This is a genomic window from Methylobacterium litchii, assembly GCF_038442315.1.
Taxonomy (GTDB): Bacteria; Pseudomonadota; Alphaproteobacteria; order Rhizobiales; family Beijerinckiaceae; genus Methylobacterium; species Methylobacterium litchii.
Genome location: NZ_JBBXMY010000007.1, coordinates 57,672 through 114,468, shown reverse-complemented (window position 1 = coordinate 114,468; position 56,797 = coordinate 57,672). Strand labels below are relative to the sequence as shown.

Sequence of the window (56,797 nt, the reverse complement as noted above, 5' to 3'; positions counted from 1 at the left end):
CCTGCTCCAGAACAAACCTGTCGTGACCAAGCTGATGGCCGTGGATGACGCCATCGAGTCCGGCGCGCGCGCCCTGTTCGGCGAGAAATACGGTGACGAGGTCCGCGTCGTCTCCATGGGCCTGCCGACCGGCGAGGCCGGCAACAAGGCGTTCTCGGTGGAGCTCTGCGGCGGCACCCATGCTGGGCGTACGGGCGATATCGGCGCCATCACCATCGTGGGTGAGAGCGCCGTCGGCGCCGGCGTGCGGCGCATCGAGGCCCTGACGGCGGACGCCGCGCGGCGTCACCGGGCCGAGGAGGCACGGACGCTGGCCTCGCTGGCCGGCATCCTCAAGGCCCCGGCCGCGGAGGCGTCCGACCGGCTCACGGCCCTCATGGAGGATCGTCGCCGGCTGGAGCGCGAACTCACCGAGGCGCGGAAGAAGCTCGCCATGGGCGGGGGCGGCACGGACGCCGCCGATGCGCCGAAGGAGGTCGCGGGCGTACGGCTGATGGCGCGGGTGGTCGAGGGCGTCGAGATGCGCGACCTCAAGAGCCTCGCGGACGAGGGCAAGAGCCGTCTCGGCTCCGGCATCGTTGCCATCGTCGGCGTTGCGCCGGATGGCAAGGCGGGGCTGGTCGTCGGCGTCACTGAGGACCTGACTGGCCGCTTCGATGCGGTGGGCCTCGTGCGGGCGGGCGCGGAGGCGCTGGGCGGCAAGGGCGGCGGCGGACGCCGCGACATGGCCCAGGCCGGCGGCCCGAACGGCACGGGCGCCCAAGCGGCCCTTGATGCCATCGAGCAGGCGCTCGGCGCCGCAGCCTGACACGAAAAAGGCCGCGCCTTCCAGCGCGGCCTGCCTTGTGGGCGTGCGAGAAGCTTACTTGCCGCCGCCGCCACCCTGCGGCGCGACGCGCGAGGGCTGGCCTGCATTGCCGGCCGCGGCCGAGTCGTTCGAGATCGAATCGGCGGGGCGCCCGGTCGGCGAGTACGAGACCGCCGCGTCGCCACCCGTGGTGTTGTTCAGGGGCGTCACGACGCCCGGCGCGCCCCGCGGCACGACGACGGTCGTGGTGGTGGGGCTTTCGAGAACCTGCGCGAAGGCAGGGGTGGCGATGGCGAAGGCCATCGCGGCGGTGATCGTCAGTGAGGTGATCCGGGTCATCTGGTCCGTCCGATGCTGTGTGGGACGGGGAACCAAGGTTGTGCGCTATCGATCCAGTGCGGAAAATCGCCGGGTGTGGCAGCGCACAAGATATGCGGGATTAATTCCCGTCATGGATCACTTTGTCCGCGTCCACGTCTGGCTCTTGCAGAGAAAGCCGAGGACGCAGCCCGAGACTTCGAGGGCGTCGGGCTTGGTCAGCTTCAGCGAGCCCGAATAGGTCTTCCCGTCGTTCGGATTGTAGAGCGTGCCGGAGAAGCCCGCGCCGTCGGGCTTGCGGGCGTCCAGGATCTGAACGCCGATCACGCTGCGGCCGCGTAGGGACGGGTCCGGGTTGTTGGCGTCGAGCGCCTTGCCCGGTGCGCTGACGATGGTCCCGCAATAGCCGCCGCCGCAGGGCGCGACTTTCACGCGCGACTTGCCGGTTTCCGTCAGCCACAGGCCGCTCGGATCGTTCGGCGCGGCGTGAGCAGGGGCGACGAGGCCCACGGCGAGCGCGAGACCGGCGAGGCGAAGCGATACGGGCGTCAAAGCAGGGCTCCTAGCGGGATGGCGGCAGGGTCGCGCCGAGATAGGTTTCGATGACCTCGCAGAACGGCGCGCCCGCGCCGGTCACGAGGAGGGCATCGACCCGCACCAGCGGCGCATCGGGGCCGGGCTCGGCGGCGAGCGGATAGCTCTCGACCGAGACGACCCGGCGCACGGGCGCCAGCGGGCGTACCACCCGGCCGAAGGGCACGTCCGACCCGTCAAGGGCCGCGTTCATTTCAGGGGTGAGTCGCGCCGGCACGTACCAATTGTCCGCCTCGGACAAGACCCTGTCCCCGCAGGCCAGACGGACGTGGCGATAGCGGACAGGCTCGTCGGGCCCGACGCCGAGGCGTATGCGCTGCTCCAGCGTTGGTGCCTTGTCCGCGCCGATCTGGCGATGGGCGACAAGGCGGGCTTGGCCAGCGAGGCCCTTCTCGGCACACCATGATTCGAGGACGGCGGTCGCGCTGTCAGAGCGCAGGATGCGCCCGCGCAGATCGGCCACCAGCGCCTCGGCGGGAGAGGCTGGGCGTATCTCCGCGACGCCTTCGGCTTGCGTAGTCGTCGGTGTCGCGATCACGGCGGACAGGATGCCGACCGCGCTCAAGACAGTGCCGAGGGAAGAGGATCCGGAGCGCGACCGAGCTGAAGCAGCACTGGGATCCGAAAGAGAAATGGTGGAGCCTAACGGGATCGAACCGATGACCTCTTCCATGCCATGGAAGCGCTCTCCCAGCTGAGCTAAGGCCCCACTATTTTCCACCGCGGTTGGGTTCCGCGTGGTTCGCCGATCCGGCTGGCGTCCGGCGAGGGCGGTTCTATAAGCGCCCCGCCGGCCGGACTCAAGCCCCTTTCGCGAGTTTCTGCGAAAGAAGCTTGGCCGGAGCGATCAGCCTTCTTCGTCGTTCTCGATGTCGCCGTCGATCAGATCGGCCACGTCGTCGTCGCCGGTGTCTTCCTCCTCAAGGAAGGTGTCGTCGTCGTCGGTGGCCGCATCCCCGTCTTCCGTGGAATCATCCTCGGGCGTGGGATCGGCATCGTCCTCGGCAGCCTCGACCTCATCGAGGGAGACCATCTCCGGACCCTTCTCGTCCGTCTCGTCTTCGTCGTCGTCGGTGCTGCGCGAGATCGCCGGCGGCGCGGCGCGGCTGGTCGTGGCCTGATAGACCGCGCCGCATTTCGGGCAGGTCGCGGGGTCGCGGGCGAGGTCGTAAAACTTCGCGCCGCAGCTCATGCACTGCCGTTTCAGGCCGAGTTCCGGTCGGGCCACGGGGGACACCTCGTCGTCGAGACTTATCTGGGAAGGCGCCCGGTTAGTCGCGGCTGCCGCGCCTGTCAATCGAAGCGGCCGCGGAGGGGAAACGCCAATGTTTTCCCGAACCTCGTCCGCCGGGGGGCCGGCGCGGACCTCCGCGCGGATGACGAAGGCCGGCGCCCGTGTTAACCGCGCCGCGAACCGGCCTCCGGGACTGACCCGGCGTAGAAGACCCGAACGGACTCGACCCGTGTCGCACGACCTTCCCCCACAGCCTCTCACCGCCTCGCCCGGCGGCGCCCTCACCGGGCGCCTGCGCCCGCCGGGCGACAAGTCGATCTCCCACCGGGCGATGATCCTCGGCCTGCTCAGCCAGGGCCGTACCCGCGTCGAGGGGTTGCTCGAAGGCGACGACGTCCTGCGCACCGCCGCCGCCGCGAAGGCGCTCGGCGCGACGGTCGAGCGGCTGGGCGAAGGACGCTGGACCATCGACGGCGTCGGCATCGGCGGGCTTACCGATCCGGCCGACGTGCTCGATTTCGGCAATGCCGGCACCGGCTCGCGCCTCATGATGGGCGTGGTCGGCGGCCAGCCCGTCACCGCCACCTTCGACGGCGACGCCTCCCTGCGTTCGCGGCCGATGCGGCGCATCCTCGATCCGCTGACGCAGATGGGCACGCAAGTCGTGTCCGAGGCGGACGGCGGCCGCGTGCCCCTGACCCTGCGCGGGCCGCAGGAGGCGATCCCGATCACCTACGAGACCCCCGCCGCCTCGGCGCAGATCAAGTCTGCCGTGTTGCTCGCCGGGCTCAACGCCCCCGGCATCACGACGGTGATCGAGACCGCCGCCACCCGCGACCACACCGAACGGATGCTGCGCCTGTTCGGCGCCGAGGTGCGCGTGGAGCCCCACGGCCCCGAGGGACACGGCCGCCGCATTGCGCTCACCGGCCAGCCGACCCTGCGCGGCACGGACGTGATCGTGCCGGCCGATCCTTCCTCGGCCGCCTTCCCGCTGGTAGCCGCGCTCATTACGCCCGGCTCCGACATCGTCATCGAGGGCGTGATAATGAACCCGCTCCGCACCGGCCTCATCACGACTCTGATCGAGATGGGCGCCGACATTGCGCGCGTGAACGAGCGCGAGGAGGGCGGCGAGACCGTCGCGGACCTGCGCGTCCGGGCAAGCCGCCTGAAGGGCGTCGACGTCCCCGCCGAGCGGGCGCCCGCGATGATCGACGAGTATCCCGTCCTCGCCGTGGCGGCCTCCTTCGCGGAAGGCACCACGCGGATGAACGGGCTGCACGAGCTGCGCGTGAAGGAATCGGATCGCCTCGCCGCCGTGGCGGCGGGCCTCGCGGCCAACGGCATCCCTCACCGCATCGCGGGCGACGACCTGATCGTGGAGGGCGACGGGTCCGCGCCGAAGGGCGGCGGCACGGTCGCGACGCATCTCGACCACCGCATTGCGATGTCGTTCCTCGTCCTAGGCCTCGCGACCTGCGAGCCCGTGACCGTGGATGACGGCGCGATGATCGCCACCAGCTTCCCGAGCTTCCTGCCGACCATGTCCGCCCTCGGTGGACGGATCGGAGCCTGACATGTCCCTCGTCATCGCCATCGACGGGCCTGCCGCTTCGGGCAAGGGCACCCTCGCCAAGCGCCTCGCCACGCATTACGGCCTGCCGCATCTCGACACGGGCCTGCTCTACCGGGCGGTCGCCTTTCTGCTCCTCCAGGCGGGCGATTCCCTGGACGACACCGAGGCGGCCATCCGGGCGGCGGAAAACCTCAGCGCCCGCCATCTCACCGACTCGCGCCTGCGCGACCGGGCCATGGGTGAGGCGGCTTCCCGCATCTCGACCGTGCCGGAGGTGCGCGAGGCGCTGCTCGCATGGCAGCGCCGCTTCGCCGCCGATCCGGCGGGCGCCGTCCTCGATGGGCGCGACATCGGCACGGTGGTGTGCCCCTCCGCGAGCGTGAAGCTGTTCATCACCGCCTCCGCGCAGGAGCGCGCCCGCCGTCGCCACCGGGAACTGGCGAGCCGTGGCGAATCCTCGACGCTGGAAGGTATCCTCGCCGACATCGAGGCCCGCGACGCCCGCGATTCCTCGCGCAGCGCCGCGCCCCTGCGCATGGCCGACGACGCGGTGAAGCTCGACACGACCGAATTGGACGCGGCTGCGGCGTTCGACGAGGCCCGCGCCATCGTGGAGCGAGCCCGCGCGACCATCGGTTGACCCTCCCGATCCGCTCCCCTATTGCGGTGGCCCTCGGCCCCGCTCGACGGGGACGCGAGCGCGTAGCTCAGCTGGTAGAGCAACGGACTTTTAATCTGTAGGTCCTGGGTTCGAGTCCCAGCGCGCTCACCACATCTTCGGACAATCCGTCGAACCACCCGCCTTCACCGGACTGTGCTAGGCTGGCGCCATGCTGAATTGGCCTGCCGAGGGCGATGCCCTGATCGCCCCCGCCGTCGCCCGCAACCGCGACGCCATCCTCGCTGTGCTGCGCCGGGTCCTGCCCGCGACCGGGACGGTGCTCGAAGTGGCGAGCGGGTCCGGCGAGCACGCGGTGCATGTCGCCCGCGCCCTGCCGAACCTCGTGTGGCAGCCGAGCGATCCTGAGCCCTCGGCCCTGCGCAGCGTCGCCGCCCATGCCCGCCACGCCGGATTGCCGAATTTGCGCGACCCGCTCCAGCTCGATGCCGCCGCGTCGGACTGGCCCGTCAAGCAGGCCGACGCCCTCGTGTGCATCAACATGATCCACATCGCGCCCTGGGCCGCCGCCGAGGGGTTGATGGCCGGCGCGGGCCGTCTCCTGCCGGCGGGGGCGCCCCTCGTCCTCTACGGGCCGTTCCGGGAGGAGGGGCGGGCGACCGCACCGAGCAACGAGGCGTTCGACGCCGACCTTCGGTTGCGCGACCCGCGCTGGGGGCTTCGGCAACTGGAGGAGATCGCGCGGCTCGCGCAGGCGCACGGCCTCGTCCTCGCGGAACGGGTCGAGATGCCGGCGAACAACCTCATCCTCGTCTTCCGCAGGGCTGCTCCCTGAGGGCCGCCTTGCGCCGTGCTCCCGAGGGGGCGTACAGGCTGTGGGCGAAAGCCCACGGAGACTTGTGAGCGCGATGACCGACCGGCTGCCCGGCTTCAACACCCTGGCGATCCATGCAGGCGCTGCCCCCGACGCCGCGACGGGTGCCCGCGCCACGCCGATCTACCAGACCACGAGCTTCGTGTTCGACGACGTGGACCATGCCGCGTCGCTGTTCGGCCTCCAGGCCTTCGGCAACATCTACACGCGCATCACCAACCCGACGAACGCGGTGCTCGAAGAGCGGATCGCGGCGCTGGAAGGCGGCACGGCGGCGCTGGCGGTGGCCTCCGGCCACGCGGCCGAGTTCCTGACGATGCACGCGCTGATGCAGCCGGGCGACGAGTTCATCGCGGCCAACAAGCTGTACGGCGGCTCGATCAACCAGTTCAACCATTCCTACCGGAACTTCGGCTGGTCGGTGGTCTGGGCCGATACGGACAATCCGGCCTCGTTCGAGGCGGCGATCACTCCGCGCACCAAGGCAATCTTCTGTGAATCGATCGCCAACCCCGGCGGCGTCATCACCGATATTGCCGCGCTGTCGGTGATCGCCAAGAAGCACAACATCCCGCTCATCGTCGACAACACGATGGCGACGCCGTACCTGATCCGCCCGTTCGAACACGGCGCGGACATCGTGGTGCATTCGGCCACCAAGTTCCTCGGCGGCCACGGCAATTCCATCGGCGGCCTGATCGTCGATGGCGGCACGTTCCAGTGGGCCGGCGATGCCCGCTACCCGATGATGAGCCAGCCCCGGCCGGAATATGCCGGCATGGTGCTGGCCGAAACCTTCGGCAATTTCGGCTTCGCCATCGCCTGCCGCGTCCTCGGCCTGCGCGACCTCGGGCCGTCGCTCTCGCCGTTCAACGCGTTCCTCATCCTCAACGGCATCGAGACCCTGCCGCTGCGGATGCAGCGCCATTCCGACAATGCCCTCGTCGTCGCGAGCCACCTCGCCAAGCACGAGGCCGTCGACTGGGTGAGCTATCCCGGATTGGAGAGCGACAAGTATTACGCGCTGGCCAAGCGCTATACGCCGAACGGCGCGGGCGCCGTGTTCACCTTCGGCCTGAAGGGTGGCTACGAGGCGGGGGTGAAGCTCGTCTCGAACCTCGAACTGTTCTCGCATCTTGCCAATATCGGCGACACGCGCTCGCTCATCATCCACCCGGCCTCGACCACCCACCGCCAGCTCACCGACGCGCAGAAGACCGCCGCCGGAGCCGGACCTGAGGTTGTGCGTCTGTCGATCGGCCTGGAAGACCCGGCCGACCTCATCGAGGATCTGGACCGGGCCCTGCGGAGCTAAGGCCGGGGAGGCGCCCTAGAACGCCTCCGCCGCAAGCGCCATCGTCGTGCCCGCGCCGGACCTGACCCGCGCGAGGCGGAGCGCCGTCTCGGGCAGGCTGCGCTCCATGAAGAAGCGGCCGGTGACGAGCTTGCTCTCCCACCGGGCGGTGTCGCCGCCTTCGGCCTTCTGCGCCAGCGACGCGCGGGCGATGCGGCACCACATGTAGCCGAGAGCCACCAGCCCGAGCAGGTGCATGTAATCGGTGGCGCCCGCGCCCGCGTTGTCCGGGTTGCCCATGGCGTTCTGCATCAGCCACATCGTCGCCTGCTGCAAATCGCCGAGGGCCGCCTGCAGCGGCTTGGCGAAGGCGGCCTCGTCCTCGCCGCTCTCCTTCAGGAAGGCCTGGACCTCGCCAAGGAAGGCCATCATCGCCCGGCCACCGTCCTTTGGTAGCTTGCGGCCGATCAGGTCCATGGCCTGGATGCCGTTGGCGCCCTCGTAGATCATGGCGATCCGGGCATCGCGCACGAACTGCGACATGCCCCATTCCTCGACATAGCCGTGCCCGCCGAAGACCTGCTGCGCCTCGACGGCGTTGGCGAAGCCGCGATCGGTCAGCACGCCCTTCACCACGGGCGTCATCAGGCCCATCAGGTCGTCGGCCGTCTGTCTCTCCTTCGCGTCCTCCGCCCGGTGGAGCACGTCGCCCTGCAGAGCAGTCCAGAGCACCAGGGCGCGGGCCGCCTCGTTGAAGGCGCGGATCTGCATCAGCGTGCGGCGGATGTCCGGGTGGACGATGATCGGGTCGGCCGCCCGCTCCGGCGCCTTGGCCCCCGTGAGGGCGCGGCCCTGGAGGCGGTCCTTCGCGTAGGCGACGGCGCTCTGATAGGCCGCCTCGGACTGGCCGAGCCCCTGGACGCCCACCGCGAGGCGGGCCTCGTTCATCATCACGAACATGGCGTTGAGGCCGCGGTTCGCCTCGCTGACGAGCCAGCCGATGGCGCCGTCGTAGTTCATCACGCAGGTGCTGTTCCCGTGGATGCCCATCTTGTGCTCGATGGAGCCGCAGGAGACACCGTTGCGCGCGCCCAGCGAGCCGTCCTCATTTACCAGGACCTTCGGCACAAGGAAGAGCGAGATACCCTTGGTGCCGGCCGGTGCGCCCTCGATGCGGGCGAGGACGAGATGCACGATGTTCTCCGACAGGTCGTGCTCGCCGGCCGAGATGAAGATCTTGGTGCCGGTGATCGCGTAGGACCCGTCCCCCTGCGGCGCCGCTTTGGTGCGGAGAAGGCCGAGATCCGTGCCGCAATGCGGCTCGGTCAGGTTCATGGTGCCCGTCCAGGCCCCCTCGACCATCTTCGGCAGGTAGCGCGCCTTCTGCTCCTCTGAGCCGTGGACGAGCAGTGCGGCCACCGCGCCCTGAGTCAGCCCGGGATACATGCTGAGCGCGAGGTTGGCGCCGGAGGCGAAATCCTGGATCGCCGTGTTGATAACCTGAGGTAGTCCCTGCCCGCCGAACGCCTCGGGCACCGACAGGCCCATCCAGCCGCCGCCGGCATAGGCGTCGTAGGCCGCCTTGAACCCCGTCGGCGTGGTCACACGGCCGTCGGGATGGCGGGTGCAGCCCTCCCGGTCGCCGGCCTGGTTCACGGGGGCGAGAACTTCGTCGGCGAGCTTGCCGCCTTCGCGCAGCACGGCCTCGACCACGTCCGGCGTCGCATCGGCGAAGCCCGCGAGGTTGGAGCGGCCCTGGAGTCCCAGCACATCGTTGAGCAGGAACAGCGTGTCGTCCACCGGAGCGCGGTATTGCGGCATGCGAAGATGTCCCACCTTACGATTCGCGCGGCCATCTGCCGGACCGCCTGCGACGAGTAAATATTAAACGGCCGGAGCCCTCTTCAGCAACGCCCGCACGAAGCCGCAGGACGCCGCACGGCCACGATGTCGCAAGGCATAAGCCATTGACGGAGAAGCCATACCGCCGGTTGGGCCGGCATTGGCCGCGAGATAGCACGCTATAGTTGCAGTCCGGCGGATCAACAGGTTCGGTGCAATCGTCGCCACAACCTTAACCCGATGTTTACCAACAAATTTAATGGTTACGCCAAGGCGGCCCACAGGTTGCAGCACCGGGGATGACCCGGACTGGAACGGTCGGCCGCCGCGCTGCTCGCCGATGACGACAGGCCGACGATGAACCGCAACGCGATCTCGCATTTCGATAGTTTCGATCCGGAGGTGATCGAAGCCGCCCGCGATGTCGCGAGCCGTGCCGGCGTCCCCCTCGAGGCGTGGATCGCCTCCGTCGTGCCGCAGCATCTCGCCCCGCTCGGCGGCAGCGCCGAGCGACAGGTTTCCCAGGAGGCGACCCGGATGGTGCAGGACCCCGCACACGATTCGGCTGGCACCGCTTCCTCCGAAGGTTTGGCCACCCTCATGACCCGCCTCGATGGTCTGGACCGCTCCATGGAAGCCGAGCGCCGCGCGGCGGCCCAGGCTGAGCAGAAGCGCCTCGAAGAGATCGAGCTCCGCATCGACCGCGCCCTGCAGACGAGCCCGGTGCAGCAGGTGACCGAGCGCCTCGGCGATATCGAGCGCCGTGTTGCCGAACTCGGCGATCAGGTCACCGTCCGCCCGGCCGCCAAGCGCGCCAAGTCCACCGCCGCCGAGATGCGCGAGGCCGTTCAGGCCATCCGCCAGCGCCAGCGCGAACTCTCGGCGCAGGCCGAGCCGGCCGGCACCGTCGCGACGATGCACCGGGATCTGGAGCGCCGTCTCGTCACCGAGACCGAAGCCAAGGTCGCGACGCCGGCCGAGCCGAAGATCGAGACGCCCATGAAGTCCGCCAGCACCCTGCCGGATTACGTCATGGACGAACTGCGCCGCGAGGCGGCCCGGCTCACCGAGACCGTGGCGCCGCTCGCGACAAACGCCGACATCGCCTCCCTGGAAAGCGCCCTCGACTCGCTCGCGGCGAGCATCGGCCGCGCCCGCTCGGATGCCGAAGTGCCGGCGCTCGCCCTGCCGCTGGCGGTGATCCGCACGCGGATAAAGGAACTGGACCATTCCGACGCGGAGGCCGCCCACGCGCAGGTCGCCACCGGCTTGAAGCGCTTCAAGAACCGCCTCGACGTCGCCATCGCCTTCGAGGAGGCCGACGCTGACCGTTCGGCCCTCGACGCGCTCGCGGCCGAACTCGCCACCATCCGCGCCGCCGCCGACGAACTCGCCGAGCCGACGCGCCTGGGCCGGGTCATCGCCCGCGTCGAGGCGCTGAGCGACGACATCGCCCGCATTCCCCCGGCGCCGGAGCCCACGCCGGAGCCGGTGCCCACCGAGAGCCCCGCCCCGAAGGTGGAGCTGGCGGACGAGATCAGCGCGCTGGCCGAGAGAGTGGACAGCCTGTCGGCCCGCGCCGACGTCGAAGCCGGCGCCCGTCCCCGGAAGGCCGCGCCCGTCGCCGCCTCGGGCGACATGGCCTCGATCCAGGCGATGCTGCACAGCCTCGCGGAGAAGGTGGATCGCGTCGGCGAGCGCAACGGCCCGGACGGGCTCGACGCCCTCGAAAAGCAGGTCCTGACCCTGGTCGACAAGATCGAGGCGCCCTCCACCCTCGATCCGGCGCTGACCAGCCTTGAGCGGACGATGAACGATCTGATGCATCAGGTCGAGGCGCTGCGGGATGTCTCTCCCAGCGAGGCGGTGATCACCCGCGCCGCGAAGGAGGCCGTCGCCGAGACGCTGCGGGGGGTGAACCCCGCCGCCAACCCGAGTGAGTTCGGCCTGCTCCGGGCGAGCCTCGCTGAGATGCAGGCCCGGCAGATCGCCTCCGATGAGCGCCTGAGCGCCACCCTCGAAGGCGTGCAATCGGCCCTCGACCGGCTCGTCAACCGCCTCGGCTCCGTCGAGACCGCCCCGGCCCAGCGCGGCCCGTCCCTGGACGAGCGCCTGATGACCACGACCACCGTCGAGGCGCCCCGCGCCACGTGGCGGGCGCCGCAGCGCGAGGAGGCCGAGCCGGCCCCGGTCCTGACCGCCGGCGATGCCCTGCTCGAACCCGGCGTGCCCCGCCCGAGCCGCGCTCCCGCGATCACGGTCGAGAAGCGCGAGCCGGTGACGAAGGCCCCGTCCATCGACAAGGCCACGTCGGCCAACGGCGACATCAAGACGAGCTTCATCGCCGCCGCCCGCCGCGCGGCCCAGGCCGCCCAGGCGGAGCTCGCCGCCGAGACGCCGGTAGACCGGCCGCTCCGCCAGCGGGCCGTTCCGCAGGCCGCCGCCACGACCGGGCGGATGAACCGCCTGCGTTCGGAGATCGACCAGCACCGGAAGCCGCTCCTCCTGGGGCTGGCGGCCATCGTCCTCACCCTGGGCGCGATCCAGGCGGTCGGCGTCCGCAACGACGACCCGAAGGGCGTGCCGCAACTCGCCCCCACGCCGGGTGCCACCACGGCCGAGAAGCCCGCCGATACCCAGAAGACCGCCGAGGCGCCGAAGGCGGCTGCCCCCGCCGCGATCCCGCAGGACCCGACCACGACGCAGACCGTCGCGAGCCCCAAGGTGCAGGAGCCCGCCACCCCGGCGAAGCCCGCCGTGCCGCAGGTTCCGAACATGGCCGGTCTCGCCGGAGACCTCGCCAACGTGCCCGCCGGCCTCGCCAAGGTGAAGCAGGCCGCCCTCGCAGGCGACGGCCCGGCGGTGTGGGAACTGGCGATGCGCGAGGCGGATGGGCGCGGGATGCCGCGTGACCTCGCCGCCGCCGCCAAGCTGTTCGAGAAGCTGGCCAATGTCGGCTACGCCCCGGCTCAGTACAAGCTCGGCGCCCATTACGAGAAGGGCTCGGGCGTGACCCGCGACCTCGCCCAGGCGAAGCTCTGGTACGGCCGCGCGGCCGAGCAGGGGCATGCCCGTGCCATGCACAACCTCGGTGTGATCTATGCCGAGAACCCGGCCGCCGGCGGCAAGCCCGATTTCGCCTCGGCCGCCTCCTGGTTCCGCCAGGGTGCCGAGCACGGGGTGCGGGACAGCCAGTACAACATTGCGGTGCTCTACGCCCGTGGTCTCGGCCTGACGCAGGATCTGGTTCAGTCCTTCGTGTGGTTCGGCGCCGCCGCCGCGCAGGGCGACGACGATGCCGGCAAGAAGCGCGACGACGTCGCCACGAAGCTGAGCGCGGGCGACCTCGCCCGGGCCAAGAGCCTCGCCGCCTCGTTCAAGCCGCGCCGGCTCGATCCGGCGGTGAACGAGCCCCCGGCGGTCTCCGATGCGGGCCAGGGTCCGGTGAGCCTCCTCGGCGCCCCGATCCCCACCGCCGCCGTCACGCCGCCCAACGCGCGCAAGGCGATCTGAGCCCTCATCCGCCCCGTCCGGCCATCCGGAAACGGGGCGGGGAGGCACAGCGCCGCAACGACCGTTCTGACCTTGACCGCAGACACGGGATGCGTGACGCCTCCCACCAGAGTGCGGTCGGTCCGGCCCGGTATGGTACGGTCCCATGGCCGGGCATGGAACCGGAGGTTGGATGGCGCGCCTACCCGCAGTGCCGTTGAGCGCCATCGTGCTCGGCGTGGCCGGGCTGATTCCTTTTCTAGGCTTCGCCGCCCTCGCGGTGTCGGGGAGCGACGGCGGGCTGGGCAATATCGGCCTGTCGCCGCGCACGATCCTGTCGGCTTACGGCGCGGTGATCGCCTCGTTCCTCGGAGGCATCCGCTGGGGCGCGGCGGCGGCCCGTGGCGGTCGCAACGGCGACTACTTCATCGCGATCGTCCCCTCGCTGGTCGCCTGGGCCGCCATGGCGGCGCCCGCCCCGTGGGACCTGCGCATCCTCGGCGTGCTCGTCCTGGCCTGGGGCCTCGTGGACCAGGATCTCTCACGGCGCGGCCTCGCCCCCATTTGGCTCGGGCGCCTGCGCCTCGTCCTGTCCGGCGTCGCCGGGGCGGCGCTGCTCGTCGCGGCGTGAGGGTCTAGCGCCTGTCGCCCGGCTGGGTGAGGGCGCGCAGCAGAGCCACGATCGCCGCCCGCTGGTCCGGCGCCGTCAACCGCCGGAACAGCAGGGCCACCTCGGCCTGCTCGACCGGATTCGGCCCATCGTCGGTAGTGGGGCGCGCGGACCGGAAGGCGGCGGGCGAGACCGACAGCACCGCCGCGATGCGCGTCAGCTGCTCCCGGGTCTCCGGCGGTTCGACCACGGCCATCGCTCAATCCCAGGTCCGACCTGACGCCCGCGCGGCGCGGCTCCGATCGACCAGCCCAGCCTAGCTCAGCCCCATGCCGAATGTCACCTGAGGTTGTATGCGGATCACCTCAGAGAGGGCGGGATACCGTGCCGCAGGCCGCGGAATGACGCTCGGATACAATCCAGACGCGAAAAAGGCGGCGGATGTCTCGCACCCGCCGCCCCATGCTTTCAGACGGTGCCGCCCACTCAGGCGGACATGGCGGTCTTGAGGTTCTGATCGACCTTGTCGAGGAAGCCGGTGGTCGAGAGCCACTTCTGATCCGGGCCGACGAGGAGGGCGAGATCCTTGGTCATGTGACCGGCCTCGACGGTGTCGACGCAGACCTTCTCCAGCGTGGCCGAGAACTTCGCCAGCTCGTCGTTGCCGTCGAGCTTGGCGCGGTGGGTGAGGCCACGGGTCCAGGCGAAGATCGAGGCGATGGAGTTGGTCGAGGTCTCGCGACCCTTCTGGTGCTCGCGGAAGTGGCGGGTGACGGTGCCGTGGGCGGCCTCGGCCTCGACGGTGTTGCCGTCCGGGGTCATCAGCACCGAGGTCATGAGACCTAGCGAACCGAAGCCTTGCGCAGCCGTGTCCGACTGCACGTCGCCGTCGTAGTTCTTGCAGGCCCACACGTAGCCGCCCGACCACTTGAGGCACGAGGCCACCATGTCGTCGATGAGGCGGTGTTCGTAGGTGATGCCGAGGGTCTTGAACTGCGCCTCGAACTCCTCCTCGTAGACCTTCTGGAACAGGTCCTTGAACCGGCCGTCATAGGCCTTGAGGATGGTGTTCTTGGTGGAGAGGTACACCGGGTACCGGCGCGCGAGGCCGTAGTTCATCGAAGCGCGGGCGAAGTCGATGATCGACTGGTCGAGGTTGTACATCGACATGGCGACGCCGGCCTCGGGGAACTTGAACACCTCCTTCTCAATGACGGTGCCGTCGTCACCCTCGAACTTGATGGTCAGGCGGCCCTTGCCGGGCACCTTGAAGTCCGTGGCGCGGTACTGGTCGCCGTAGGCATGGCGGCCGATCACGAAGGGCTGGGTCCAGCCGGGGACGAGGCGCGGCACGTTCTTGCAGATGATCGGCTCGCGGAAGATCACGCCGCCGAGGATGTTGCGGATCGTGCCGTTCGGCGAGCGCCACATCTCCTTGAGGTTGAATTCCTTCACGCGGGCTTCGTCCGGCGTGATGGTGGCGCACTTCACGCCGACGCCGTGGCGCTTGATCGCCTCGGCGGCATCGACCGTCACCTTGTCGCCCGTCGCGTCGCGGTGCTCGACGCCGAGGTCGTAATATTCGAGATCCACGTCGAGGTAGGGGTGGATCAGCTTGTTCTTGATCTCGGCCCAGATGATCCGGGTCATCTCGTCGCCGTCGAGTTCGACGACCGGGTTCGCTACCTTGATCTTCGCCATGGGCCGGGTGCCTTTTCGTGCGCTGTCCTCGGGGCGCACGGCATGCAAGGGCCGTGCGGACGCGCCCGGCGACATAGCAAGGGGCTCCTCCGAGCGGAAGGCTCGGGCTGTCAACCGGCCGGTGTCGTAACACCCCCTCGACGGACCGCCGGCCCCGTGCCAGAGGGCGGCATGACCCGCGACGACGCCGAAAAGGATCTCGAACTCCCGCCGGGCACGGCGCCGGCCGTGATCCTCGTGGAGCCGCAACTCGCCGAGAACATCGGCATGACGGCCCGCGCCATGGCGAATTTCGGCCTGTCGGAACTGCGCCTCGTCAACCCGAAGAACGGCTGGCCGAAGAAGGGCGTGCGCGAAGCGGCGTCCGGTGCGACTCACGTGCTCGACCGGGCGACGATCTTCGCCACCGTCGAGGAGGCCGTGGCGGATCTGAACTACGTGTTGGCCACCACCGCCCGCGAGCGCGGGCAGATGAAACGTGTCTTCTCGCCGGAAGAGGGCATGGCCGAAGTCGCCGGCCGCGCCGGGCAGCGATGCGGCATCCTGTTCGGGCGGGAGCGGGTCGGGCTCTCGAACGACGAGGTGTCGCTGGCGGATGCCATCGTCACCTTCCCGGTCTCGCCGGATTTCCCCTCGCTCAACCTCGCCCAAGCCGTGCTCCTCGTCGGCTACGAATGGCGCCGGGCGAGCGGCCGGGCGGTGCTGCCCTTCGCAGGGGAGATGCACTCGCCCCCCGCCTCGCGGGAAGCTCTCGTCGCGCTGTTCGCGAAGCTGGAGGCGGCCCTCGACGCGGTGGGGTTCTATCCGCCGGAGAAGCGCGGCGGCATCGTGCGCAACATGCGCGACAGGCTGCACCGCATGGCCATGACGGAGCAGGACATCCGCACCTTCCAGGGCGCGCTGCGCTCGCTCACTCGTTCGCGGAAGAGCTGATTCCCGCAAGGTCCGGCGGCTTGCCGCCGCCGAAGCAGCGGCCGACCGCCTCCCAGAACGCGGCCTGCTCCTCGTCGGTGCAGCGCCCGACGCGGGCCGCGACCATGGCGAGGCCCGCCTTGGCGTCCTCGCTGTCGGCGACTTCGGACTCGCTCGGCGCGGTGACTCGCTCTTCTGTCATGGCGTTCCTCCGTGGGGGACAACGCCCCGAAGCGTGGGCGCTGTTCCGTCCGCCGCCGCAATCGGGCATGGAGGCACGGCCGGCCGCCTCGATCCGCCGGACGATCTTGAGGACTCCGTGCGGCTCGACGTCGACAATCTCGCCTGCCGCCGATCCGGCCGCCGGATCTTCGCCGGCCTGACTTTCTCGCTGGGGGAGGGCGGGGCGCTGGCCGTCACCGGCCGCAACGGTGCGGGCAAGTCGAGCCTGTTAACAATCCTCTCCGGCCGGTTGCGGCCCGATGCGGGGACCATCGCGGTCTCCGGCGTCGGCGAGGCGACCCTGCCGGAATGCCTCCACGTGGTCGGCCACCGGGACGGACTGAAATCCGCCCTCACGGCCGGCGAAAACCTAACCTTCGCCCGCGACCTTCTCGGCGCGCCGCGCCTGATGCCGGCGGAGGCGCTGGACCGGCTCGGCCTCGGCCACGCCCTCGACCTTCCCGTCGCCTACCTCTCGGCGGGGCAGCGGCGCCGGGTGGCGCTGGCACGGCTTCTCGTCTGCGCCCGCCCGCTCTGGCTGCTCGACGAGCCCACCGCCGCCCTCGACGTCGCCTCGCAGGAGGTCCTGGCCGCGCTGATGGCCGAGCACCGGGCGGGGGGCGGCCTCGTCATCGCCGCAACCCACCAAGCGTTGGGCCTGCACGACGCGATGGAACTGCGCATCGACCGCGCCGCGCCAGAGCAGGCCGCGCCCGCTGCCGGAGCGGATGCGGAGGAATGGCTATGATCCGCGCCGGCCTCGCCCTCCTCGCCCGCGACCTGCGGCTCGCCGCCCGCGTCGGCGGATCGGGGACGCTCTCCCTCATCTTCTTCCTGATGATCGTGGCGCTGGTGCCCTTCGCGCTGGGCCCCGACCTGAACCTGCTTTCGCGGATCGGGCCGGCGATTCTCTGGCTTTCGGCGGTGCTTGCGACGCTGATCGGCCTCGACCGGCTGTTCCAGGCCGACGAGGAGGACGGCTCCCTCGACCTGATGACCGGCGCCCCCGTGCCCCTGGAGGGAATCGTTCTCGCCAAGGTGCTGGCCCACTGGCTCACCACAGGCCTGCCCCTGGCGCTGGCGAGCCCACTCTTCGGCCTCCTCGTCGCCCTCGACGGCACCGCCATGGCGTCCACCGCCCTGACCCTGGCGCTCGGCACGCCGGCCCTCAGCTTCATCGGCGCGGTGGGGGCGGCGCTTACGGCCTCGATCCGCCGGGGCGGGCTGATTCTGGCGGTGCTGGTGCTGCCGCTGATGATTCCGACGCTGATCTTCGGCGTCTCGGCCGCCCAGGCGGCGACGGGCGGGACGGTGCCGTTCCTCGTGCCGCTGGCGGTGCTGACGGGGCTGACCCTCATCGCCGCCGTGGTGGGCACGGTCGCGGCGGCGGCGGCGCTGAGATGGCCGGAGTGAATTGACGGAGAGCCACCCGCTGACTATAGGAGGCGCTTCGTTGAGAGGCCGCGCTTTTCGCGTGCGCTGCGTCTCGGCCATCGCCTGACAACTGATGCGTTGACCGATCCCCGGCCGTGCCGGCCCGTCGGCATCGCCCGACGAGAAACACGAGGACTTACATGGCCAATACCGCTTCGGCCAGGAAAATGACCCGCAAGATCGCCAAGCGCACGGCGATCAACAAATCCCGCCGCTCCCGCATGCGTACCTTCGTGCGCAAGGTCGAGGAGGCGATCGCCGCCGGCAACCAGCAGGACGCGCTGTCCGCCCTGCAGAGCGCCGAGCCGGAGATCATGCGCGCGGCCCAGAGGGGCATCGTTCACAAGAACAACGCCTCCCGCAAGGTCTCGCGCCTCGCCGCGCGGGTGAAGGCCCTGGCGGCCTGACCGCCACGACCCCACCGACCTGACGGTTTCGAAAAAGCCCGGCCATCGCGCCGGGCTTTTTCTTTGCGCGTCCGCCACCTCGGACACGGCCTCACGAAGCGTTAACCCTGCGCCAAAGTTTGCTGCATTGCGGAGTTCACCGGCCCCGTGTAGCTTAACAGAACGTCACCACGCTCAAGCAAAACATGCTGGATCTGGGGATTCCGGCGAATCCTGTGTCGCCGCAAGACTCTAGCTCTTCGCCCAAGCCCGGTTCGGAACACTTGCCGTTGGGAATCTCCGCCATCCCCATAAGTCCCACTGTTAAGGGAACCGCAGGTCTTTGTTGATAGCCTCTTCCAATCGGCAAAAGTTCCTCGTGTCTGGATTGACTCGACATATGGAATCAGTCTCGCGCCGTAGTTGCGAGACGCTGACAGCGTGAATCGTGCGTACACGTTGCGGATGATCTTCGTCAGCAACGTGGGGGAGAGCCAGTGATGCGTGTCGACGGAACAGTGGCGAACGGCGACGAGGAAGGGCGCACCCAGGACGGTGGCGCTCAGGAGACCGCTACCCTGGATTACGGCGCGGCCTGGTCTCGCGTGAAGCGTCGGCTGCGCGCCGAGCTGGGCGAGGACGTGTTCGCCAGCTGGTTCGCCCGCCTGGAACTTGAGGGTGTCGCGGGGGGCGCGGGCCGCCTGACGGTCCCGACGCGCTTCCTGAAGAGCTGGATCGAATCCCACTACATCGACCGCGTGCTGGCCACCTTCCGCGCCGAGGCGCCCGATGTGGACCGCGTCGAGATCGGCGTGCGCGGCACGGCGGCCCCCGTCCGCCCCGTCGCCGCCGCCATGAGCACCGCGAAGCCGGCCGCGACCAGCGGCCCGCTCGCCCGCCTTCACGCCACCCCGGCCGCCACGGCCCCTGTGGCGCCGTCGCCGGAGCCGCGCACCGCCACGGCCGGAGCGGATGCGAACACCGATTTCGCCGGCACGCCCCTTGATGCCCGCCTGACCTTTACGAGCTTCGTCGTCGGGCGTTCGAACGCCCTGGCCCATGCCGCCGCCGAGCGCATCGCCCGGCACCAGGGGGAGGGCTCCCTCTACAACCCGCTGTACCTCCATGCCGGCGTCGGCCTCGGCAAGACGCACCTGCTGCACGGGATCGGCCATGCCGCCCGTGAGAGTGGGCGCCGGGTGATCTACCTGACGGCCGACCGGTTCATGTACGGCTTCGTCAACGCCCTGAAGACGCAATCCGCGCTCGCCTACAAGGAGCGCCTGCGCGGCATCGACCTGCTCATCCTCGATGACGTGCAGTTCATCCAGGGCAAGTCGATCCAGGCCGAGTTCGGCCACACGATCAACGCCCTCATCGATGCTGGCCGTCAGGTCGTCGTGGCCTCCGACCGTCCGCCGACGGAACTGGAAGCCCTCGAGGAGCGGGTGCGCTCCCGCCTCGCGGGCGGCCTCGTGGTGGAGATCGGGTCGCTGGACGAGCAGCTGCGCGTCTCGATCCTGTCGGCGCGCCTCGCCGCCGTGCGGAATTCGCATCCGGGATTCGATGTGACGCCGCAGGTGGTGAATTACGTCGCCCGGGCGATCACGGCCAACGGCCGCGACCTCGAAGGCGCCGTGAACCGGCTCCTGGCTCACGCGACGCTGAGCGGCACCGCCGTCACCGTCGAGACCGCCGAGACCGCGATCCGCGACCTCGTGAAGAACCGCGAGCCGAAGCGGATCAAGATCGAGGACATCCAGAAGCTGGTGGCGAGCCGCTACAACGTCTCGCGCTCGGACATCCTGTCGGAGCGGCGGACGGCAGCGGTGGTGAAGCCGCGCCAGATCGCCATGTACCTTTCGAAGGTGCTCACCCTGCGCTCCCTGCCGGAAATCGGCCGCCGCTTCGGCGGGCGCGATCACACCACGGTGCTGCACGCCGTGCGCAAGATCGAGAAGCAGATCGGCGAGGATACGGTGCTCGGCGATGAGGTCGAGCTCCTGAAGCGGATGCTTCAGGACTGAGGCGGGCTGAGCAGGTCGCGCAGGCTGTCCGGGAGGCGGACGGCCCGGCCGTCCCGCACGCAGGCCACCGTCACCTCGGCGGCGACGAGGATCTCCTCGCCGCGCCGCACGTCCTGGGACAGGGTCATCGAGGCGCCGCGCAACACGCGCGTCGTCGTGCGGACGACGAGTTGGTCGTCCATGTAAGCCGGTTTCAGGAAGTCGATCTTCATGCGGCGGACGACGAAGACGAGGCCCTTCGCCTCTCGGTGCAGGTCGGATTGATCGCCCGCGAGGCCGCGCAGAAGCTCCGTCCGGCCGCGCTCCATGAAGCGTAGGTAGCTCGCGTGGTAGACGAAGCCGGAGAAATCCGTGTCTTCGTAATAGACGCGCACCGGCAGCGCGTGTCCCGCCTCGTCCATCTCAGTCTCTAGTCCGCATGATCGTGCCGTCGGCACGGGGCGGGTCTCTATAGCGTGTTCGCGCCCATCTGAATGCGGCGAAGGCCGCCCCCGGCTGGGGACGGCCTCCACGCGCGAACCTGAGTGGGTTCTGGACTTAGCCGCCGTAGCGCATGGCGAGCGTCGAGGACTCGGCATGCTCCTGGGCGATGTAGGGCAGCGCCTCGTTGGCGAACTGCCGACCCTGGGCGTTCTCGCCGCCCTTGGCGTAGGTGTCGTAGAGCTCCAGCGTCCGGGCGTCGGAGCGGGCCTGCTGGTCGATGTAGGTCCGGTCGAAGGCACGGCCGTTCGGGGCCTGCTGCAGCTGCGACAGGCGGGCCTGACCACGCTCGCCGAGGGCGACGCGACGGCCCGGCTCGGTCGGGCTGTTGTCCACGAGGCCAACGGCGCCGAGGGTGCCGCCCACGATCGAGGTGCCGAGGTTGGCGGCGATCGTCACCGGGGCGAGGAGGATGCCGGCCGGGTTCGACAGGTCGGTGCGGATGCCCTGGTTGTCGGACACGACCGTGCCGCCACGGCTCAGCGAGGTGCCGGCGGGCAGCAGCGCGTCGGTGGTGGCCTTACGCTCGACGAGGACGCGGTTCGCGTAGGAACGGACGCGCGGGTTGCGCGAACGCTCGAGGGCCATGCGGCTCGCCTCGATGCTGGCGGCGTCCGAACGCAGCGCCTCGGCGCGGAATTCCGGGGTCGAGGTGGTGGCCGGGGCGGTCTCGGTCAGGTTCGGGAAGATGCGGACCGGGAGGGCGTCCTGGGCGAGGGCCGGCGTGGCGATGGCGGCGACCGAGAAGCCGAGGGCGGCGAGCGTGGTGTTCTTCATGGGTGGGGAGAATCCTCTCAGAAGGGCGGGTTGAGCGGCGCTGGGCGGCGGAGCCCGGCTGCTTGGCATGACATCCCGCATTCGGGATCAGTCGGGCGCTCAACCGGAGCCACACGCCGCTGTTCCATCGATGTTGCATCGCGATCGCGTGATATTCGACGCAGGCGGCAAGCACGGGATTACGCAGACGTAGCCGTTAGACTGAAAGAATTCGAAGGCGTTACAGCGCCTTGGGCGCAAAATAGGCTACGTAGCTCAAGCAACGGCCAAGCTTGTCTTGCGTGTCGCGTTATGTCGCACAGGAAAGCCTGACCGGAGCGAGATGCATGACGCGCAAGGCGTCAGGCGTCCTCTCCGTTCTGGAACAGGCCGAACTGGTTGGCCGAGTCGCGCTTCGGTTCCGCGAAACCGAGATGGCGGAAGGCGTGCCGCGTCAGGACACGCCCGCGCGGCGTGCGCTGCACGAAGCCCTTCTGGATCAGGAAGGGCTCCACGATATCCTCGATGGCGTCCCGTGGCTCCGAGAGGGCGGCGCTGATCGTCTCGATCCCCACCGGCCCCCCGCCGAAGGAGGTGGCGATCAGGGTCAGGTACTTCCGGTCCATCACGTCGAGGCCGGCGCCGTCGACGTCGAGGAGTTGCAGCGCCCGGTCCGCGATAGTCCGCGTCACCATCTCGGCGTCGGCTACGATGGCGAAGTCCCGCACCCGTCGCAGGAGGCGCCCGGCGATGCGCGGCGTGCCGCGCGCGCGCTTGGCGATCTCGTTGGCGCCCTCCGGCGACATGCCGAGCCCGAGCACCCGCGCGCCCCGGCTGACGATCATTTCGAGCTCGTCGATCTCGTAGAATTCCAGCCGGATCGGGATGCCGAACCGGTCGCGCAGCGGCGTGGTGAGCAGGCCGGCGCGGGTCGTCGCCCCCACGAGGGTGAACTTCGGCAGCTCGATCTTCACCGAGCGCGCAGCCGGGCCTTCGCCGATGATGAGGTCGAGCTGGTAATCCTCCATCGCGGGGTAGAGGATTTCCTCCACGGCCGGGTTCAGGCGGTGGATCTCGTCGATAAAGAGCACGTCGCGCTCTTCGAGGTTGGTCAGCTGCGCGGCGAGGTCGCCGGCCTTGGCGATGACCGGCCCGGAGGTCGAGCGGAAGTTCACCCCGAGTTCGCGCGCCACGATCTGCGCCAGCGTGGTCTTGCCCAGCCCCGGCGGGCCGACGAACAGCACGTGGTCGAGGGCCTGGCCCGTCTTGCGCGCGGCCTCGATGAAGATCTGCATGTTCGCCCGCGCCGCCCGCTGCCCGATGAACTCGGACAGGTTCAGCGGACGGATGGACTGATCCGCATCCTCTCCGCGCTTTTCGGCCGAGAGGAGGGGATTCGTCGGGGGTTTGGGCTTGGTCATGAACCTTTCGGCGCCTGCGCGTCCGGGACCGCCCCTCCTACCGTGTGGAGTGGGGGAAGTCTAAGCGAGAAGGCACCTCGCCTCTGGCGCGAATCGTCGTGAAGCTGCAACCTTGGCAATGCAACCAAATCGGGCCGGTGGACGCTTTACGGATGCGCCCCCGTCGGATCTCTGCACCAGTCCAGGACCATCATGTTGCGATCGCTTTGCCTCGGCGCCGTTTGCGTCGGCCTTGGGTTGGCCTCCGCGCAGGCCCGTTCGACCCGCCCCTCGGTCACGGAGCAGCCCACCGCTCAGGCGGAGGCGACCGTTCGCCCGGTCTCGGCGATGGTCACGGAGAGTCAGCCCATCTGCACGCACACCCGCCGCCGCCTCTGGCTCGAAGGCGAGGGCTGGGTCGTCCGCAAGATCGCGACCTGCCGTTAGGCGGGGTTAACGGGCGGTTACGCAGTCCACGCGGCTGTTGGGGCCGCCGCGCCCGGAACGACATCGGTGGTGACCCGTTCCCGGTTCGAGACCGGCCGACACCGGAGCCCCGTTCATGCGTTCGCGTACACTGACCCTCTTCGCCGTCCTGGCGACCCTGCCCGTCGCGCTGCCCGCCGCAGCCGAGGGCTATCGTTCGTATGGCTATTACGGCACCGGCATCCCCCGTGTGGCCTATGGCCGGGGCTTCGCCGAGCCCTTCGTGGCCGGCGAGTATATCGGGGCGCCCTTCACCCAGGTGCCGAGCCCGAACCGGATCGTCCCGGCGCCGTGGAGTTATGGCACCTACGGCGTGCCGACCGTATCCGGCATCGCGGCCCCGCCGACCGGGGCGCCGACCCTCACGGTGATCCATGCCCCCGGCGCGCGGAAGGCGACGCGCCGCGAGGGTGATGCCGGCGACGTGCGGGTGGTGAACGTCAACGTTCCCCGTCGCTGACCGTCTCGTACCAGCCGGCATAAGGCGTGTTGCGCGCCATGCGCCGGTTGAGGTCGGGCGATCCGTCCTCCCACCAGACCGGACCGCGCTCGCCGAGGGCGACCTTCGCGATATCGACCGACGCGCGTGCCGCCTTCATGGCCGCCGCATCGCCGCTGCGCTTGGCGTGGGCCACGGCCCGCCGGGCGTCCATCAGCTGCGACACGAATGCTTTACGCCGCCCTTCCGGCAGCGACGGATCAGCGCACCTCCACAGCCGTCCGCGGACGACGAAGTAGCGGCAATCGGGCGTGACGGGCGGCGGGGCCTTTGCCGTTCGCGCAGGCTTAAGCTTTTTCGTTTCACGGTGGCCAGAAGGTGAACTGGAACTGCCATGCAGATCGTCGTCGTCGATTCGAGCCAGGTCGTCCTGCGGGTGATCGGCTCGTTGCTCGAAGCGCGCGGGCATACCGTTCACGAGTTCACCGAATCCGATGCGGCCCTGGCCTTCCTCACGGATGTGCCGGAGGTGCGGGTGCTCATCACCAGCCTGGAGGTCCGGCCCATGAACGGGCTCGAACTCTGCTGGGCGGTGCGGCTCCTCGCCGAGGACAGGCGGCCCCTGCACATCATCACGATGTCCTCCGCGAACAGCGTCCACAACCTCGCCGAGGCGCTGGATAGCGGCGCCGACGACTTCATCGAGAAGCCCCCGCGCGCCGAGGAGTTGCATGCGCGGCTGCGCGCCGCCGAGCGCATGGCCAAGCTTCAGGAGGAGCTGATCCGCCTCGCGGAGACGGACGGGCTCACCGGCCTGCTCAACCGCCGCACCTTCCGCGAGCGCATCGACAACAGCATCGCGCGGGGCATCACCGGGCGGCCGCCCTCGCTGATCGTGGTCGATATCGACCACTTCAAGCGTATCAACGATGTGCACGGCCACGATGTCGGCGACGAGGCAATCCGTGCCGTGGCAGGGCTCCTCAACGAGACAGGCACCGTCGGCCGGCTTGGGGGCGAGGAGTTCGGTATCTTCCTGCCCGAGCGTGACCTCGACTCGGCGCTGTTCCACGCCGAGGGCCTGCGGGTGCGCGTCCGTGCTTTGCGCATCGCCTGCGGTGACGGGACGATCGGCCTGACCTGCAGCTTCGGCGTGTCCACCTGGGCCGAGACCGACACCGTGCCGGCGCTGATCAAGCGGGCGGATGTCGCGCTCTACGAAGCCAAGGCCGCCGGCCGGAATCGCGTGATGACCGAGACGCGCCGGAATGGGTTCATTGCGATGACCCGCCCGAACGTCTCGTAACGGCGCGCCAAAATAATTACAATTTTACGCAATCTCGTTTTCGAACATCGCGCCAGGCCAGTTCGCTGAAAACTGCCCCTGGATGTGCGCAGTAATCCTTAATTTCGCTGGTTTGGAAGTGGAACGGATCTTGGAGCTACTTCGGATGACTTGGCCGGAATGTCCCGGTCAGGGAATACGGGGTGCGATAACCATGACCACGCCGATTGGCGTCCTCATCTTGGATGAACCCGAGGATCTGAGCACCACGGTGCGCGCCAGCCTCGAACACATGCCGGAATTTTCGACCATCGGGGAGGAAGACCTTTCCCATGACGGCGGGCCGGCCGTCGCCCTGGTGTTCCTTGACGAGGCCCGTCTCGCGGATGGCGTCGCGCGCATTAGCGGCCTCAAGGAGCGCCAGCCGAGCCTGCGCGTGCTCGTGTCGTTCAAGGCCCTCACGGCCGACGACCTGCGGGCCGTGCTCGCGGTCGGCGCGGATGCCTTCGTGGCGCGCTCCAAGTCGCCGCGCGATCTCGGCGCCGCCATCGTCGCGTTGGCGGAAGGCGCCGATTGCCTCGTGCGGATGGAGCCGGTGCCGGCGGCCGAGGTGATGGACGGGCAGGGCCTGACGCCCCGCGAGGCGGAAGTGCTGCGCTTCCTCAGCGCCGGCTTCAGCAACAAGGAAGTCGCCCGTCGCCTCGCCCTCAGCGTGCGCACGGTGGAGACGCATCGCCTCAACCTCCGGCGCAAGACGCAGACCGGCCGGCTGAAGGATCTCGTCTCCCTCGCGCGCCAGCTCGGCCTGTCGCCCGTGGTCGATGCGGAGCCCGTCCGCCGCAGCGGAGAGCCGCGCCAGGGCTCGCAGGAGGATCACTCCTCCCGCCACTGATACGCGTTCAGGCGGCCTTGGCCGCCGAACGCCGTCTCTGTTTGGTCTTGAGCTCCTTGCGGACACGGGCAAGACGCGATTGCAGCAGGCCGAGCACGGCCGCTTCCTCTGCGCGGAGCTTGCCGGGATCCTCAGTGAGTTCGGACTGGACCGCGCCGCTCATCTGATCGAGCAGCGCCCCTTCGAGGTAGCAATCCAGTACCTCGGGATGAATGTAGCACTTCCGGCAAATGGTCGGGGTGTTGCCGAGGCGCTGGGCGACGTCCTCGATAGCCTGGCGCACGTTGCGCTTGGCGCCGGCCTCGCTGTCGAACGCCTCGAAGGCGCGCAGCGCGAGGGCGGCCAGCACCGTGCCAGCCCAGGTGCGGAAGTCCTTGGCTGTGTAATCCTCCCCCGTGATCTCGCGGAGGTAGGCGTTCACATCGGACGAGGTGACGTCGCGCTGGACGCCGTCCTCATCGATGTACTGGAACAGTTCCTGGCCGGGCAGGTCCTGGCAGGCCTTCACGATGCGCGCGACGCGCTTGTCCTTGAGCGAGACGTTCCATTCCTTGCCGCTTTTGCCCTTGAAGCGGAAGCTGAGTTCCGCGCCCACTACTTTTACGTGCGGGTCGCGGAGCGTCGTCAGGCCATAGCTGCGGTTGGTGCGCGCGTAATCGTCGTTGCCAACGCGGATTAGGGTCGTCTCCAACAGGTGGACAACGGTGGCGAGCACCTTCTCGCGCGGCAGGCCTCTGCGCCGCATGTCCGCATCGATCCGCTCGCGGACTTTCGGCAGGGCGTCGGCGAAGCTCATGATGCGCGAGAACTTGTCGGCCTCGCGCGCTTGCCGGAAATCCGGGTGGTAGCGGTACTGCTTGCGGCCCTTGGCATCCCGGCCCGTCGCCTGGATGTGGCCGTTCCGGCGCGGGCAGATCCACACGTCGACATAGGCCGGCGGGATCGCGAGCTTCTTGATGCGCTCCAGCGTCGCCCCGTCGCGCACGGGCGATCCCTTGGGGTCGCGGTAGCTGAAACCCTTGCCGCTGCGGCGGCGGGTGAGGCCGGGGCGGCTGTCATCCATGTAGACGAGCCCGGCTTCCTCGGCGGCGTGCTTCAGGTCGCCGCCGCGCTCGGCCAATTCCACCGCGGCCATGGTGAAAACCCTCCCATACCGGTCTGCTTGCGCCGGCTTTCGACAACCTCGATGCCGAACCCACGTTCCGGGGTGCGACTTCCGTTTCGGGCCCAGGCGGTGCAGGACCGGGCGATGGAGAACACCGACTCGCCGCGCCGCCTCGTCTTTATCGCCACCGAGGATTGGTTCTTTGCCTCGCACTTCCTGCCGATGGCGCGGGCGGCGGTGGCGATGGGCCTTCAGGTGTCGGTCGTGGCGCGGGTGCGCGACCACGCCGACATCATCGCCGCGACGGGCGCCCGCGTCGTGCCCTTCGAGGCCGATCGGTCAAGCCTCAACCCGATGGCGGCGGGCTATGCGGCGGGGCAACTCGCCGCGATCCTCAAGGCGCTGAAGCCGGACATCGTCCATTGCATCGCCCTGCGCTCGATCCTCGTCGGGGGTACGGCGGCGGCGATGGCGGGGGTGTCGGGCCGGGTCTTCGCCGTCACCGGCCTCGGGCTCATCGGCGCCCGAGAGGACCGCATCGGCCGCACCGGGCGTCTCGCCCTGCGGGCGCTGATCCGGGGGCCGCTCGCCACCCGCCGCACGCGCTTCCTGTTCGAGAACCCGGACGATGCCCTGGCTCTTGGCCTCGACCCGTCCGACCGCACGGTGACGGTGGTGGGCGGTGCGGGCATCGACCCCGCCCTTTCCACGCCGACGCCCCTGCCGCCGCTCCCGCCCCTGCGGGTGGCCCTGGTGGCGCGCATGCTGTGGTCGAAGGGCGTGGACATCGCCGTGGAGGCCGTCCGCCTTGCGCGACAGGGCGGCGCGGCGGTCGAACTCTCGCTCTACGGCGCGCCCGATCCCGGCAACCGCCGGGCGATCCCCGAGGCGACGCTCCAATCCTGGAACGGGGAAGGGATCACGTGGCACGGGGCGACGCGCGACGTGGCCTCGGTCTGGGCCGCGCATCACGTGGCCTGCCTGCCCTCGCGCGGAGGTGAGGGCCTGCCGCGCAGCCTGCTGGAAGCCGCTGCCGCGGGACGCGCCTGCCTGACCACCGACGTGCCGGGCTGCCGGACCCTGGTCCGCGACGGCGTCGAGGGGCTGATCGTCCCGCCGGGCGATGCGGGGGCTCTCGCGGCGGCTTTGTCCCGCCTCGCCGCCGACCCCGCCATCGTCGCTCGGATGGGCGAGGCTGCCCGCGCGAGGATCGAGACCGGCGGCTTCACCGAGACGGCCATAACGGACGCCACCTGCCGCCTTTGGCGCGACCTTCTGGATACGTGACCATGCGCCCGCCCGACGATCCCGAAGGCTTCATCCGAACCAACACGCGCCTGCTGCCGGTGCCGCACGCGCCGGAGATCCGCCTGCACGTCGCCGACGAGGCGACCGCGCTGTGGCAGCGCACGGAGGACGAACTTCAGGAGATCGGCCTGCCGCCGCCTTTCTGGGCCTTCGCCTGGGCGGGCGGGCAGGCCCTGGCCCGCTACCTCCTCGACAACCCGGCCCTCGTGGCGGGCAAGCGCGTGGTGGACTTCGCCTCCGGCTCCGGCCTCTGCGCCATCGCGGCCTGCCTCGCCGGCGCCGGGCATGTGATCGCGAGCGACCTCGACGCCTTCGCCGTGGCGGCGATCCGCCTCAATGCGGCACAGAACGGTGTCTCCGAACGGATCGCGCCGACGCCGGCCAACCTGATCGGCGCCGCCTTCGACGCCGACATCGTCCTCGCGGCGGATGTATTCTACGAGCGGGACCTCGCCGCGACGGTGACGGACTGGCTCGCCGGCCTGCAGCGCGAGGGACGCACGGTGCTGATCGGTGATCCCGGCCGCACCTACCTGCCGAAGGACAGGCTTACCTGTCTGGCCACCTATACGGTGCCGGTGATGCGCAGCCTGGAGGATGCCGAGGTGAAGCGCAGCCATGTCTGGCGGCTGAACGACTGAGCGGAGGTGTTTCGCAACCCGAACGCGCTACTCGACTTGTCTGGTGAGCGGCCCGTTCCTTGCGCCACCGGCCCCACCTGATTCAAAGGTGTACCATCGTGACACTCACGCCGCGCATTCCCCGCGTCGTCGCCTTCGCCGCCAGCGCCAAGCGCCCGGCCCGGACGCGCTTCCTCGTCGAGGCGGTGGCGGCCGAGCTGTTCCGCCTGCGCCGGATCGACCTCCGGGTCTACGATCTCCTCGACGCCGGCCCCGGCCTCGGCGCGACCCAGCGTTCGGACCTGACCCTGCCTGCCGCGCGGATGATCGACGCCATCGAATCGGCGGACGCCCTCATCCTCGGCACGCCGGTCTACCAGGGCGGTTATGCGGGCCTGTTCAAACACGTCTTCGACTTCATCGACCCGGCGAAGCTCGCCGGACGCCCGGTGGTGCTGACCGCCACGGGCGGCGGGCTGCGCCACTCCCTGGTGGTCGAGCATGCGATGCGGCCGCTCTTCGGCTTCTTCGCCGCCCATGTGGCGCCGACCTCGGTCTATGCCGGGCCAGACTGCATCACCCATGAGACCGTGACCGACCCGGCCATCGCCAAGCGGATCACGGCGGCAGCGAGCGAACTCTCCGCGCTCATCGACGTCGCCCGTGCGGCCGAGGTTGCGACAACGACGCGACACACGTTCGAAACCTCCGCAGGTTAGAACCGCTCGACACGCTGCTATGCTCGGTGCCACCCTTCGGCCGCCGCCGCGTCGCGGCGCGCGATCGTCCGGAGGGTGCATGTCTGGTTCCTCGATTCCCTCGCGGCAGGCCGGTGGCCCCGTCCTTCCGGCGACCTACACCACCGCCTCCGGCATTCCCCGCTACAACCCGCTCTCTCAGGCGTTGCACTGGTTGACGGTCGTCCTGTTCCTGGCCATCCTGCCGCTCGCCTGGGTCGCCCTCGCGCTGCCGAACGGCGAAACGAAGGGCACGGTGTTCGTGCTGCATAAGTCGACCGGTCTGACGATCCTCGCGGTGGTGGTGATCCGCATCGTGTGGCGGATGATCAGCCCGGCGCCGGCCGATCCGAAGACTCCGAAGGGTCTCGAACTCATCGCCCGGGTCAACCACTGGCTGCTCTACGCGATCTTCCTGATCATGCCGGTGAGTGGCTACCTGCTCAGCGCTTTCGCCGGCCGCTCGACGCCGTATTTCTGGCTCTTCACCATCCCCGGCCTGGAGAAGAATGAGGCGCTGCACAACGCCTTCGAGACGGTGCACGTCTTCGGCCAGTTCGCCGTGTATCTCCTCGTCGCCCTGCACATCGCCGGCACGGCTTGGCACCTCGTGATCCGCCGCGACGGCGTGCTGGAGCGGATGCTGCCGGTGCAGGACGGACGCGGCAGCCGCTGAGCGCTACGGCGTCACCTTGCGCAGGACCAGGGTGACGCCCGTTTCAGGATCGCGCCGCCAGCCGCCATCCCCGTTCGGGACGAGATCGATCGTGTGGCCGCGCTTGGCCACCATCGTCATGCGGCCGTTGGCGAAACGCCACGCCACGGGATCGAACACCTCCATCCCGTCGTCGTGGCACCCCGGCAGGAGCTTCACCGTGCCATCCGCCGACAGGCCGAGGCGGCAGGTACCCTGCTGGCGCAGCCGGTCGAGGCGATAGGTCCCGGCCTGCTGCAACAGCGCCGGAATGGGGGCGGGTGCCGCCGCCGCCGTGGCGGGCTCCCCCAGGGATGGCACGGCGGCCGGCATCGCGGCAGGCGTCGCCACATTCGGGCCTGGCATCGGTTCGGCGCCGGGCGGGCGCATCCCCGCCGTATCGAGGGGCACGAGGCTGTAGGTCTCGCCGTTCTCCGTGGCGGCATAGCTCCGGCGGTCCTGCCGGCGCTTGAACAGCAGCACCGGGCGGACATTGGCATCCACCAGCCGCACCGCGTCTTCCGCGTAGAGCCAGCCCGCGACATTGGCCATGAACGGCAGCGACCGGCGGCATCCCGCGGGGAAATTCACCTTCTGCCCGGCCGGACCCCTGTCCGCCAGCAGCGTCATCACGCAGCGCCGGTTCGTGCCGTCGCGGGACAGGTCCCAAGTGCCGGGCACCTCCGCGACCTTGGTCGGCAGCGTGTCCTCGGGAAAGGCCGGAATCGACGGGACGGCGGCGGGCGCCGGAGGAGTCGGCGGCGGAGTGACGGTGTCCTCCGGCGGCTGTGCGCCGAGTGAGAAGCCCAGCGCGGGGGACAGCGCATCCTGCTGCGCGAACGCCGCGACCGGCGCGAGCGCCAGGGCCGCCGCGAGGACGAGGGGGGCGGTGGGCGTCACGCCTTCGGGCTCCAGGGCGTCTCGGCGACGGGGGTGATCGGCCCGTGCCCTTCGAACCACGACAGCACGTTGTCTACGACGAGCTGTGCCATGGCGGTCCGGGTGTGCTCCGAGGCCGAGCCGACATGCGGCAGCAGCACGGTGTTCTCCAGCGCCATCAGCTCGGAGGGGACATGCGGCTCCTTCTCGAACACGTCGAGCCCGGCCCCATGGATCGTGCCGGCCTTCAAGGCCGCGATCAGCGCCGCCTCATCGACCACGCTGCCGCGCGCGACGTTGACGAGGATGCCCTCCGGCCCGAGGGCCTGAAGCGCTTCGGCATTCACGAGGTTCTTCGTCTCGGCGCCGCCGGGCGCCACGACGATCAGCACATGCACCGCTTTGGCGAGGCCGACGGGGCTGTCGTGATAGGCATAGGCCACGCCCTCCTGCCGGTTGCGGCCGTAATAGGCAATTTCGACCTCGAAGCCTTCGAGCCGCTTGGCGATGGCACGCCCGATCCGGCCCAGCCCGAGGATGCCGACCCGCCGCCCACGCAGGGAGGCGGTGAGCGGGAAGGGCGCCTTCGGCCAGTGGCCCTCGCGCAGGTAACGGTCGGCCTGGGGCAGACGGCGGATCGTCGCGAGGACGAGGCCGATGGCGAGGTCCGCGACCTCGTCCGTCAACACGTCGGGGGTGTTGGTGACGACGATGTTCCGCTGCGCGGCAGCCTTCGCATCGACCGCATCGTAGCCCACGCCGAAATTCGCGATGAGTTCGAGGGCGGGGAGGCGGTCCATCAGCGCGCCATCGACGCCGCCGCCGACGCACAGGCCCCGGATGCGCGGGCCGACCTCGCGCAGCAGCGCCTCGGGATCGGCCGCGCCGTCGAGGCGATGGACCGTGAAGCGGCTGTCGAGGGTGCTCTCGACCAGCGGGTGCATCCTGCGCAGGAGCAGGATTTCGGCGGGCTCGGCTCCGGGCATCGTGGCGGGCCTCGTGTCGGGAAAAGGCGGAGAGGAGAGCGGTACGAACGAGGGCATACGCTGTTGTGTCGGGCTTCCGCTAGAACCGGCGTGCGCCGCCTCTTCCGAAAACGCCCGCCGATCCTTACTAAGGAGCTTCGGACAGGAGCGACAGCGCCGCCGAGGCCATTCCCGAAGACAGCAAGACCATGACCAGCCCTCGCACCCTCTACGACAAGATCTGGGACGACCACGTCGTCGATGTCCAGCCGGACGGCACCAGCCTCCTCTACATCGACCGTCACCTCGTACACGAAGTGACGAGCCCCCAGGCGTTCGAGGGGCTTCGCGTCGCCGGCCGCAAGGTCCGCGCGCCGGGCAAGACGCTCGCGGTCGTGGATCACAACGTGCAGACCTCGGACCGCACGAAGGGCATCGACGACCCGGACAGCCGCATCCAATTGGAGGCGCTGGCCGAGAACGTGCGCGACTTCGGCATCGAGTTCTACGACGCCCTCGACCGGCGTCAGGGCATCGTCCACATCATCGGGCCGGAGCAGGGCTTCACCCTGCCGGGCCAGACCATCGTCTGCGGCGATTCCCACACCTCGACGCACGGCGCCTTCGGCGCGCTGGCCCACGGCATCGGCACCTCGGAGGTCGAGCACGTGCTCGCCACGCAGACGCTGGTGCAGAAGAAGGCCAAGAACATGCGGATCACCGTCGACGGCACGCTGCCGGCGGGGGTGACGGCCAAGGACATTATCCTGGCGATCATTGGCGAGATCGGCACGGCCGGCGGCACCGGCCACGTGATGGAATATGCCGGCGAGGCGATCCGCGCCCTCTCGATGGAGGGCCGGATGACCATCTGCAACATGTCGATCGAGGGCGGCGCCCGCGCCGGCATGGTCGCCCCCGACGAGATCACCTTCGCCTACGTGAAGGACCGGCCGAAGGCGCCGAAGGGCGAGGCCTACGACCGGGCGCGGGCCTATTGGGAAGGCCTCGTGACCGACGAGGGTGCCCATTTCGACCGCGAGGTGCGCCTTGATGCGGCCAACCTGCCGCCGCTGGTGAGCTGGGGCACGAGCCCCGAGGACGTGATCTCGATCCAGGGCCTGATCCCGGATCCGGCCGCGATCGCCGACGAGAACAAGCGGCAATCGAAGGAGAAGGCGCTGGCCTATATGGGCCTGACGCCGGGCACGAAGATCACCGACATCGCCCTCGACCGCGTGTTCATCGGCTCCTGCACCAACGGGCGGATCGAGGATCTGCGCGAGGTCGCGCGGGTGGTGGGCGAGCGCAAGGTCCACCAGAACGTCTCGGCGATGATCGTGCCGGGCTCGGGCCTCGTGAAGGCGCAGGCCGAGGCCGAGGGTCTCGACAAGATCCTTAAGGCGGCGGGCTTCGACTGGCGTGAGCCGGGCTGCTCGATGTGCCTGGGCATGAACCCGGACAAGCTGCGGCCGGGCGAGCGCTGCGCCTCGACCTCGAACCGCAACTTCGAGGGCCGCCAGGGTCCGCGAGGCCGCACGCATCTCGTCTCCCCCGCGATGGCGGCGGCGGCGGCGGTGGCGGGCCGTTTCGTGGATATCCGCGAGTGGCCGAACGCCTGAACGGAAGAAATTGGCGGCGCGGCGGAATCGCGATTGACGCAGGCCCCTGCGCCGCCTAAACGAACCCCGTCGCCGGCCAAGGCCGACGGCGAGCCCAGGTGGCGGAATTGGTAGACGCGCTGGTTTCAGGTACCAGTCTCGCAAGAGGTGAAGGTTCGAGTCCTTTCCTGGGCACCATCAGCTGCCTAAGCCGCTGATCCGCAAAGAAGTCCTACTAAATCATGTCGTTATCGGGCCCCGCGTGCTACACAGCGGTGCTACACACATGGTTCTTTCGATGGCCCGGCCCCAGCTCCACCCGCGCTCCGGCGTGTACTGGTTGCGTAAGCGCGTCCCTGCCGACCTCGTCGCGTTGATCGGGCGGCGCGAGATCACCCTCAGCCTACAGACCAAAGACCCGGTTGAAGCCCGAACCCGCTACGTACAGGAACTGGCCAAGCTCGAGCAGCGCTGGGCGGGCCTGCGGGCCGGCCCGCGCAGCCTGTCAGAGGTCGAGGCGCACGCGCTCGCCGTGCCGGTGTACGAGGACTGGCTCGCGCGCCACCGGGCCAACCCAAGCGAGCAGGCGTTCTGGCGGGTCGATCTCGCCCCGCGGCTGTGGGTGCCCCCGCCCCCGATGAGCGCGCAGGCCCTGCTCGACGAACTCCGCAATCCCACGATCGACTCGGACGGCCGGCGTGTGCGGGAGATGGAGGCGTGGTGCGAGGAGCAGGCTTCGGGACTTCTCGAACAGCACGGCTTCGGCACCGACGAGATCGGCCGCCGGCGAATGGCTCGGGCGGTGGCCGCAGCCGTGCAGCGAGCAAGCCAGATCCTCCGATCCTTCGCCAGCGGTGAGTACGGTGCCGTGCTCGCAGAGCCGGCGAAGGGTCTGCCCGTTACAGCCCACTCACCCGTGCCGGCGGCAGCCAAGGCGGTCGCCTTCAACGATCTGCTGCAAGGCTGGCAGGCGGAGACGAAGCCGCGGGCCAAGACGGTTTATGAGTGGACGCGTGAGATCGGCAAGTTCGGCACCTTCCTTGGTCATACGGACGCGGCTCGGATCACGGTCGACGACGTGGTACGCTGGAAAGAGTCGCTGATCGCAGAGGGGCTCAGCGCCAAGACCATCGGCGACAGCAAGCTCGCAGCCCTGCGTACGGTCCTGCAGTGGGGCGTCGACAGCCGCCGGCTGCCGTCGAACCCGGCCGCGGGCGTGCGCATGGCTGCGAAGAAGGGGGGCAAGGGCCGGCGCAGCTACACCGATGCGGAGGCCGCAACGATCCTCTCGGCCGCGTTGCGGGAGACGAACCCGGTGCTGCGCTGGGTGCCCTGGCTATGCGCCTACTCGGGCGCGCGCCTCTCGGAGGTGTGCCAACTGCGTGTTGCGGACGTGCGGCTAGTCGAGGGGGTCTGGTGCATGGTCATCGACGGCGAGGCGGGCTCGGTCAAGACCGCGAGCTCCGAGCGGATCGTCCCCCTGCATCAGGCGGTGCTGGACGCAGGCTTCCTCAAATTCGTGCACGTGGTCGGCACAGGTCCGCTCTTTGCCCAATTACCGCCGGACAAGTTCGGCCAGCGCGGCGGCAACGGCACCAAGGTGCTGGGCCCCTGGGTGCGCGAGCTCGGGCTCGACGAGAAACGGCTTGCCCCAGTTCACAGCTGGCGGCACCGGATGTCGTCGCTGGCCCGGCGCTATCGGCTAGCCGAGGACGTGACACGCGCCCTCATGGGACACAGCAAGCGGGACGTGGCGGAGGGTTACGGCGAATTCGAGCCGGCCGTGCTGCACCACGAACTGATGAAGATCCCCGCACTCGCCCTGCCTGCGACAGCAAACTAATAGATGATAGTGGCGGAGACGGAGGGAGTGTCCGCAAACTGCTGTAAGACAAGCAGCAACAATAACTTAGCGTTCACCATTAACATCCCTTGTGTACCACCGCCGTGGACACCCTTCCACAACAATCACCGGAGATAAGTCAGGCCCGTGCGGCAACGACCTGCCCCAATTTGGTGAGCCGGGTTGGAAGTCAGTGCATCGACTGTCTCATGACGATCACGGGGCTGACGAGCGGCGTTGAGCAGCTCGGTTCGGTTGTCCAGATGAAGACCTCCGACACGGGTAGTTGGTGTCGGAAAGGCTCTGGTTTTGTGAGCTCAGCACATCCGCCTGCCGTAGCTTGGCCACGATCTCCTCGGGCTTCCGGTGCTTGGCCATGTCGTCCGTTCTCCAGGTAGGGTCCCCCAGATTCTGGCTCTTCGCTGGGTTTGATGGATTGGGTTGAGAAGAGGAAGCGGCGACGCAGCAAGTCGGGCTTAGCTCGGCCGTACATGGAGCGCTTGAGCAGTATGAGGCGGTTGATCTGCCCCTCGTCCTACCCGCTGATCCAGAGCAGGCGAAGGCTGGCGCGAACGGAAGCCCCGTCTCGATCGAGGCTGACGGGGAAGCTCTTGCTTACCCGCACGCCGCAGGTCCGAGCGTCGGCCAGCCAAGCCTCGAAGGAGGTGATGATGCCGGGCTCGGCTGGTGCCCCGCCGCAGCATCTCGTAGCCTTCGCCGTGGCGGGTGTGCAGGAAGTCGAGAAAAGGACCCAGGACGCTGCGCCCCGGCCCGCGCCGGCCATGGCAGGGGAGGCGTTCGGCGAAGGCGTACTTGCGCACAGTGGCGCGGGCCAACCCGGTCTCGCGGTTGATCTGTTGGAGCGATTGCCCGGCCGCGTGGCGGCGACGAATAGCGTCATAGAGCGCTTCCCATCGCCCGACCGCGGCTTCGCGGGTGAGCGCCTCAGCGAGGGCACGCTTTGGTGCGTCGGCTCGAAGGGATCGGTGTCCCGACCGGAGGCAATAGCTTCAGGCGCGGGTGGATGCAGACTAGCTAGCGCTCGATCATCTGGCGAGAGTTGAGTAGCAAGCGCCAGCGATCGGCCACCTACACGGCGGTGTGTGCGCCGAGCGTGGTGCCGCGCGCATACTCTGTCGAGCGGCCGCGCGCCATGAGTTGGATCTGTGGCTCGCGGCGCAGCCACCCGGCCCAGCTCTCGGCCAAGCGATCAGGCAGCAGATCGATGGGACGACAATGTTCGAGATCGACCACGATGGTGCCGTAGGTTCGACCCCTGCGCAGAGCCCGGTCGTCGACGTCAATGACGTGCGGACGGTCGACAGGCGGCAGCGGCACATTCCGGATTCTGCTCAGCAGGGTCGTGGCGCTGGTCGGCATGGCCATGGCCTGCTTTAGTGCAAAGGCGATCTGCTTTTCTGTCAACCTAAACTTCTTCACGGCTTTGCTTCCCCCTCAGGGTCTCACCAAACCGCAAAACTCGCACTCACGCCGGACCAAAGTGATGGGAGGACGTCACAGCGCTGGGCTCGGCGCCGCCGACCCTGTCCGGCCGGCGGGCTATGGCTCGCCTCCAGGGGCGTGCGCTTTCCTTTGAGTCAAGCGAATGCTCGGGGGCGTTAGACGAATAGTGCGTCGGCGTGGTGAGCGCGCCGACGCACGGACTCATACTAGATCCGGTTATTCCCTTCGGAATTCCGGATTTGGGCTATGGCTTAGGTGCCGCGCGGGATTGCCAATATGGGCTCCGCTCTCCTCGCGCGGAGACCAATTCAGAAAGCGTATCTCACACCGCCGTTGACCGAGTAACCGTCAATCCTGTCACCGAAGCGGACGTCACCTCGAACGAAGCCAAGGAGATCAGTGCCGAGCAACTGGCCCGTGACGCCGACACCGACCTGACCGAACGTGCCCACGCGAGTCGTCTGGATCGGCACGAAGAAGTCCGTGCTGCCCTGGACCGTGCTCGTCGGAAGGAAGCGCGACAGGGCATTGCCCGCGAACTCGTTCCAGATGCTCCCCGTCACGAACGGCTGGAGCGCCAGCGTGTCGCCCGCCACGAACGTCGTGCCGGCACGCACGCCCAAGCGCCCGAGAATGCTGTCGATGTCCGAGAACTGAAGCGCGCCGCCCGTCACGCCGAGATCGCCGATCTGCGTCTTGGTGTAGCTGATCGAGGCGGACGGCTCGATGAAGTACGCCTGCTCGCCGCCGAACAGGCCGGGCAGATCGAAGCGGTATCCGACCGAAGACCCGACCGTATTCGAGCCGATCGGCAGCCGCGTCTGATTGATGCCCGAGAACGGATCGTTGATCCGGGCATCGAAGAAGTCATGCCGCAGCGAGATGTCAGAGGTGAAAGGCCCGTTCGTCAGGGCGGCGTAGCCACCGATGAACGGAACCTGGAAGGCCGCGGTCGTGCTCGACGACAGCAACTCCTTGCCGTTCGCGTAGACGACGCCGCCGGTCAGACCGAGGTGCAGGTTGTAGCCACTGTTCCTGATGTTGAACATCGCCGTGTCGGCGCCGACCTGGAAGCCGGCGAAGTCGATCCGGGTCTTGTTCTGACCGGACAGCGTGGCGCCGCCGCCGAAATCCGCCGTGCTGGTGCTGCGGATGGTCGTCTGGCCGCCGGAGCCACGTGCCCAGAGGCCGAAGCCCATGGTGTTCGGCATGATGCCCGACTCGTTGACCGTGGCCGCGACCGGCGCCGCAGCCGCCTGCTGGTTGAGCTGGGACCACGTCTTGTCGGTCGTCGTCACGCCGACGCTGCCGGTGGTCTGCTGCTGATCACAGAACTTCGAATCCCGCAGCACGTCCTTGCAGTTCTTATGCTCCGCCGGGCCGCCGATGAAGGCGTTGATCGACTGGAAGAAGCCGACGTTCAGCGAGGTGATCAGGCCCGTGACACCCGAGATGGACGTGGCCGCCCGGGACGGATCGATGCGCGAGACGATCTGGTAGGTGCCGCCACTCTGCTGAAGCTCATAGTTGATGAAGCCGTTGCCCTGGATGGTGCCCGGCTGCCTGGCGGCGGAATCCACGACGCTCAGGTTCAGGTTGCCGCCGGCCGAAGACACGACCGGGATCGGATTCGAGAAGAACACGCCGCTTCCCGCGTTCGGGTTGGTGCGGTTCAGGACGAGCGTCGTGTTGCCGGTGCCCGTGCCGTTCACGATGAGCTGGTCGGCGCGGGTTCCGCTGACGCGCGTGAGATCGACATCGAGGAGGAGGCGAGACCCCGTGGTGCCCTGATAGTTGCCGGCCAAGGTCAGGGTATCGGTGGTGACCCCATTGCCGGACAGGTTGATCTGCCCGGTGGCGCCGTTGTTGAAGGTCGCGGCGGCGATCGTGCCGTTGAAGGCGTTGCCGTTCACGATGCCGACTGTGCCGGCGTTGTTGAAGGTGCCGATACCGGAGAAGCCGCTGCTCGTGGCGAGATTGAAGGTACCGTTGTTGTTGAAGGTCGTGACTGGCCCGGCAATGTTGCCGAGGAAATTGAAGGTTCCGTTGTTATCGAACGTCGCCGTCGCGATCGTGCCTCCCCGTGCGCTGAAAATGCCGTTGTTCGTGACGGCATTCGAGGCGGTGAAGTTACCGGTCGTGTCGATGGTGCCGGCGTTGGTCACGGTCGCTGCGGCAAGGGTGCCGTTGGCCCCGAGCGTGTAGGTGCTGTTCGCATTGTTGGCGAGGGTGGTGGCGTTCAACGTGCCGGCGGTCTGGGTGAGCGTCCCGTTGTTGGTGAAGAGCGGGGTGGCGACCGTTCCACCCGTGATCGTGAAATTGCGGCTGTTGGAGATCGCGGCGGTGGCACTCGTGGTGCCTGACGACGTGAAGGTGCCGCTGTTGAGAATCTGGGTCGTTCCGAGCGTACCCGTCGCGGCCACAGTCACGCCGGGATTGGCGGAGGAGGTGTTGTTGAGCGTCGTCACGCCCATGAAGCTCCCAGCCACCGTGAGCGTCGCAGTATCGCTGGTCGAGACGAAGTTGTTCGTCGTGACAGCGGCGCCATTCGACACCGTGAAGGAGCCTGCGCCGAAGTTGGCGATGCCATCATTGAAGGCACCCCCGTTGGCGATGATGGTTCCGGTGTTGCCGGTACCATTCCTTGTGACCGCGGTATTGCCGTTCTGCGTGTAGGTTCCGCTGTTCGCTAGGCCGATGTTCGCCGCGTCACCGTTGACGGAGCCCGAGTTCGTGGCAGTGCCGAGATTAACCAGCGTATTGTTGACAGTGCCCTGGTTATCGAAAGTCGCGTTCGTATCGTTCAGGACGCCACCTTGTATGGTGCCGGTGCTGAAATTCTGTGCATTGCCGAAGTTGAGGAGGCTGTTGTTGGCGGTGCCCTGGTTGAGAAAGCTGGCACCCGGGTTGTTCAAGACGGTGCTCTGAACCGATCCGTTGGTGGCAATCACCAACGTACCGGCGTTGTTCGCCGTTACACCCGTATAAGTATTTGTGTTGGTCAGCGTAAGTGTGCCGGCATTGTTTTTGATGATGCCGCCCGGCCCCGAGATGACCCCGCGCAGCGTCACATTGTTGCCGTTGGTATCAATCGTTCCGTCCGAGTTCAGCCGCACAGCGCGGGTCGCTGGCGAGTCGATGGTGCCGATGGCCCGCAAGGTCGCACTCCCACCAGGGTCTGCGTTGAAAACGAGCGTATTGGTGGCGGAGCCGTCGCCGAGGGCCGCCGACGAATTGGCGCCCAGCGTACCGGCCGCGATGACCGTCGGACCCGCATAGGTGTTGGCACCCGTCAGGTTCATCGTGCCGGCGCCGTACTTGATCAGGCCGACATTGGCCGCCGCACCGGCAATGGTTGAACCGATCGTGGCCGAAAAGCCGGAATCGACGTTCAGGAAGCTTAGGTTTTGAAACGGAACCGTGCCGTTGGCGAGCTGGACCGTCGAGCCAGCCGGCGCGAACGGGTTTCCGGAGGCGATGAGCGTGCCACCCACGATCTGGTAGCCGCTTACAGTGAACTGCAGGCCCTGGAAGGCCGGGAAATCCGGGCTCGCCGCCACCTGAACGAGACCGGGCGTCGTTCCGAACATGCCGATGCCGGAGCGCCAGCGGGCGTTAACCTCACCGCCAGGGAGCGTGGTCCAGTTCGTGTTTGTAGTATTGAACGTCCCGTCACCGCCTTGCGCGCCCGCCATGCCAGTAGGGACACCTTCGACGCCCGCGACGCCGATCATGTCGGTGCCGTCCCAGTATTGGACGGACTGGCCGCCGTTCCTGATGAGGACGTTAACTTGGTTCCCAACGTTCGTGTCGATGACGGCGGTCGTGCCGGGTGAATTGATTGTCGCGAAGGAGCCTGTGAGCGTCCCGCCCTGGTTCCTGAAGTTGTAGTTGAACAGACGATAATCGCCCGACACGACGGGGTTGATGGCCGAGGCGCTGTTGACGAGCGTCAGCGTTCCCCCGAGCTGGAGATTGCCTCCCACGTTGATAAGGTCGTTGGTAGCGCCGCCGACGATTCCCGCCGAGCCGAGCTCGAAGAGGGACGTCGAGCCAGCGTTGAGCGTATAATTCCCCAGGACAGTCAAAGTGCCGGGCGAGTTCCCGGCTGATACGGTGCCGCCGTTGTTGACCAGGACGGAGCCAGCGATCGTCCCTATGCCCTGGAGCGTGCCGCCCGTGTTGACAATTACGTTCGTGGTGTTGGCTACCGTGTTGCCGAAGATACCGTTGATGGCGACCTTTCCGCCATTCACATTGAGATTGCCACCCGCGAATTGACCGGCGGTGGGACTGTTGGTCCCAGTCAGGTTTAGGGTACCAAAGCCGACCTTCGTGAGGTTTGCGTTAGTCCCAGAAATCGTGCCGGCGATAGTGATATCGTTGCCGTTGGTGTCGATGATGCCGGTCGCACCGGTGTTCGCCAGCACGACGCCGCGAGACGATGGTGAGGTAAACGCACCGGTCGCCTGAAGGGTCGAGTTCGCACCGGTGGGTGCGTTGAACACCAGAGTGTTGGTAGCCGAGCCATCGCCGAGGGCGGCGGACGAGTTGGCCTGCAACGTGCCGGCAGTGATGAGGGTCCGCCCTGAATACGTGTTCGCATTGGTCAGCGACAACGTCCCGGCGCCGGTCTTCTGCAGGTCGCCTGCGCCCGAAATGACGCCGCCGATGGAGACCGTGTTGCCGTTCGTATCGATGGTGCCGGCCGTGTTCAGGACCACATTGCGGGAAGTGGGCGAGGCGATGGTGCCGAGGGCCTGGAGCGTCGCAGTCTGGCCGAAGTTCGCATCGAAGATGAGCGTGTTGGTGGCCGAGCCGTCACCGAGCGCGACGGACGAATTGGCGCCCAAAACGCCGGACGCAATCGTCGTCGCGCCAGAGAAGGTGTTGATACCGGTAAGATTTAGCTGCCCCTGGCCGCTCTTCGTGATCGAGCCGTTCCCCGTGATGCTGTTAGACAGAATAACGGTGAACGGCGACAACGCCGCATCGGCAATGCTGAGGGTTCCGCTGACGGCGATGTCGCCGGTCAACGTGTTGCCGTTCGTCCGGAAGCTGAGAGCGTTGCTGCCGCCTGTGAAATTAAGCGCATTTCCTTGCCCGGCGCCATTCGAGCCATCGGCGACGGTCGCGCCGCCCAGGATCACCCCGAGGTTCGAGCCGGTGATCCCGTCACCGTTGAGACCCGCGTTCCCTGCCGTAGCGCCCGTACCGCCCTGACCGCCGGCCCCGCCGATGACCGTTCCGCCGGCGAGTTCGAGCGTGTTGCCATTCCCAGCATAGATGCCGCTGCCGCCCGTACCGCCGGAGCCACCGAAGTTTCCACCCGCGCCACCTGCGCCGCCGGCTCCACCCGCAATCGCGCCGTTCACGAAACGGATATTCTGAGCGGTGCCGGAGAACACGACGCCCGCGCCGCCCGCGCCGCCGCCGCCGCCATTGCCCGTGGTGTTGCCTGTGCCGCCGTCTACTCCGCCGCCGCCGGTTGCCGCCAGCCCATTCTGACTGAGATTCGATGCGCTGATGAGAGGGCCGTGCGCGCCGCCGTTGCCGCCGCCGCCGCCATCGCCCGCCGCCGCGCCGTTCGCCCCTGCGGCGGCACCCGCGCCGCCGAGACCGCCCGCTCCGCCGGTCGTGCCCGCGCCGCCGCCGCCGCCGCCGTCGCCGGGATTGCCCCCGTTCTGGCCGGGACCGCCGGTCGTGGTGAGCGAGTCCGCTCCCCCGGTGCCCCCGGCGGTCCCACCGCCGTTGCCGCCCGCGGCGAAGGCGGGCTGCGCCAGCAGGGGAATCCCTGCGGCGGCGAGCCCGACCAAGCTCATCCCGATCAGGGCGGTGGTGGAGAACAATCCCCGACGGAAATCACGGGTCGGCATCATTGTCCGGAATCCTTCGGCACGCGGGGTGCGGCGTTACTTGAGTGCTCAGTTGAGCCAACGGATAGCTGAGCACTTGATCGGCAGTTCGTCGTTTTCGGTCAAGGCTTGGCAGTAGACTTCGCTCGCGCGAAATCAGCATTGGTGCGAGAGGCTATCTCGCTGCCGACATTGGATTTTCGCCATTGCTGAAGACCCTGCGGGCACCCTGACGGGAGCGGCCGAACTCGGATTTTGAGGATTGGAGTTGCAGAAACGATACACTTTGCAATTGTCAATTGAGGCGACGATAGACAAAGAAGGCCAAGACAACCGGCCGAAGGCATCGGCCTTATTCAAGAGGCCGATTCGCTCCAATAGTTCGAGCGCGCTTCCAAGTTGTCGCCGGCCGGACGCCGTTGGTCCAAGACTTGATAGCCCCATCACAATCGTTTTCGTGCTCGAGTCTCTGCCGGTGTGCCGGCTTCATGGGAGTCCCGGCCGTAGGCAAACCGACAAGTGCTGACTTGATCACCACCAAACCTGCGTTCGGCCGACGCCGCCGTCTGACGAGCGAGGCCCTGACGGCTGCATCTGATCCGCGGGGTGGTGATGGGGTCCCGTTGCCGGGATTCGTCACGGCTGGGGGATCGGGGAGTGCGCGCAGGCGGGGTCCGGCCCGCATTCAGCCCGGAATCGATGACGAAGACTGAATAAAAATTGGAATGCGACACTCTTGCAACACTCCCTCGCCGCCCTGGCGCCGCGCGGTGCTGTTTCGTGTCCGCGTCTTGCGTGGCTGGGGTGGCGACAATCCATGAAAGTCCGGCCGGCGAAGCTCGGGGCTGCACATCCTCGGTGATCGTCTAAGCCGGTGAAGCCCCTATACAAACTTCAGGTGCCCTGCCTATGATTGTGGGTCGAGGATACAAGGATTGGCGCGGAGCGATGTCACGCTTTCGGCCCGCATTAGTGGCCATGGCGGGGGCGGCCCTGTTCGTGGTCCTGGTCGGCCTCGGGGCCTTCGGACTCGTCAGCCTCCTCCCGTCCGCGCCGGTCCCGGAACCCCCGAAAGGCATCTTCCTGGCCGATACGGCCCCCCCGGCAGCCTTGCAGACGGCGCCGCCGCCAGTCGTGCCCGAGCCGCGGGAGGCCCGCCTCTCGGACGAGAAGCCTGTCGAACCGGTGGAGAAGCCCGCTCCCAAATCGTTCGCGGCCAAACCCCCCGTGCAGGCGCAGCCGCCCGTCCGGGCGCCGCGCCGCGAGCTGGCCGCGCTTCCGCAGGAGCCGGCCCAGGCCGCGCCGCGTCCGCAAGCCCCGGTCGCACCGCATCCCGCCGCCCCGGCCCGGGACCCGCGTTACAAGGATGTCCTGACCCCCTCCGAGATCCGGCGCCTCAAGCTCTCCCTTCGCCTCACCGCCGAGCAGGAGCCGTATTGGCCCCCCGTCGAGGCGGTTCTGACCGAGATCGGCGCGCAGCAGATGGCGCTGGCCCGCGCCGGCCAGAACACCGCCGACGCCTTCTCGGGCACGACCTTCCGCATCTATTCCGCGGCCCGGCCCCTGATCGGGCTCCTGCGCGAGGACCAGAAGGCGCAAATCCGCAACCGTGCCCGGGCCATGGGGCTCGATTCGGTGGCCTCTTACCTTTGAGACACGCGCCATCCGCGTGGAGAGGGCAAGCGTGGCCGAGATGAGCGCAAATCGCGCTGCCGTTCACCTGCGCACGACACAACAAGCAACGATTTCGTTCCTGGATCGTTGCCGGAGACAGTATGTTCCGTGCGGGCGAGCGGCGAAGGCTGTCGGTCGGCAGGGCCTGACTTGAAAATTATTCGGATCTCGTGCAACAGCAAGAGACGAGTTGCGTCCGGCTGTTCAGGGATTGTCAAGGCTTCGGCGCATTATTGAACTGAATTCCGAGACGGGCGTCGCCAAGCTTGTGGAGCGGAGAAGCGAAGTGTTGTTGTCTCGCTTTCGTCAATAGCCGCGATCGAGGCGTCGTTCAGAGGAGGTCGAATCATGATCCGAACTGTGCACTTTCTGAGTGCCGCGTGCGCGCTCGCTGTCGTGGCGCTCGGCTCTGGCTCGGCCCTGGCACAGAACGAGGTCGTCGATCCGGCGCGCCTGACGGTGGCCAAGCGGCACATGGCCCAGGTCTGCCAGCCCCTCGAGGCGGCCCATCAGTATACCCGCGCCGTGCGCTGCTTCTCGAACGTGACCGCCTATCTCACGGATCGCTCCGTGCAGCTGATCGCTCCGACGGTGCCGCAGCGGGTGGCGAGGGATGTGGCGCCCGCGCCGACGCGGGTGGCCATGGCGTCCTACCGCCGGCCGGGCGGGCTTCTGGCGTCGAACTTCGTCCTGCTCGGCGTCGGGTACTGATCCCTTCGCACGTCTGCCCGGCGCGTCCGCCGGGCAGCCCCGCTGGCGCGTGAGGCGTCAGCGCCGCCGTTCGACGGCGAGATTGTCCTCAGCCTGACGGATGGCGCGTTCCGCGCCCTGCCGTGCCCGCGCAGCCGCCGACCGTGCGGGAAGCGGACGCGCGGCCTTGGGTGCGGGCTTCGCCTTGTCAGCCGATGATGTCGCCGCCTTGGCCGGTTCGGTCGCGGGCCGCTTGGCGGCACCCTCGGCCGTGGCCGGCTTCGGGCTCGCCGCCGGCGGGGCGGCCTTCTCGGGCGAACCCGTCGCGGCAGCCTGCGGCGCCGAGGGCGCGGGCGGCGGGGTGTCCGACGCGGCCGGCGCGGCGCGCGGCGGCGATACCAGGCTCAACCAGATCGCGGCGCAGGCGCCGAGACCGCCGAGGGTGCGCCTGTCGAGGCGGCCGATGGTCTGTGATGTCGTGTGACGTGCCACGGTGTCCTCCCGTTCCTTCACCGGCTCCGCATTCTGGGCGGCCGGCGGCTTCTCGTTGAATGTCCGGCCAGCCGGCGCCGAACCCTGCGGCGGCGTCGCGGCGAAGCGCGCAGGCGCCGGTTGCCTCACGGGGCCGGCCTCGGGGGTTCCGAGCCGCTGGAGGCGGTCTTGTTCTCGGTCCGCGTCAAGGCGTGGACGTCGCGGTACCGGCTCAGGCGCAGGCCGATCATGGTTTCGAACTTGTCGCGCACGGCGCTGACCGAGAGGCGGCGGACCGTCCCGTCGGAGGCGGACGAGAAGAAGATCGGCCGGTTCGCCTCGGCGGGTTTCGGCAGGAGGTCGGCGGCGGCCGTGTTGGGGGCGTCCACGGCCCGGCTGATCAGGCGCTCGGCGCCGTCCGGGCCGAGGAAGTGGACGAGGTAGGTTTCGCCCCCGGTGAGGGGGCGGCCGAGGCGACGGGCGATCCGGTCGCCGTCCCGCTTCAGCATCTCGGCGGCGAACACGGCCGACAAGTAGGCGTCGCGCCGGAGCGTCAGGATGCGCAGCCGGTCGGCCGGCGGCAGCTCGCCGGCGCAGAGGCGGGCATCCCGCTCCATGCCGTAGTAGCTTCCGAAGTCCCGGACCACGCCCAGCCACGTCTTCTCGATGAACTGGAACAGGCCCGTCGCCGAGGAGGTCTGCGCCTGGACCTCCGTGGCGAAACTCGATTCCTTGTCGGCGATGGCCATCAGCAGCACCGGATCCATGCTCGTGATCCGGGCCGCCTGCACGATCTTCTCGACGAGGTACCGGCGGATCCGCATGGGACCGAAGACCAGGAGTTCGTCGGGGTTGCGGGTCCCGTTGCCCTCCAGCGCGGTGGCCAGCGAGGCGTAGGCGGCGAGTTCGGGCCGGTCCGACGCACGGCGGCGGGCATCCGCGAGGTCGCCCTGGAGGATCGACTTGCCGACCGCCGGCGCCAGCTTCACCGAGGGCCGCGCGATCGGGCGCGCATCGGCCAGCGGCACCCGCTTCAGCTCCACCCCCGGCGGCGCCAGCTTGATGACGGGCGCGAGCGGCGAGGCCGGGGTGGGGTCGGCATCCGTCACGTCGTAGAGCTGGTCCGCGACGTCGGGCGAGACGAGGATGACGGGCTGGTCCGAGGCCAGCGACAGGATGGCCGTCGCCTGGGCGAGGTCCGGGTCCTCGTCCGGCTCGTCCGGCACGACCAGCCACCCGATCCCGATGGCCGTGCACACGAGAAGCGCGATCAGGGCCGAGCCGACGAGGGGGCGCCACGAGAGGTCGGCGGGATGCACGAGGGACACCAGGGTCCGCCACGGGGTCTCGGCGCGGTCGTCCCCGCGCGGATGCACCCGGGTCGCCCGCTCGGCATGGAGGCGCTCGCCCGTGAACGCGGCCACGGCATCGAACCAGTCCACCGGGGGCGTCCCCCGGGGGCCCTCGTCCTCCAGGGCCATGACCCGCGCGCCGATGTGCTCGGCGAGGATGCGCGAGGTCTTGAGGTCGCGGGCCAGCTCGCGGGGGCCGATCGGACGTCCCCGCGCCCGGGCGTCGATCGCGCGGAACCAGTGGTTCAGGGGGGGGTGCGGCTTGGAGAACGGCGTCCCCTGGCAGGGATAGACCTTGTGCCCGCAGCCCGTGCACGCGAACGCCCGGTGCTTGCCGGTGGGCACGAAGTCCCCCGGCCGGCCGCAGGCGTCGCAGCGCGCCACGCCGCGCAAGCGCATCATCTCGGAGAGGCACGCCTCCTCCGTCAGACCGCTTCCGAGGGTGGTCCGCGTCTTCACCGGATGACTCCGCCAGCGTCCGCCGGAGCGTGGGGCACCGCCTCAGCCTCCATTGAGCTTGAAATACTTCACGGTCAGGCCCGGAATTTGGCCCCGTGTCGCCTCCTCGCCGAGGATCCGGCTGAAACGCTCCGCCGTGAGCGGGCCGCCCTTCAGGGCCGCCTGAAGGGCGACCAGGGGGCGGCTGCTCGCCAGCGCGATCAGAAGCTGCGGCGTCGCGTCGGCGCTCTGCTCGGCCGGCATCAGGCGCAGCTTCAAGTTCAGGGTGTTGCCGGACCGGGTGGTATAGTTCGCCAAGTTGTGGACGATCCCATCGTCCGAGATGAGAAGCAACTCCACGGGCCGGTCGGGCCGCGACTCGGCCCGCGCCACCAGCTCGTCCCCCCGGCGCAGGATGAAGGATTTCAGGGTCAGGGTCGGCTGCGGCACCGTCCGCTGGGTGGCGCTCCGGCGGGCGAGGAAGTCGACCATCGGGCACTGGGCCGCCGTCACTTGGCGGAGGTTGATCTCCGGCTCGAAGCCGAGGGTGCGCTGGAACGCTTCGTCGAAGGCCATGAACGGAGCCGGCGTCGCCCCGTAGGCCTCGATCGTCGTGTCGTTGACCGCGACCGTGACGGGGGCGACGAAGAAGCAGCGGCCGCCGGAATAGTCGCGCAGGAAATCGCGGACCTGATCGAGGCTGGCCACGCGGCCGGAGGCCGGCGGCGGGGCGGTCGGCTCGTCGGGGGGCGGCCCCCCCGGTGCGGGGGTGTCGCGCGGGTCGGTCCCGGGTTGAGGAACGTCCTCGGGCCCGGCGCCACCGCGCCTGTCCAGGGCGGAAGCGCCCGGCCGGTCCGTCGCCGGGCCGGGCAGGTCCGAACCGGCCGGCGGCGAGAGCGGATCCGGCGCCTTCGGCGGCAGGTCGACCGTGTCGCCCGGGCCGGGCGCCGGCTTGCTCGGCACCGCGCCGCGGAAGACGCTCGGATCGAGGGCGCCCGTCAGGTAGGCCGCGCCCCCGCCGGCCGCGACGAGGAGCACGGCCGCGAGACCCGCGAGACCCCACAGGCGTCCCCGCCGGCCGCCCACGGGAAGCGGGATCCAGTCCGCGATCTCCCCCATGCTGGCGGGGCGGTCCTTCGGGTTGGGCTGCAGCATCCGCTGGAGGATCTGGCGAAGGATCGGGTCGATGCCGGAGATTTCCGGGACCCGGCGCCGCTTCTCGATCACCTCGACATGGCTCGTGCCCATGTCGAGGTGCTTGCCGCGGGCCGCCTCGGCGATGACGAGGCCGAGGCTGTAGATGTCCGAGCGCGGGCCGACCTCCCCGCCGAAGAGGCCGAGCTGTTCGGGCGAGACGTAGTTCATCTTGCCGGCGAAGCCGCTGCCGATCAGCGTGCCGTCGCCGAGCGGCGAGCGCGCGATCCCGAAGTCGATGATTTTCGCGCGGCTGACATCGCCCTCGGGCACGAGGATGTTGTCCGGCGAGAGGTCACGGTGGATGATGCCGTGCTGGTGGGCGGCCTGCAACCCGAGGGCGAGGCGGTGCATCAGCACCCGGATCTCTTCCGTGCCGAGGGCGCCGCGCCGGAGGATGTCGGAGAGCGCCTCGCCCTCGACGAACTCCATCGCGAGGTAGGGGATGCCGAGAACCGGATCGTTCGTGAACACGAAGTAGCGGACGATCGCCTCGTGGTGCAGGTTGTGCAGCGACGAGGCCTCCTTGCGGAACAGCGAGAGCGCCATCTCGTTGCGGGCCATGTCGGGCCGGATCGTCTTGATGGCCACGGCATCGCGCGTGACGATCGCGCGGCCGCGGTAGATGTCGCCCATCCCGCCGGACGTGATGAACGCCTCGACCTCGTAGAGCCCGTTGAGCCGCGTGCCCGGCGGCAGGCGTCCGTTGGGCGCGGCGACGATGATCGTCTCTTCGCTCATGAGCGGACCTTGTACCCTACGCATCCACCGGGCCCGGCGGATCGACCGCCACGGGCTCCGGTTCGTACCGCACCACCACGACCGTCACGTTGTCCGTGCCTCCATCGGCGAGGGCGAGGGCGATGAGCGCGTCGCAGGCCGCCTGCGGGTCGGCGCCGTCCAGTTCGGCGAGGATCTGCGCGGGCTCGGCATGGCCGGTCAGCCCATCGGAGCAGATCAGGAACACGTCCCCCGCCTCCATCGCCCCGTGGATCATCTCCAGTTCCGGCTCGGCTTGGACGCCCACGGCCCGGGTCACCACGTTGCGGCGCGGATACACCCTCGCTTCCTCGGGGGTGAGCGTTCCGGCGTCGAGGAGCTGCTGGATCTCGGTATGGTCGCGGGACAACTGGGCGATCGCCCCGTCGCGGATCCGGTAGATCCGGCTGTCGCCGAGCCAGACGCAGGCGAAGTCGTCCTCGAAGGCGAGCAACACGGCGACCGTCGTACCGATGATGTGCCCCCGGTCCCGGGCCAGGTCCTGGATCGCCATGTTGGCGCGCAGGATGCGGTCCTGGGTGCGCGAGAACAGGTCGCCGGGGGAGACCGCCGTGCCGATCGAGGCGAGGCACTCGACGGTGGTCGCGCTCGCGACGTCGCCGGCCGCGTGGCCGCCCATCCCGTCTGCCACGGCGAAGACGCCGATCTCGGGAGCGAGGAGGTAGCTGTCCTCGTTGATCTGGCGCACCCGGCCGGTATCGGTCGCGGCGGCGCACCGGAAGGGCGGCCGGTATGGCTTGGCCGGCTCGGCCAGCGGGACGGCGAACGGATCCAGGGATCGCGGCGTCATGCGAGGGTCCCTGCCTCTTGGCTGCTGGTGAGGAAATGCGCGAAGGCGGTGGGATCCGGCAGGCCGGTCGCCATCATCACCCGTGGAGGGAAGGCGGCCCCGCCGGTCGTCCACCAGTAGCTCGATCCGGCGCTGCCGCGGTCGCGGTCCGCGCTGCGCAAGGCGGCGAAGGAGGCCGCCGGGTCGCCGTCGAGGGGACCGGCCAGCGTGTTCCGGCCGAGGCGCAGGAGGCCGGGGACCACCCCCGCGCCGGAGATCGCCGCCGGCGGGCCGAGGCCGGCGAGGGCAGCCGTCACCCCGTCGAGCGTCGCGTCCGGCCCGAGGGCGCCGAGCAGGATGTCCTCGGCCGCGCCGAGCCACGCGTCGTGGGCCTCGGTTTCCGGGTTCGGCAGCGTCTCCTCGGCCTCGGCGCCGGCCGCGAGCACGAGGGGGAAGTACCGCCCGACACCGTCGACGGAGGGCATGAGGGCGCCGAGCGTCGTCATCCCGCAGACCGCATGGCCGATCCAGAAGCGCCAGATCGGCGCGTGCAGGTAGGTGTCCTGCCACGTCGCGCCGAGCTGCGCCCGGCTCGACGCGATCCCCTGCTGCAACCACGGCTCGAAGGTGGCCAGGAAGCCGCGCCAGGTTCCGACGGCGACGAAATCGCGCTTGGCCGGAAGCTTGCCATAGAGGGCGAACCGCATGGCCGTCAGATCCCGGACGGGCAGCGGAAGTCCCGCAACGCCGGAAGGACGAAGGGGTTGGTGAGCGCGCTGACGTTGATCTGATAGGAGAGCTGGCGCCCCCCGACGACGAAGGTCGCCACGATGTTGTCGCCCTGCTTCAGCACGGAGCCGGAATCGAGCGCCCGGAAGAGCGACCAGACCCCGGTCTTCTCCATCACGATGGGCTGCGTGCCGTAGCCGAAATCCAGGGTGATCGCCGTCCGGCCGAGGCCGGTGGGGCCCGGCCATTGCATCGTCACGGGCGCGTTGACGCCCTGTTGCGTCTCCAGCACCGTCCCGTTCACGTCGAGCTTCGCCTTGGACACGTCGGCGCTGAGGGTCAGCGGCGTCACCGCGAAGGCGAAGGCCGGCATGTTCCCGCCCGTCGGGAAGAACGTCTCGCGGATCTCCGAGGCCCGCTGGAACTCGCGCAGCGTGTTCGCGGAGAAGGCCCGCGCCACCTGATCGTCCTGCCGCCAGACCCATTGCGGGCGGGACCGGTCGGCGTGGGAGGCGAGGTTGGTCGCGAAGTAGCGGTCGAGGATGCCCCCCGGGCCGAACAGCCGCGCGAAATCCGCAAGCGGCGTCTCCCGCTCGCTGGCGCGGGCGAAGGGATACCGGTTCGTCACGATCTGCTGGCAATCCCGGATCACCTGCTCGCCGAGGGATTGGGCGACCTGCGAGACCGCCGCGCCGGTGGCGCTGCCCTCGAACTCGGCGGCGATGCCCCGGATCATCGTCTCGAACGGCGGCGGGAACCGGGCCGCCAGGGCGTGGAGCGCGCGGGCCTGGGTGACGAGCGTGTTGTTCGCCTGCGCCGCCTCGTTCGGGTTCAGAGCCTGGAGCGCGGCGGTCTTGATCTCGCTGAGGCCGGCCATCAGCGTATCGACGGCGCGCCGGCCGGGCTCGCCGTCGAGGAGGACGTGATAGGGCCGGAAGGCGGCCTCGATGGTGGCGCCCGGCGCCTCGTTGGTGGGGATCGCGAAGCGCTCCGCCCCGCTGCGGGAGACGATCCCGGTCCCCGCCAGTCCGCCCGGAAGCCGGCTCGCGACGGCCCGTTCCGCCATGTCGGCGGCGGCCTTCCCCACGGCGGCCTTGGCCCGGTCCACCCGGTCGCCCTTCGCGCGGGTGTCGCCCTTGGCGTGGGTGTCGCGCTCCCGGGTCAACTGGGTCTCGTCACGCAGCGATTCGAGGATCTGCCGCAGGGGCGAGGTCGGCGCCGCCACCGCCTGGAGGGCGATGTAGCGGGGCTTGTCGCTCAGGAGGGGACGCATCTTCAGCTTCCCCAGCGCCTGCTTCCAGGCGGGGACGAAGTCGCGGGCGTAGAGCTTGAACAGGTCCCCGAACAGCGACCCGTATTGCGCCGTATAGGCCTGCTGCTCGCCGGCGGGCCCCAGCACCCAGCGGTCGCGCTCGGCGGCCTCGGCGACGTCGCCGAACCGGTCGATGAAGGCTTCGAAGAACCCGTCATAGGTGAAGAAGAAGGGTACGCGCACCCGGTCGAGGTCGCCGCCGCCGACCACCTCGAAGACCAGCGAGGCGTCCGGTCCGCCGGCCTTCAGCGCCGTCCAGTCGCGCTGCGAGGCGGTCCGCGCATCGGAGCGGAGCAGCTCGTAGGCGCGCTCGGCGATGCTCAGCCGGGCGAGCGTGCGCTGGCAATCGTCGACGAGGGACTGGTTGACCGAGACGAGGAGCGGCTGGCCGTCCTCCAGGTCGAGCATCGCCTGAAGGTGCTCTTCGAGGAGTTCGCGGCCCTTGGCGTACCCGGCGCCGGGGAACAGGTTCTCCGCCCAGTCCCGCCGCATCCAGGCGATGATGAGGTCCCGGTCGGGGGGAGCCTCGGGGCGCCCGCCGAGCATCAGGTAGACCTTGAGGGCCTCGTAGAGGAAGCCCGGGTTGTTCCTGTTGGCTTCGAGCTGTTCCTCCAGGCGGAAGATCAGCCGCGGCCTTAAGAGGCGTTCGAGCCCCGCATGGTAGGCGGTGAGCGCCGCCGAATTCAGGCGGTCGCGCTGGCTGAGGCCGAAGGTCGCCAGGACCGGGGTGGCCTCGTGGCGGCTGGAATACCCGGCCGGCATGAAGCGGAGCGTATTGAGGAGGGGCACCACGCGGGCGAGGTTCCGGTCGGCGACCACCGGCTCGCGGAGGATCTCGCTCGCCTCGCCCTGGTACTTCGCCAGGAGCGTGTTGCTCTGCTGCACGAGCTGGCTGTTGCGCAGGTAGCTCGTCCACCACAGGCCGACGAGGACCGCGGAGGTCACGGCGAGCCCGGCATAGGCCCCGAGCCGCATCAGGTTGGAGCGGCGCACCGCGTGCCGGTCGGTGGAGACCCAGCCGGCCTCGCCGATGATGACGGTCTTCAGGAGATCGGTGAGGAAGTAGCTGCGGCCCTGGCCCGAATAGGCGCCGGCGCCGACCTCCTGCGCGCCGAAGCTGCGCGAAAGCGAGCCGATCAACTGGTCGATCGGCGTCCCGTTCTGGGTGCCGGAGGTGAAGTAGAAGCCGCGCAGCGTCGCGCTGACATGGTAGCGCGAGGGTTCGAAGACGCGGTTGAGGAAATCGACGATGCGCGGCTTCGCCGAGGCGATCTGGCTCGGGAAGCCGAACAGCACCACGCGGGAGGTCGGGTTCGGCTCGTCCTGGAGCCTGTCCGGCAGCCAGGCGTTGGCGCGCTCGACGAGCGCATCGAACTCCGCCGGCACGTCGCCGATCATGTTGCGGGTCTTCTCGTCCGTCTGGAACGTATGGCCCCAGACCATGCGCCGGCTCGCCTCGGGCAGGTGGCCGAAGAATTCCTGGAATCCCGCCAGCAGGTCGGCCTTGGTGAACAGGACGTAGACCGGGAAGTCGATCCCGAGGCGCTCGTTCAGTTCGAGGAGGCGCTTGCGCACGGCGGTCGCGTGGGCGGCGATCTCGGCCTCGTCGGAGGTCAGGAGGTCCGCGATGCTGATCGCCACGATGACCCCGTTCAGCGGCTGCCGGGGCCTGTGCTTCTTCAGGATGTCGAGGAAGGCGGTCCAGCTCTGGCGGTCCGACCGGGGATCGGAATCCTGCGTGGTGTAGCGGCCGGCGGTGTCGATCAGCACCGCCTCGTCGGTGAACCACCAGTCGCAGTAGCGGGTGCCGCCGCTGCCGGCGATGGCCTTCGGCGTCGCCGCGCGGGCGAGGGGGAATTTCAGGCCGGAATTGACGAGGGCGGTGGTCTTCCCCGAGCCCGGCGGCCCGATTATGATGTACCAGGGCAGCTCGGAGAGGTGATGGCCCTTGCCGCCCTCCGCGGTGCGGAGCGTCGCGAGGGCATCGCGCATGGATGCCTGGAGCACCTCGCGGTCGTTCTCCGGCACCTCGTCGCCGGCCGCCATCTCGGCCTCCAGCGCCCGGATGGCCCTGTGCCGCCGGTAGAGGACGAAGCCCACATAGCCGGCGGCCCCGAGGAGGACGAGGGCGCAGAGGGGCAGCCGGACCCAGACGGGATCGAGGGGGCGCACGTCCGCCACCGCCACCAGCGGGCCGCCCCACCAGACCAGGGCGCACAGGGCGAGGGCGCCGGCCACGATGAAGCCGAGGCGGAGCCAGGCGACCAGGTTCATCGCAAAACGCTCACGCAGGACGGATCGGGAAGGCGCATCGATTCGGCTCGTCGGCGGACGATGGGAGCGGCTCAGCCGCCACGGGGGATGAGGATCTCGACGCGCCGGTTTCGCGCGCGTCCCTCCGGCGTGTCGTTGGAGGTGATCGGCACGTCCGCGCCCTTCCCCTCGGTGGCGACCCGGTCGGGCTGGCCCACGGCGGCGCCCAGGATCTGCCCGACGGCCTTGGCCCGCTCCAGGGACAGGTGGAAGTTCGACGGGAAGCGGACGTTCTTGATCGGCGCGCTGTCGGTATGCCCGATCACCTTGATCGCGCCGGGTTGCGTCCGCAGCAGCTTGCCGAGCCGTTCGAGCAGGGCCCGGAACTCCGGCTTCACCGTGGCGTCGCCCGGCGCGAACATGGCCGAGGCCAGCCGCAGCATGATCTGGTTGCCCGCCTCGCCGACCGTGATCCTCTGGGCCGCGATGTCGTCCTGGAGGGCGGAGCGGAGCTTCGCCGTGGGGCTGGTGGGCGGCGGCGGCGGAGGCGGGGGAGGGGGCGTGTAGACGCGGCGCTGAATGCCGAGCTCGGTCGTCGGATGCACGGCGACGAGCGCGGTGGCCGTCGCCTCGGTGCTCCCCGCGAGCATGAAGCGCAGCAGGATGTAGAAGCCCACGAGGAGGGCGCCGACGATCGACCCGATCGCCCAGATGGGGATTTCCGCGCGGGCCGTGACGGGCGCGATCGCGAGGCCCTGCCAGCGCGGCGAGATCTCGCGGTCGGCCGGGCGGGCGCGCCGGAGCAGCTCGTAGAGGTTGCGCTGGATCTGCTGGAGGGTCGCGGCACCGCCGGCCGACGTCCGGTGGATCCCCTGGAATCCCATCGCGAGGCAGGCGAACTGGAGTTCGAGCAGGTCGTAGTTGCCCGTCGGGTCGATCCTGGCGCGGTCGAGTTCCTCGAAGAAGCGGACGCCTCCGGTCAGCTCGCCGAAGAACCGGCTCAACATGCTGTACTGCGTCCAGACATGCCGTTCGTTCGTCGGGATGTTCTGCACCACGTCGTCGGCCGTGGCGCAGACGACGTATTTGGCAATCCGCGTCTGGTCGGCCGGGGCGCCGGCGGTGCGGGCCTCCTTCTCGAAATCCTCGATGGCCGCCGCGACCTGCTCCATCAAGTTCGCGAAGGAGGCCCGGGAGAGCTGGACGCGCAAGCGCCCGAACAGCAGCAGCAGGGGGCCAGCGGCCTTGAGGTAGGGGTTCTTGTTGGCGGCGGCGACGATGTCGCGCTTCAGCACGAGCGCCCGCGCCCGCTGGCCCTCCGCCTCGTCGGGCGGCATCGCTGGGGACGGGCGCGGGGCCGCCCAGGCATCGGGCTGGGCTTCGGCGGCCGGCGCGGGCTGGTACGGCATCCCGCCGGGCGGCGGGTAGGGGGGAGGCGCGGGGGGAGGCGCAAGGGGCGAGGACGGCGCCTGCGGCGCGCGGCGGCCCGCGGGATTCGGCACGATGATCGTCCGGTCCCCGCGACCGAAGGGGTCGAACGGGGCGCTCACGGGGCGCGCTCCCGGGGGAGGGCGCCCGGGGCGACGGTGGCGCCCATCAGCGACGTCCCTCCTGCACCGCCCACAGTTCCAGTTGGAGTTCCGGCCAGTCGCCGGCGAAGTGCAGGCCGATGGAACTCGCGACGCTGAATTCCGGCCAGAGCGGCGATTGCCGGTCGAGCAGGAAGTAGACGTGATCGGAGATCGCCCGGATCTGCGCCGGCGGCGTCGGCAGGTGGACGAGGCCGACGCCCGGCAGGTGGGCGTGGACGATCTCGTTCATCTTGGTGTTCGGGCCGACCTTGAACAGGTGGGGAAACTGCGTCTGGATCTCGCTCAGGGGGCGCCGGGCCGAGACCTCGATCACGAAGGCCGAGTTGCGGAACAGGGCGCGGTCCCGGATCGTCGAGATGAAGGCGTTCTGCGCGCGCTCGATCAGTTCGAGGCGGATCGCGCGCCGGCTCAGGGGCGCGCTGAGGAAGTGCTGGATGTCGCGCAGCAGCGGCTCGAACACGGTCTCCAGGTTGTCGTGGTCATAGGCCGGGTAGGTCTGCGCCCGCCGCTCCTCGGTGGCGAAGGTCGCGAGCTCGCCGGCGAGACGGAGGAACTCCTCGTAGAGCCGCTCGGGGTGGACGTAGCGGGAGCCGCGCTGATGGTGCAGGACCGTGATGGTCCGGTTCAGCACCTGGAGCATGAAGTAGTCGGCGCTCTGGAGGCCGCCGCCGGCCGTCGGGTCCGCGGCGTAGCGGGCCAGCTCCTCGAGCTTGTTCTCGATCCAGCCGATCACGCGGTCGATCCAGCCCGTCGCGACGGGATGCGCGGCGCAGACCAGGAGCGGCGGC

Annotated in this window: 48 protein-coding genes, 3 tRNA genes and 1 pseudogene (2 of these 52 only partly in view); 26 read left to right on the top strand and 26 right to left on the bottom strand. The window is 69.1% G+C overall.

The features are described from left to right. A protein-coding gene (alaS, locus tag AAHF99_RS14565; protein ID WP_342165270.1) for an alanine--tRNA ligase crosses the window boundary here: on the top strand, positions 1-808 show its end. The gene continues 1,856 nt to the left of window position 1, outside the view; only the last 808 of its 2,664 coding nucleotides appear in the window; its start codon lies off the left edge, out of view; its stop codon occupies positions 806-808. Between the two features lie 54 nt (positions 809-862). On the opposite strand, the gene AAHF99_RS14560 is transcribed toward alaS, so the two are convergent. The 5 genes from AAHF99_RS14560 to AAHF99_RS14540 all read right to left on the bottom strand — a co-directional run bounded on the left by AAHF99_RS14560 (position 863) and on the right by AAHF99_RS14540 (position 2,948). Further along, a complete protein-coding gene (locus AAHF99_RS14560) occupies positions 863-1,147 on the bottom strand; it encodes a hypothetical protein (protein WP_342165110.1) in 285 nt (94 codons plus the stop codon). Positions 1,148-1,264: 117 nt separating this feature from the next. Further along, on the bottom strand, positions 1,265-1,678 hold the full coding sequence (locus AAHF99_RS14555) for a DUF2147 domain-containing protein (RefSeq protein WP_412759888.1): 414 nt from the start codon (positions 1,676-1,678) through the stop codon (positions 1,265-1,267). 10 nt (positions 1,679-1,688) lie between these two features. Then, entirely contained in the window at positions 1,689-2,183 is a 495-nt protein-coding gene (locus tag AAHF99_RS14550) for a hypothetical protein (RefSeq protein WP_342165109.1), read from the bottom strand. Positions 2,184-2,353: 170 nt separating this feature from the next. Further along, positions 2,354-2,429, bottom strand: a tRNA-Ala gene (locus AAHF99_RS14545). A 138-nt stretch (positions 2,430-2,567) separates the two neighbouring features. Further along, entirely contained in the window at positions 2,568-2,948 is a 381-nt protein-coding gene (locus AAHF99_RS14540; RefSeq protein WP_243955504.1) for a TIGR02300 family protein, read from the bottom strand. Positions 2,949-3,183: 235 nt separating this feature from the next. Between AAHF99_RS14540 and aroA the strand changes: the two genes are divergently transcribed. The 5 genes from aroA (at position 3,184) to AAHF99_RS14515 (ending at position 7,341) form a co-directional block, all read left to right on the top strand. Then, a complete protein-coding gene (gene aroA, locus AAHF99_RS14535) occupies positions 3,184-4,533 on the top strand; it encodes a 3-phosphoshikimate 1-carboxyvinyltransferase (RefSeq protein ID WP_342165108.1) in 1,350 nt (449 codons plus the stop codon). Position 4,534: 1 nt separating this feature from the next. Beyond that, entirely contained in the window at positions 4,535-5,173 is a 639-nt protein-coding gene (gene cmk, locus AAHF99_RS14530; RefSeq protein WP_342165106.1) for a (d)CMP kinase, read from the top strand. A gap of 56 nt (positions 5,174-5,229) precedes the next feature. Continuing rightward, positions 5,230-5,305: transfer RNA gene (locus tag AAHF99_RS14525), tRNA-Lys, on the top strand. Between the two features lie 58 nt (positions 5,306-5,363). After that, positions 5,364-5,987: a DUF938 domain-containing protein gene (locus tag AAHF99_RS14520; protein WP_342165105.1), complete on the top strand. Its 624-nt coding sequence runs from the start codon at positions 5,364-5,366 to the stop codon at positions 5,985-5,987. Between the two features lie 73 nt (positions 5,988-6,060). Further along, on the top strand, positions 6,061-7,341 hold the full coding sequence (locus AAHF99_RS14515) for an O-acetylhomoserine aminocarboxypropyltransferase (protein ID WP_342165104.1): 1,281 nt from the start codon (positions 6,061-6,063) through the stop codon (positions 7,339-7,341). 15 nt (positions 7,342-7,356) lie between these two features. Here AAHF99_RS14515 and AAHF99_RS14510 read toward each other — a convergent pair whose 3' ends face one another. Then, on the bottom strand, positions 7,357-9,141 hold the full coding sequence (locus tag AAHF99_RS14510; protein WP_342165103.1) for an acyl-CoA dehydrogenase C-terminal domain-containing protein: 1,785 nt from the start codon (positions 9,139-9,141) through the stop codon (positions 7,357-7,359). A gap of 378 nt (positions 9,142-9,519) precedes the next feature. Between AAHF99_RS14510 and AAHF99_RS14505 the strand changes: the two genes are divergently transcribed. Beyond that, positions 9,520-12,675, top strand: a complete 3,156-nt coding sequence (locus tag AAHF99_RS14505; RefSeq protein ID WP_342165102.1) for a tetratricopeptide repeat protein — start codon at positions 9,520-9,522, stop codon at positions 12,673-12,675. Positions 12,676-12,847: 172 nt separating this feature from the next. Beyond that, complete coding sequence (locus tag AAHF99_RS14500) at positions 12,848-13,285, top strand: DUF3429 domain-containing protein (protein ID WP_243955518.1); 438 nt, start codon at positions 12,848-12,850, stop codon at positions 13,283-13,285. Positions 13,286-13,289: 4 nt separating this feature from the next. Here the strand turns inward: AAHF99_RS14500 and AAHF99_RS14495 are convergent, their stop codons facing one another. Beyond that, positions 13,290-13,520: a hypothetical protein gene (locus AAHF99_RS14495; protein WP_342165101.1), complete on the bottom strand. Its 231-nt coding sequence runs from the start codon at positions 13,518-13,520 to the stop codon at positions 13,290-13,292. A gap of 230 nt (positions 13,521-13,750) precedes the next feature. Continuing rightward, entirely contained in the window at positions 13,751-14,965 is a 1,215-nt protein-coding gene (locus AAHF99_RS14490; RefSeq protein WP_342165099.1) for an NADP-dependent isocitrate dehydrogenase, read from the bottom strand. Positions 14,966-15,136: 171 nt separating this feature from the next. Here AAHF99_RS14490 and AAHF99_RS14485 point away from each other — a divergent pair, with 171 nt between their 5' ends. Next, positions 15,137-15,898, top strand: coding sequence for an RNA methyltransferase (locus tag AAHF99_RS14485; protein WP_342165098.1), 762 nt, complete (start codon positions 15,137-15,139; stop codon positions 15,896-15,898). Here the strand turns inward: AAHF99_RS14485 and AAHF99_RS14480 are convergent. Continuing rightward, positions 15,876-16,079, bottom strand: a complete 204-nt coding sequence (locus tag AAHF99_RS14480) for a hypothetical protein (RefSeq protein WP_342165097.1) — start codon at positions 16,077-16,079, stop codon at positions 15,876-15,878. The two genes, AAHF99_RS14485 and AAHF99_RS14480, sit on opposite strands and share 23 nt — an antisense overlap. 117 nt (positions 16,080-16,196) lie before the next feature. On the opposite strand from AAHF99_RS14480, the gene ccmA reads away from it, so the two are divergent. The 4 genes from ccmA to dnaA all read left to right on the top strand — a co-directional run bounded on the left by ccmA (position 16,197) and on the right by dnaA (position 19,946). Next, the gene (gene ccmA / locus AAHF99_RS14475) at positions 16,197-16,847 is read left to right on the top strand and encodes a heme ABC exporter ATP-binding protein CcmA (protein WP_342165096.1); all 651 of its coding nucleotides are present in this window, start codon (positions 16,197-16,199) and stop codon (positions 16,845-16,847) included. Then, on the top strand, positions 16,844-17,512 hold the full coding sequence (gene ccmB / locus AAHF99_RS14470) for a heme exporter protein CcmB (RefSeq protein ID WP_342165267.1): 669 nt from the start codon (positions 16,844-16,846) through the stop codon (positions 17,510-17,512). Before ccmA ends, ccmB begins: the two co-directional genes overlap by 4 nt. Before the next feature lie 161 nt (positions 17,513-17,673). After that, complete coding sequence (gene rpsT / locus AAHF99_RS14465; RefSeq protein ID WP_243955527.1) at positions 17,674-17,940, top strand: 30S ribosomal protein S20; 267 nt, start codon at positions 17,674-17,676, stop codon at positions 17,938-17,940. A 479-nt stretch (positions 17,941-18,419) separates the two neighbouring features. Further along, on the top strand, positions 18,420-19,946 hold the full coding sequence (gene dnaA / locus AAHF99_RS14460) for a chromosomal replication initiator protein DnaA (protein WP_342165094.1): 1,527 nt from the start codon (positions 18,420-18,422) through the stop codon (positions 19,944-19,946). Here the strand turns inward: dnaA and ybgC are convergent. From ybgC to ruvB, 3 genes are all read right to left on the bottom strand, one after another. After that, positions 19,937-20,347, bottom strand: a complete 411-nt coding sequence (gene ybgC, locus AAHF99_RS14455) for a tol-pal system-associated acyl-CoA thioesterase (protein ID WP_342165092.1) — start codon at positions 20,345-20,347, stop codon at positions 19,937-19,939. The genes dnaA and ybgC overlap by 10 nt on opposite strands. 136 nt (positions 20,348-20,483) lie before the next feature. Next, positions 20,484-21,203 carry a DUF4142 domain-containing protein gene (locus tag AAHF99_RS14450; protein WP_243955532.1) on the bottom strand — a complete coding sequence of 240 codons (720 nt, stop codon included), beginning with the start codon at positions 21,201-21,203 and terminating at the stop codon, positions 20,484-20,486. Between the two features lie 341 nt (positions 21,204-21,544). Then, positions 21,545-22,603, bottom strand: coding sequence for a Holliday junction branch migration DNA helicase RuvB (ruvB, locus tag AAHF99_RS14445; protein WP_342165091.1), 1,059 nt, complete (start codon positions 22,601-22,603; stop codon positions 21,545-21,547). 192 nt (positions 22,604-22,795) lie between these two features. Here ruvB and AAHF99_RS14440 point away from each other — a divergent pair, with 192 nt between their 5' ends. Together AAHF99_RS14440 and AAHF99_RS14435 are read left to right on the top strand one after the other, a co-directional pair. After that, positions 22,796-23,029, top strand: a complete 234-nt coding sequence (locus tag AAHF99_RS14440; protein WP_342165090.1) for a hypothetical protein — start codon at positions 22,796-22,798, stop codon at positions 23,027-23,029. 115 nt (positions 23,030-23,144) lie between these two features. Beyond that, positions 23,145-23,528: a hypothetical protein gene (locus AAHF99_RS14435; protein ID WP_342165089.1), complete on the top strand. Its 384-nt coding sequence runs from the start codon at positions 23,145-23,147 to the stop codon at positions 23,526-23,528. Here AAHF99_RS14435 and AAHF99_RS14430 read toward each other — a convergent pair. After that, on the bottom strand, positions 23,509-23,784 hold the full coding sequence (locus tag AAHF99_RS14430) for a hypothetical protein (RefSeq protein WP_342165265.1): 276 nt from the start codon (positions 23,782-23,784) through the stop codon (positions 23,509-23,511). The two genes, AAHF99_RS14435 and AAHF99_RS14430, sit on opposite strands and share 20 nt — an antisense overlap. A gap of 117 nt (positions 23,785-23,901) precedes the next feature. Between AAHF99_RS14430 and AAHF99_RS14425 the strand changes: the two genes are divergently transcribed. Further along, positions 23,902-24,813 (top strand): GGDEF domain-containing protein, encoded by a 912-nt coding sequence (locus AAHF99_RS14425; protein WP_342165088.1) that lies wholly within the window; start codon positions 23,902-23,904, stop codon positions 24,811-24,813. A 193-nt stretch (positions 24,814-25,006) separates the two neighbouring features. Beyond that, positions 25,007-25,684: a response regulator transcription factor gene (locus AAHF99_RS14420; RefSeq protein WP_342165087.1), complete on the top strand. Its 678-nt coding sequence runs from the start codon at positions 25,007-25,009 to the stop codon at positions 25,682-25,684. Between the two features lie 7 nt (positions 25,685-25,691). Here AAHF99_RS14420 and AAHF99_RS14415 read toward each other — a convergent pair whose 3' ends face one another. Then, entirely contained in the window at positions 25,692-26,819 is a 1,128-nt protein-coding gene (locus AAHF99_RS14415) for a DNA topoisomerase IB (RefSeq protein WP_342165086.1), read from the bottom strand. 114 nt (positions 26,820-26,933) lie between these two features. On the opposite strand from AAHF99_RS14415, the gene AAHF99_RS14410 reads away from it, so the two are divergent. From AAHF99_RS14410 to AAHF99_RS14395, 4 genes are all read left to right on the top strand, one after another. Continuing rightward, on the top strand, positions 26,934-28,076 hold the full coding sequence (locus AAHF99_RS14410) for a glycosyltransferase family 4 protein (protein ID WP_342165085.1): 1,143 nt from the start codon (positions 26,934-26,936) through the stop codon (positions 28,074-28,076). Between the two features lie 2 nt (positions 28,077-28,078). Then, positions 28,079-28,738, top strand: coding sequence for a class I SAM-dependent methyltransferase (locus AAHF99_RS14405; RefSeq protein WP_342165083.1), 660 nt, complete (start codon positions 28,079-28,081; stop codon positions 28,736-28,738). Positions 28,739-28,836: 98 nt separating this feature from the next. Next, positions 28,837-29,436, top strand: coding sequence for an NAD(P)H-dependent oxidoreductase (locus AAHF99_RS14400; protein ID WP_243955548.1), 600 nt, complete (start codon positions 28,837-28,839; stop codon positions 29,434-29,436). A 79-nt stretch (positions 29,437-29,515) separates the two neighbouring features. After that, a complete protein-coding gene (locus tag AAHF99_RS14395; RefSeq protein ID WP_342165080.1) occupies positions 29,516-30,130 on the top strand; it encodes a cytochrome b in 615 nt (204 codons plus the stop codon). A gap of 3 nt (positions 30,131-30,133) precedes the next feature. Here AAHF99_RS14395 and AAHF99_RS14390 read toward each other — a convergent pair whose 3' ends face one another. Together AAHF99_RS14390 and AAHF99_RS14385 are read right to left on the bottom strand one after the other, a co-directional pair. Further along, entirely contained in the window at positions 30,134-31,048 is a 915-nt protein-coding gene (locus AAHF99_RS14390; RefSeq protein ID WP_342165079.1) for an AprI/Inh family metalloprotease inhibitor, read from the bottom strand. Continuing rightward, entirely contained in the window at positions 31,045-32,013 is a 969-nt protein-coding gene (locus AAHF99_RS14385) for a 2-hydroxyacid dehydrogenase (RefSeq protein WP_342165078.1), read from the bottom strand. The genes AAHF99_RS14390 and AAHF99_RS14385 overlap by 4 nt, the downstream gene beginning before the upstream one ends. Positions 32,014-32,201: 188 nt before the next feature. On the opposite strand from AAHF99_RS14385, the gene leuC reads away from it, so the two are divergent. From leuC to AAHF99_RS14370, 3 genes are all read left to right on the top strand, one after another. Beyond that, complete coding sequence (gene leuC, locus AAHF99_RS14380) at positions 32,202-33,614, top strand: 3-isopropylmalate dehydratase large subunit (RefSeq protein WP_342165076.1); 1,413 nt, start codon at positions 32,202-32,204, stop codon at positions 33,612-33,614. A gap of 92 nt (positions 33,615-33,706) precedes the next feature. After that, positions 33,707-33,791 (top strand) — tRNA-Leu (locus tag AAHF99_RS14375). An 88-nt stretch (positions 33,792-33,879) separates the two neighbouring features. Continuing rightward, positions 33,880-35,436: a DUF6538 domain-containing protein gene (locus AAHF99_RS14370; RefSeq protein WP_342165074.1), complete on the top strand. Its 1,557-nt coding sequence runs from the start codon at positions 33,880-33,882 to the stop codon at positions 35,434-35,436. Between the two features lie 439 nt (positions 35,437-35,875). On the opposite strand, the pseudogene AAHF99_RS14365 reads toward AAHF99_RS14370, so the two are convergent. Together AAHF99_RS14365 and AAHF99_RS14360 are read right to left on the bottom strand one after the other, a co-directional pair. Next, positions 35,876-36,849 (bottom strand): annotated as a pseudogene (locus tag AAHF99_RS14365) (transposase); the annotation flags it as partial. A 359-nt stretch (positions 36,850-37,208) separates the two neighbouring features. Further along, complete coding sequence (locus AAHF99_RS14360) at positions 37,209-42,779, bottom strand: beta strand repeat-containing protein (protein WP_342165072.1); 5,571 nt, start codon at positions 42,777-42,779, stop codon at positions 37,209-37,211. A gap of 924 nt (positions 42,780-43,703) precedes the next feature. On the opposite strand from AAHF99_RS14360, the gene AAHF99_RS14355 reads away from it, so the two are divergent. Next, entirely contained in the window at positions 43,704-44,408 is a 705-nt protein-coding gene (locus AAHF99_RS14355) for a hypothetical protein (RefSeq protein ID WP_342165070.1), read from the top strand. Between the two features lie 369 nt (positions 44,409-44,777). Then, positions 44,778-45,140, top strand: coding sequence for a hypothetical protein (locus AAHF99_RS14350; protein ID WP_342165069.1), 363 nt, complete (start codon positions 44,778-44,780; stop codon positions 45,138-45,140). Between the two features lie 57 nt (positions 45,141-45,197). Here AAHF99_RS14350 and AAHF99_RS14345 read toward each other — a convergent pair whose 3' ends face one another. The 8 genes from AAHF99_RS14345 to tssK all read right to left on the bottom strand — a co-directional run. Continuing rightward, positions 45,198-45,740 (bottom strand): hypothetical protein, encoded by a 543-nt coding sequence (locus tag AAHF99_RS14345; RefSeq protein ID WP_342165068.1) that lies wholly within the window; start codon positions 45,738-45,740, stop codon positions 45,198-45,200. Further along, entirely contained in the window at positions 45,737-47,401 is a 1,665-nt protein-coding gene (locus tag AAHF99_RS27200) for a transglycosylase SLT domain-containing protein (RefSeq protein ID WP_412759887.1), read from the bottom strand. Before AAHF99_RS27200 ends, AAHF99_RS14345 begins: the two co-directional genes overlap by 4 nt. Before the next feature lie 42 nt (positions 47,402-47,443). Continuing rightward, on the bottom strand, positions 47,444-49,315 hold the full coding sequence (locus AAHF99_RS14335; RefSeq protein WP_342165066.1) for a serine/threonine-protein kinase: 1,872 nt from the start codon (positions 49,313-49,315) through the stop codon (positions 47,444-47,446). Positions 49,316-49,331: 16 nt separating this feature from the next. Then, a complete protein-coding gene (locus tag AAHF99_RS14330; RefSeq protein WP_342165064.1) occupies positions 49,332-50,144 on the bottom strand; it encodes a PP2C family protein-serine/threonine phosphatase in 813 nt (270 codons plus the stop codon). Continuing rightward, complete coding sequence (gene tagF / locus AAHF99_RS14325; RefSeq protein ID WP_342165062.1) at positions 50,141-50,830, bottom strand: type VI secretion system-associated protein TagF; 690 nt, start codon at positions 50,828-50,830, stop codon at positions 50,141-50,143. The genes AAHF99_RS14330 and tagF overlap by 4 nt, the downstream gene beginning before the upstream one ends. Before the next feature lie 5 nt (positions 50,831-50,835). Next, a complete protein-coding gene (gene tssM, locus AAHF99_RS14320; RefSeq protein WP_342165060.1) occupies positions 50,836-54,438 on the bottom strand; it encodes a type VI secretion system membrane subunit TssM in 3,603 nt (1,200 codons plus the stop codon). 71 nt (positions 54,439-54,509) lie between these two features. After that, positions 54,510-55,967: a type VI secretion system protein TssL, long form gene (gene tssL, locus AAHF99_RS14315; RefSeq protein ID WP_342165059.1), complete on the bottom strand. Its 1,458-nt coding sequence runs from the start codon at positions 55,965-55,967 to the stop codon at positions 54,510-54,512. A 46-nt stretch (positions 55,968-56,013) separates the two neighbouring features. Next, a protein-coding gene (gene tssK, locus AAHF99_RS14310) for a type VI secretion system baseplate subunit TssK (protein WP_342165058.1) crosses the window boundary here: on the bottom strand, positions 56,014-56,797 show its 3' portion. 554 nt of this gene lie beyond the right edge of the window; the window shows 784 of its 1,338 coding nt (coding positions 555-1,338); its start codon lies off the right edge, out of view; the stop codon is at positions 56,014-56,016.

Excerpts from the sequence above, each read along its gene's own strand:
- AAHF99_RS14485 (WP_342165098.1), top strand. The coding sequence starts at position 15,137 with ATGACCCGCGACGACGCCGAAAAGGATCTCGAACTCCCGCCGGGCACG.
- leuC (WP_342165076.1), top strand. The coding sequence starts at position 32,202 with ATGACCAGCCCTCGCACCCTCTACGACAAGATCTGGGACGACCACGTC.
- AAHF99_RS14450 (WP_243955532.1), bottom strand. The coding sequence starts at position 21,203 with ATGAAGAACACCACGCTCGCCGCCCTCGGCTTCTCGGTCGCCGCCATC.
- AAHF99_RS14495 (WP_342165101.1), bottom strand. The coding sequence starts at position 13,520 with ATGGCCGTGGTCGAACCGCCGGAGACCCGGGAGCAGCTGACGCGCATC.
- AAHF99_RS14405 (WP_342165083.1), top strand. The coding sequence starts at position 28,079 with ATGCGCCCGCCCGACGATCCCGAAGGCTTCATCCGAACCAACACGCGC.
- AAHF99_RS14385 (WP_342165078.1), bottom strand. The coding sequence starts at position 32,013 with ATGCCCGGAGCCGAGCCCGCCGAAATCCTGCTCCTGCGCAGGATGCAC.
- AAHF99_RS14480 (WP_342165097.1), bottom strand. The coding sequence starts at position 16,079 with ATGACAGAAGAGCGAGTCACCGCGCCGAGCGAGTCCGAAGTCGCCGAC.
- AAHF99_RS14435 (WP_342165089.1), top strand. The coding sequence starts at position 23,145 with ATGCGTTCGCGTACACTGACCCTCTTCGCCGTCCTGGCGACCCTGCCC.
- AAHF99_RS14515 (WP_342165104.1), top strand. The coding sequence starts at position 6,061 with ATGACCGACCGGCTGCCCGGCTTCAACACCCTGGCGATCCATGCAGGC.
- ruvB (WP_342165091.1), bottom strand. The coding sequence starts at position 22,603 with ATGACCAAGCCCAAACCCCCGACGAATCCCCTCCTCTCGGCCGAAAAG.
- AAHF99_RS14395 (WP_342165080.1), top strand. The coding sequence starts at position 29,516 with ATGTCTGGTTCCTCGATTCCCTCGCGGCAGGCCGGTGGCCCCGTCCTT.
- rpsT (WP_243955527.1), top strand. The coding sequence starts at position 17,674 with ATGGCCAATACCGCTTCGGCCAGGAAAATGACCCGCAAGATCGCCAAG.
- AAHF99_RS14510 (WP_342165103.1), bottom strand. The coding sequence starts at position 9,141 with ATGCCGCAATACCGCGCTCCGGTGGACGACACGCTGTTCCTGCTCAAC.
- AAHF99_RS14500 (WP_243955518.1), top strand. The coding sequence starts at position 12,848 with ATGGCGCGCCTACCCGCAGTGCCGTTGAGCGCCATCGTGCTCGGCGTG.
- AAHF99_RS14335 (WP_342165066.1), bottom strand. The coding sequence starts at position 49,315 with ATGAGCGAAGAGACGATCATCGTCGCCGCGCCCAACGGACGCCTGCCG.
- AAHF99_RS14415 (WP_342165086.1), bottom strand. The coding sequence starts at position 26,819 with ATGGCCGCGGTGGAATTGGCCGAGCGCGGCGGCGACCTGAAGCACGCC.
- AAHF99_RS14560 (WP_342165110.1), bottom strand. The coding sequence starts at position 1,147 with ATGACCCGGATCACCTCACTGACGATCACCGCCGCGATGGCCTTCGCC.
- ybgC (WP_342165092.1), bottom strand. The coding sequence starts at position 20,347 with ATGGACGAGGCGGGACACGCGCTGCCGGTGCGCGTCTATTACGAAGAC.
- AAHF99_RS14360 (WP_342165072.1), bottom strand. The coding sequence starts at position 42,779 with ATGATGCCGACCCGTGATTTCCGTCGGGGATTGTTCTCCACCACCGCC.
- AAHF99_RS14425 (WP_342165088.1), top strand. The coding sequence starts at position 23,902 with ATGCAGATCGTCGTCGTCGATTCGAGCCAGGTCGTCCTGCGGGTGATC.
- AAHF99_RS14420 (WP_342165087.1), top strand. The coding sequence starts at position 25,007 with ATGACCACGCCGATTGGCGTCCTCATCTTGGATGAACCCGAGGATCTG.
- AAHF99_RS14355 (WP_342165070.1), top strand. The coding sequence starts at position 43,704 with ATGTCACGCTTTCGGCCCGCATTAGTGGCCATGGCGGGGGCGGCCCTG.
- ccmB (WP_342165267.1), top strand. The coding sequence starts at position 16,844 with ATGATCCGCGCCGGCCTCGCCCTCCTCGCCCGCGACCTGCGGCTCGCC.
- tagF (WP_342165062.1), bottom strand. The coding sequence starts at position 50,830 with ATGCGGTTCGCCCTCTATGGCAAGCTTCCGGCCAAGCGCGATTTCGTC.
- AAHF99_RS14330 (WP_342165064.1), bottom strand. The coding sequence starts at position 50,144 with ATGACGCCGCGATCCCTGGATCCGTTCGCCGTCCCGCTGGCCGAGCCG.
- AAHF99_RS14350 (WP_342165069.1), top strand. The coding sequence starts at position 44,778 with ATGATCCGAACTGTGCACTTTCTGAGTGCCGCGTGCGCGCTCGCTGTC.
- AAHF99_RS14505 (WP_342165102.1), top strand. The coding sequence starts at position 9,520 with ATGAACCGCAACGCGATCTCGCATTTCGATAGTTTCGATCCGGAGGTG.
- cmk (WP_342165106.1), top strand. The coding sequence starts at position 4,535 with ATGTCCCTCGTCATCGCCATCGACGGGCCTGCCGCTTCGGGCAAGGGC.
- AAHF99_RS14370 (WP_342165074.1), top strand. The coding sequence starts at position 33,880 with ATGGTTCTTTCGATGGCCCGGCCCCAGCTCCACCCGCGCTCCGGCGTG.
- dnaA (WP_342165094.1), top strand. The coding sequence starts at position 18,420 with ATGCGTGTCGACGGAACAGTGGCGAACGGCGACGAGGAAGGGCGCACC.
- AAHF99_RS14440 (WP_342165090.1), top strand. The coding sequence starts at position 22,796 with ATGTTGCGATCGCTTTGCCTCGGCGCCGTTTGCGTCGGCCTTGGGTTG.
- AAHF99_RS14520 (WP_342165105.1), top strand. The coding sequence starts at position 5,364 with ATGCTGAATTGGCCTGCCGAGGGCGATGCCCTGATCGCCCCCGCCGTC.
- AAHF99_RS14410 (WP_342165085.1), top strand. The coding sequence starts at position 26,934 with ATGGAGAACACCGACTCGCCGCGCCGCCTCGTCTTTATCGCCACCGAG.
- tssM (WP_342165060.1), bottom strand. The coding sequence starts at position 54,438 with ATGAACCTGGTCGCCTGGCTCCGCCTCGGCTTCATCGTGGCCGGCGCC.
- AAHF99_RS14490 (WP_342165099.1), bottom strand. The coding sequence starts at position 14,965 with ATGGCGAAGATCAAGGTAGCGAACCCGGTCGTCGAACTCGACGGCGAC.